Below are 57,671 nucleotides of genomic sequence, written 5' to 3' on the forward strand. Positions count from 1 at the left end.
AAAAGATGAAAAGTTGGAAAAAAGGTGTCGCTGCTGCATCTATTTTAGTAGGATTATCAGTTGCAACTCTTGGTATCGGTTTTCCTACATATGCCGGGGGATTGCCAATTGTAGGGGACATATTCCGATTTTTAGATAATGGTAGAACAGGGTTATATGAAAACTCTAAAACTGACGCAGGGAAGATAATGGAGCCTCATTATAATTATAAACAATACACTACAGTACTAAATATGACAAAAGAAAGCAAGGGAATAAAGATAACGATTAATGATGCCATTTTTGATGGGAAGACAGTATCAATAAACTATTCTATAGAAAGTAACAGAGATCTAGGCGAAAATCCAAGTACGTTGGATTTTTTAACTATTAAAGGAGCAGGTACCCAATCAGGTAGCAATAAAATTACTAAAGTCGCAGATAGAAAATATACAGGTTTAATAAAAACAAGTAGCGATCTAGTTGGTAGTAAAGAAACTATAGTGAATGTTGAATGGAATGTACAAAGTATAGCCATTTTAGAAACTGAAGAAGAGATAAAAGGGGATTGGAATTTTAATATTAATCTAAAAGGAATAGAAAATAAAGAGACATTGATTGGAGGTAGTACAGAAAAAGATGGTGTCAAAGTAAATATGGAGAGAATGGAAATAACACCAATTTCGTTTATTCTATATTACAACCAAGAAGTATCTCAAAAGATAAGGGGTGTATGGGATGGAGTGGATGTCGATTTAGAAGTGAGAGATGATTTAGGTAATCAGTATTATGGAGAAGGAAATGGAGGTTCAGGTGAAGATTCTTATAATTTTAATTGGAGTAAAACATTCCAACAACTTAATGAGAACGCTACTAAGTTAATAATAACACCTCACGTTAATTTAAGAATCCACACTCCTGAAAATTATGGATCGGTAACAATAGTTGAAGGACAAGTAAAGGAGCGTTTTGTACCTCGAAGATTGGGAGGCAATAAGGGTATTGTATTAGATGATATTGTCATTGATTTAAAGAAATAAAAGAGAGACTGCCTAAAATCATTTAGGCAGTCTTTTTTCGTTAAGAACTAGTGACGAGTAGTGCATGCGGATGCTGCGTTTTATATTCATCTTTCCACGGAATGTTTAGTTGTTCCCACGATTCGCCGCTATCATTGGATTGAAAGACACCATTGTTATTTAACGTGTAAAACGTATGTGGTTCTACCTTGTTTGTAGCAAACATCGAAATGACTGTACCGATTGCAGATGGTAGTCCTTGTTGTACTTGCTGGAAAGGAGTATCTTTCGTTTTTCGATAAATATAAGATTCATAAGGGATACGATGATGAGCGAGATCAGCACTTGGCGCGGCAGAAACGAGAATCGTATCACAATCAGCTGGATCAATTGCCATGCTGTATAAATAATGATGTTCAAGTCCTTCACTACATGAGATCCAGCTGTTTCCATTGTTATAACTTTCAAGATATGCACGATCAGGTCCGCCCATAAATCCGTCACCACATGATGCATAAAGGCGATTTGGTGCTTCAGGGTGCATAAGTAATTGATGTGCATCGATAGGGGCACCGAATTTTTTATCAATCCATGTATGCCCTTTATCGTTACTTTGAATAACAGCACCAGCTTCGATTGAAACGTGTATTGTATTAGGGTTGTTTGGATCAACTGTAATCCAGCGTACGTGATGGGTAAAAGGTCTAGGCGGGAAAGCCCACGTATAAGAAGATAATAATGATTTCATATTTTTAAGTTCAGTCCACGTTTCACCACCATTTTCAGAGTGAAATAAAGCGCTCGGTTCTGTGCCGACATAAACGACACCATATCCGTTAACTTGTTCATTTGAGCTTATTGTTATAGAAGTGATAGAGGAGTGCAAAATACCATCTTCTTTAGGGAAATCAAAGTAACGATAAGAATCTCCAATGGGTCTCCATGAATCCCCGCTATCGTCGCTTAACCATAGACCTCGTCCAAATGTTCCGCAATATACACGGTTTGGGCGGAACGGATCAACAGCGATACAGGTAGGTTGCATATTTTGTAAGTGGTAAGTCGTTTCATAGTTATCATATTGTTCTTTCACTACAACAAGTTCACGTTCCATACAGAGAAATAAACGTTTCATTTTAGTAACCTCCTTAAAAATTCTTTCATTAGTAAACAATATGAAAATAAAAAAGAAGTAGTCTTGTTTTTATTTGAGAAAAAGGGATTGTCTAAAAAGTAGCGAAGTGTGTATACAGAGGAAGCGGGCGTTTACAATCAGTCGATTCGGGATAAAGATGGGGAGTTTGTTTCATACTAACATACAGATATTGTACTTAAAGGAGTATAAGTATGGGACATTCGCATGATCATGGTCATTCAAAAAATAAAAAGGCGTTACTAATTGCCTTCCTACTAACAACAAGTTTTATGATTGCAGAAGTTGTTGGTGGATTTGTAACAAATAGCTTAGCACTACTATCTGACGCGGGGCATATGCTAAGTGATGCAGTATCTTTAGCTTTAAGTTTACTTGCGTTTAAGCTCGGAGAAAAAACAGCAACAACTGCGAAAACATACGGGTATAAGCGAGTCGAAATGTTAGCAGCATTATGTAACGGTGTCGTTCTTATTGTCATTTCGGTATACATTTTTATTGAAGCAATCCGTCGTTTTAAAGAACCAGTTGAGATTGCTAGTAATGGGATGCTCATTATTGCAGTCCTTGGTCTGCTTATTAATATTTTATCAGCTTGGATATTAATGAGAGGCGGAGATGTGAAAGGTAATTTGAATTTAAGAAGTGCTTTCCTGCACGTACTAGGCGATCTATTGGGTTCCGTCGGAGCGATCATTGCTGCGTTACTTATTAAATTTTTCGGATGGACTGCTGCAGATGCGATTGCTAGTATTCTTGTGTCTATTTTAGTCATTATTAGTGGATGGCGTGTAACACGTGATACGGTTCATATATTAATGGAAGGTACACCACAGCACATAAATGTTGAAGAGGTAAAAAGTACGTTATTAAATATTCCGATTGTCAAAGAAGTTCATGATTTGCACATATGGTCTGTCACATCAGATTTTCAAGTATTAACATGTCATCTTATTATTAAAGGGAATGAAACGCAAAGTGTATTAAAAGAGGCTACGTATGTATTAAAGGAGAAATTTCATGTAGAACATGTCACCATTCAAGTAGAAATAGATGGTGAATTTAATCATGATGAGACAACTTGCAAAGTATGAAAGAAAAAGGATAAGAAAAAGTGTCATAACATTTTTCGCACGGCATACATATATATAATGTGGCCACAAATACTTTGCAAGGTAAATATTTCATGAAATTACTTTACTTATAAAGAGTCATCTTTTATAATCAAAAGTGGTAATTGATAAAGATTATCATTTTCAATGATCGTAGAAAGGAGTTTTTTAAAAGATGAGTAGTCAACTCCGTTTTGCTGTTGAAAATCGTAAGAGGCATTTAATTGATGAGTTAATTGGAGCAGGTGTGTTTAAGATTCGCGACCGACAATTATACGAGCTGTCTTTAGAGGAATTGGAAAAAGAGTACGAAGATATGGAAGATTATGTAAATGTTCAGGCGTAGCTATATAGATTAGTCAAAGGAGAGCTGATTACGATTTTGTGTAACCAGCTTTCCTTTTATTTCGTAGAAATTATTTTTTGTATTTCTTTCATGGGACGGAGCCAGTTTTGGGTCATTATTTGTTCCATTTGTTTTTCGTCCTGCTTCTGTAATGCTTGAATGATAGAGTGATGTTCTTCAATAGATTGACTTGCTGGAACAAAGTTTTGGAAAAACAAATATTCAAGACGTAAAACGTGAAGTTGCATATTTTCTAGAAAGGGTTCAATATATTGGTTTTTAGCAATAGAAGAAATTGTATTGTGGAATTGTATATCTAATTTTAAAGCTTGTTTTGCGTTTTTTTTCTCTATAGAGTGCTGAAAATGATCATTTATTTCAGAAAGTAGTTGAATATCAGCGTCTGTAATGTTTTGAAGAGCTTGCTTTCCTATAATAGAGTGAAGACCAGCCATCGTTTCATAAATGATAGATACGTCGTCTAACTTAATAGGAGCAATTTTCGTTTTTTGCCCTGGTACCATTTCCACTAATCCAGAAAGCTCTAATATTTGAAGTGCTTCCCTTACAGGTGTTCTGCTTACTCCTAGTGCCTCAGCCAATTCCCCATCATTAATTTTTTCATTGGGCTTCAGTACACCTTCAATAATCCAAGTTTGTAGTTGATTTAAAACGAGTGATTTTGCTGAAATTCTTCCTGGTTTTTTATAATTTTGAGGGACAGGCATAGTGAATTCAATCCTTTCATTGTATATTTTCCTTTTTTGCATGAACAAGCTTTAATTTTTGTTTCCCTTCATCCGGTTTTTGGCTTAAGATGAGCACCATTACAATGACACAAAAAGCGCCTAATAACTGAAAAGATTGAAATGGCACGTGCAATATAAGTACAGAAGAAATAATAGCTGCGAGTGGTTCTGTGCAACCAAATAATGTTGTTTCTTTCGGAGTCAGGTATCGTATGCTGTCTAAGTATAAATAAAAGGCAATAAGTGTCCCGAAAATGACGACAAATGTGATGAGCGGTAGGGTACTTAGTTTTACATATTTCATAGTTGATAATAAAATGAATTCGTTTGTAGAAATAAAGTGTACAATCGTTACACCAATACCCCCAATAATCATGCCCCATCCAACGATAACGGAGGAAGACCATTTTTCTAACAATTCCTTTGAATATAAACTATAAAAAGCGAGAGATAATCCAGATAAAATACCCCAAATAATAGCTGGTGTAGAAATAGCCAAGTTATGAACAGACCCGTTTGTTAGTAAGAGAAAAGTGCCTACTAATGAAAGGGTAATTGAAATGAAATCAATTTTTGATGGACGAACGTTCCATTTGAAAAGTAAGTATACAGTGATGAATATAGGAGCTAAATATTGTAATAATGTTGCCACGGCAGCATTTCCGTCTTTAATTGAAGCGAAATACGTATACTGTACAGCAAGCATACCGAATAGACCAAACAAAATCATTTTAATAGCATCAGATTTTTGTTTCCAAATGCCAAATATCTCTTTTTTTCTCGTTCCGAATGAGGAAATAATGAGCAAAATAATTCCAGATATAAGTAAACGGATCGTAACTAACCATTCGGTTGAAACATTGTCATATTGAAAAAGCTGTTGTGCAGCTGTACCAGACAAGCCCCATAAACAAGCACCGATTATGACCATTATAATTCCTTTTAATCGATTTGAATCCATATGATTTAAAATTCTCCTTTCTAAAAATATAAATTGAATACAATATGCAATATATCACAGAATAACTCGTTAATAAACTGAAATTTCTAATTTTATTTTTTTATGTATAGTAAAATATTGTAGAGGAGGGGGAGTATATGTTAGCTGGATTTTTAGTTTGTTTATTTGTTGGGTTACTTATCATTTTTTTAGGGTATCAAATACATGTGAAAAAGAGGTTGTTTTTGTTAGCAGGATATCAAGAAGAAACGTTTGTTGGAGATAAAAATAAATTAGCGAAGCTTTCAGGAGCATTTTCTTATATAGTTGGAGTTGCTACTATAATATTACCGCTTGGCTTGGAAAAAATAGGGGATGTAGTTGGTATCGTATATGCTATATTAATTGTTTTAGGTACAATTGTATTTATAATTAAAGCAAACCTATTAAATAAGAGTGCTATAAAGTAAAAAGGCTTCATTCTACTGAAGCCTTTTATTAATTATTATGAAGTATAAGTAAAAGCCGGGATAGGATCAATAAATGTATTCCACTTTTGTCCCATTTCCTTTTCTGTTAATAGACAATCATCTAATGATTGTTCAATCACAGAACGATTCATATCAATACCGATAAATACGAGCTCAGTTATTCGATCTCCATATCGCTCGTCCCAGTTTTTTAATACTTCTGGTTCTTCTGCAATCATTTGATTTCTTTCAGTTTCAGGTAATGCGGCTATCCATTCACCGGCTCCTTGAATTGTAATAGAGGAACCTGCTTGAGATAGAAGCCCTATCATATTATTACGAGATGCCAGCCAGAAGAATCCTTTCGCTCTTACAACATCTAAAGGCCATTTTTCTAGCCAATTCATAAGGCGCTCGGGATGGAAAGGATATTTGCGGCGGTAAACAAAGGAATTGATACCGTATTCTTCCGTTTCCGGTGTATGATAGTCACTATTTAATTCTTGTATCCAGCCGGCCGATTGACTGGCTTCTTCATAATTAAATAGATTTGTGTTTAAAATTTCTTGTAATGGTACTTTGCTAAACGAAGATTCAAGAACTTTTGCATTAGGATTTAATTTTTTTAGTAAATGATGAAGCTCTATCACATCTTCTTTTTCTAGCAAATCTATCTTATTAAGAATAATTACGTTTGCAAACTCAATTTGATCTATTAATAAATCAATAACTTCCCGGGTATCATTCTCATCGATTGCTTGTTTTCGGTCTAATAAACTTTCTCCATCTGCAAAATCATCCCAAAATCTGTTTGCATCTACAACTGTAACCATCGTATCGAGGCGACAATTTTTCGTTAAATCAATGTTAAGAACTTCGTCTGTATAAGTAAACGTTTGAGCAACTGGAATAGGCTCACTTATACCAGAAGATTCAATAATAATATAGTCAATATCACCATTTTCCACAAGACGATTCACTTCTATCATTAAATCTTCTCGTAGTGTACAACAAATACAGCCATTTTGAATTTCTACTAGTTTTTCCTCCGTACGTGAAAAACCACCCTTTTTTATAAGAGATGCATCAATGTTTACTTCGCTCATATCATTAACGATAACAGCTACTTTTAAGTTATTCTTATTAGTCAAAATGTGATGTAGTAAGGTAGTTTTTCCAGATCCTAAAAAACCACTTAATACAGTGATAGGTACTTTTTTCATGAAATGATCTCTCCTTCAAATCGTAATGATTACGTTTTATGTTAAACGATAGGAAAAGAAAAAGCAAGAATAAATCATAATGATTACGATTTAAGAATAGAAATAGACTATAAAATTTGTGCTGTAGTATGGAGCATTTGGACAAGCACATGTTTACATATAAATAAAATGGAGGCGAGAAGCTTGGTCTTTAATAGAGTTTCAAAAGAATTAGTAGGCATAGCTCTTATCGCTATGTTTCTCTTTTTATTATTTTTTGTAGATTTTACAAGTCTAGCAAATTTGCACAAAAATATGCCACAGGAATGGTTGAATGTGAATACAGTATTTTTAAGTATCATTTTTGAAGCAATACCCTTTATTTTATTAGGGGTAATTGTTTCTTCATGTATTCAAGTGTTTGTGACGGAAGATATGATTCAAAAAGTACTGCCGAAATCTCCGATTGTTGCAATGATTCCGGCAGTATTTGTGGGAGTTCTTTTTCCAATGTGTGAATGTGTCATTATACCAATTGTAAGAAGGCTCATTCAAAAGGGGTTACCACTTCATGTAGGCATTGTTATTTTACTGAGTGCACCCATTATGAATCCAGTTGTTCTTTTATCTACTGTATATGCGTTTCCAAAAAATGATTACGTTGTATATGCACGCTTTAGGATAACAATTTTAGTTGCTCTATTCATAGGTCTAATTGTGTATTATTGCTATCGCGAAAGAAATGTTTTAAAAGATGTAGAGGTTTCAGTTCAAACAAGCAATAAAAAGAGTTGGAAAGATGTTATGAATCATATTGTAGATGAGTTTTTTGATACTGGTAAGTATTTATTGATTGGTGCTTTTTTAGCAAGTGTATTTCAAACGTTTTTTGATCGGAATGTACTGGATGCAGTAGCACATAACGAAGTAATTGCCCCCTTTATTATGATGGGATTTGGTTATGTTTTATCAATTTGCTCTGCAGCCGATGCTTTTATAGCGGCATCTTTTGGACATGTTTTTTCGGTAAAGGCACTTCTCGCATTTCTTGTGTTTGGGCCTATGCTTGATATGAAAAATACGTTAATGCTATTTGCATATTTTCAAAAGAGATTTGTATTCTTTTTGATAGGAATTGTCATTATATCTGTGTATACCATCCTGCAAATCATAATGTTATAGGAGGTGAGAAAGAATGGGGAAAGAGGAGCAGAAGGCATATCATTGCTATATTCGTGGCATTATTTTAATTGGTTTAGCAATGCTCTTATTTAAACTACTTGTAACAGGGAATATTTATAATTTTATCGCTCCAAAAATGATCAAATTTACGTATATAGCTTTTGTAGTAATTTTAATTTTTGGTATTGTACAAGTTTGGAGAGATGGAAGAGAAAAACAGCATGATTGTAATTGTTGTAAACATCATACAACATCAAAATCAGGGATAAAAAGTTTCTTTGTATATGTTTTATTTGTCGTTCCGATAGTTAGTGCTTTTCTCTTTGGAAGTGTAACAATTGATGGAAGTTTAGCAGGAAAAAGGGGTATGAATCAAAGTGTACAGTCGAGAAGTCTAGAAAGGAACGAAAAAGAGGGGGAACAGGTTAAGTTTGATGGGCGAGAAGTATCAGTTGATCCAGAAGAAACATCAAATTTAGCAACGACTTATAAAACGGAAGAGCAAGTAGTAAAAAGTATGTTAGGACAGCGTAAACTACAAGTAAAGGATAAGGATTATGTTCAAACAATGAATGTAATTGGTCAAAATGTCAATTGGTTTAAAGGGAAAGAAATTACATTCTTAGGGTTTATATATAAGGATAAAGATGTGACGGGTAATAAAGCAGTAGTGGCTCGATATGGTATAACTTGTTGTATTGCGGATGCATCAGTCTGGGGGATGATTGTTACCGGGAAAAATATTGAAAAAATTCCAGAAGAAACATGGGTGAAAATAACAGGATTATTAGATGAAACGACATATAAAGGAACAGTCTTTCCACTTGTAAAAGTAAACAAAATCGAGAAAATTAATAAGCCAACTGACCCATATGTATATGATGCTTTACCTCAATAGAAAAGAATAAATTCTTCATATTTTCATGAAATAGAATCATAATCATGGCAATAAAAAAATAAAGATAAGAGTAATTTGGTTTGTTAAAAATATGTGCAGAAGGAGTTATGCGATGAACTGGGTTACTCATAAACCATCATTTGAATTTGAAACATTTAGTCCTATTATTCGGTCACAATCTGCGTGGAGTGGACATTTAGATTTTGCATATGACTTAGTACGATTTGAAAAACCGGAAACTTTAGTTGAGTTAGGTACACATTTAGGAGCCTCCTTTTTTAGTTTTTGCCAGGGAGTAAAAGATGGAGGGTTATCGACTAAATGCTTTGCAGTAGATACTTGGGCTGGAGATGGGCATACAGGTCCATATGGAGAAGGGGTTTTTCAAATAGTAGAAAAAGTAGTGAGCGATAACTACCTTAATATAGGAAATTTAATTCGATCTACTTTTGATGATGCTGTAGACCGGTTTCAAGATGAAACGATAAATCTTTTGCATATTGATGGCTATCATACGTATGAAGCTGTTTCTCACGATTATAATACATGGCTACCGAAAGTCGCGAAAAACGGTATTGTATTATTTCATGATATTGAAGTTAGAAGTGGTGATTTCGGCGTGTATAAGTTTTGGGATGAGGTAAAAGCGAAGTGCCCTCATTTTCAATTTGCGCATTCATATGGACTGGGAGTGTTATTTCCGAAGGGTTGTAGTGATAAGTTTGAAGAAATACTTAAAAATAAAGAAGAAATACAAAATATGTATAAATAAAGGTAGGGCATGCATCATTTTTATGATGTGTGCCCTATTTTTTGCGTAGAAAATAATGGTGTGAATTAAAAAGTTAAGATAGTTGTAAAAAGTTTTGTTGCAGCAAATATTAAAAAAGTTAGTATGGGATTGTTCCTTGTAAATAAAGTGAAGCTTTAATATGTTCATATCGATTCGGAATTTTACAGTAGTTAATTTCTTACCCAAGTGCTTTGCACTTACTGAATTTTAAGGCGGAGGTCTTATTGGCCAAAAATATCGGGATAAATAAAAATACAACATTTTTTATATTTTTCATTGCGAAAAACGTAATCTACTTTTACAATAGAAAGGGTTGTGAATATATTATACTGGAAAAATAAATCGAAATAATATGAAAATTTTGTTTTGTCTTCGCTAATTGTATATTACATACATGTAAGACGACATACGTCATGTTATCGACTTGTAAGGAGAGAAAAAAATGAAAAGTGTAAGATTACCATCGATGCTAGAAATCATAGTTCTTTTATTACTATTTCTTGCTGTTGTCTTTTCCTTCCAAACGATTTTTGATCTCCCAATTCAATTAGCGCTATTTATTTCATGGTTTTTAGTAATTGCGCTTGGATTAAGATTAGGATTTCGTTATCAAGAATTGCAAGATGCAATTACGAAAGGGATTTCTAACGGATTAGAAGCGATACTGATTTTAGTTGCAGTAGGTGCTTTAATTGGAACATGGATTGCTGGTGGGGTAGTACCAACATTAATCTATTATGGATTAGAATTTATTCACCCTAGCATATTCCTATTAGCAACATTAATTATTTGTTCTATAACTTCTATCGCAACAGGAACGTCTTGGGGAACAGTGGGAACAGCAGGTATTGCTATGATGGCGATTGGTGAAGGACTTGGTTTACCACTTCCGCTTGTTGCTGGTGCAGTTCTTTCAGGAGCTTATTTCGGCGACAAATTATCACCACTTTCTGATAGCACAGTTCTTGCAGCTTCTATGGCGAAAGTAGATGTTATTGCTCACGTTCGAGCTATGCTCGTATTAGATGTTCCGGCTTATATTATTACTAGTATTATGTTTACTGTAGCTGGTTGGATGTATGGCGGCGATAATGTAGATTTGAATCGAGTAGAATTTTTAAAAGAAGCTTTATTAAAGCAATTTGATATTAAAATATGGATGCTTGTTCCGGCGGTTATTGTTATCGTTCTATTAGCGATGAAGAAACCGTCTATGCCAACAATTGCAATGGGAGCTTTAATTGGTGCAATTTGGGCAACTCTTTTCCAAGGGATGAACTTTGGAGAGGCGATTGGAACAGCTTATAACGGATTCTCAATCCAATCTGGTGTTGAGTTTGTTGACAAGTTATTAAACCGTGGTGGAATTAACGGCATGCTTGGCTCAGTAGCCGTTATTATTTTCGGTTTAGGATTTGGTGGATTACTTGAAAAACTAGGTGTTTTAAAAGTAATCGTATCAAAATTTGAGAAGAAATTAAATTCTGCAGGTAATGTAACATTGTCTACATTAATCGTGGCATTCTTAGCTAATATATTTGGTTGTGCGATGTATGTATCACTAATTTTAACACCAAAAATTATGGAAGATAGCTATGATAAATTAAAAATAGACCGTCGTGTATTAGCGCGTAACTCAGAAGTAGGTGGAACGTTAACTTCAGGTATGGTTCCATGGTCTGATAATGGTATTTTTATGGCTGGTATTTTAGGTGTAGCAACGTTCTCATACGTTCCGTTTATGTGGTTAAGCTTCGTATCGTTAATTTTAGCAGTTATTTACGGATATACAGGCAAATTCATCTGGTATGTAGATGATGCAGATAAAGGAAAGCAAGCATCATAAAATAAAAATCACCTTCTACAATATGTAGAAGGTGATTTTTTTATTTTTTAATAGCATTTGCTGAAGTTATTTCATTCTCATATTTAGCAATTTTTTGTTGTATCTTTTTTAAGTTTTTTTCAGTGTCTTGCATGAGCTGTAAGACATTGGTCTCCTGTTGTTTCATTAATGCTAACCTTTGAAGGATGGTAGATTCTCCTTCCATAGACCAGTCGATAAATTGTTTTATTTTTTGAATTGGCATACTGGTGTTTTTTAAACACAAAATCATTTCTAAATATTTCAGTGCTTCTTCATCAAAAATTCGATCTCCTTTTTCGTTTCTTTGCAGAAAAGGAAACAGTCCTTGTTTATCGTAATAACGTATTTGAGAAATAGTTAAATGTTGCATTTTGGCGACTTGCCCAATTGTATAATACATATCATTCATCCTTTTATTACCAAGGTATAATGCCATCTTTGTTAAGTATTTTACCATTATAGTTTGTTTCACTTAATGCATATTTAATAATAATTTTAGCACTTTCAGTGGTTGTATGGCCACCAGGGGAATTTCCATTAAGATCCGTAGTTGTAAAACCAGGAGTTACCCCAAATACTTCTGGACCGTTAGTGGCAAATTCTTTACTAAAAGCTAATGTTAAAGCATTAATAGCTGTTTTGGAAGAATTATATCCTAGTGTATTAATTGGATGTGTTTCACCATTAGCAAACATTGTTAGTGAGGCCATGTCAGTTGTTACATTTATTATTTTACTGTTGCTTGAATTCTTTAATAATGGTAAAAAGGCTTGCATCATTTGGAAAGTTCCAAAAAAATTAACTTCAAATCCTTGGCGTAAAGTTTCAATATTTAATTCACTAGGTAGTGTATTGAAGTCTAGCGCTATGCCTGCGTTATTAATTAATAAATGTAAGTGGTCAGTCATTTCGTAAATTTTCTTTATTGCTTCTTGAATGGATTGTGAATTTGAAATATCTACTTGAATATAGGAAACGTTTGAAACATTTAAAGATTCTACGGCTTGTTGTCCAAGTTGTTCATTACGAGCACCTAAAAATACGTGATAATCTTTTTCTGCTAATTGACGAACAAGTTCATATCCAATTCCTTTATTTGCACCTGTTATAAAAGCATATTTTTTCATATTGAATTCCTCCAGTAGTGTTATAGTAGGTTACAATGGAAAGGATACAGCCTAAACTTAAGTTTAGGTCAAGAGGAATTTTTTAAAATAAATATAGAATATCTATATATAAGAGTGAGAATTCTTATCATTTAAGAGAAAGTCTGTTATTATAAGAGATGTAGGTATTATATTTTCAAGGGGATGAAAACATGGAGTACAGAATTGAAAGAGATACATTAGGAGAAATAAAAGTTCCAGCTGATAAATTATGGGCAGCACAAACACAACGTAGTAAAGAAAACTTTCCAATTGGAACAGAGCAAATGCCACTTGAAATTGTAAAAGCATTTGCAATTTTAAAGAAGAGTGCAGCGCTTAGCAATCAAAAATTAGGAAAGCTATCAGAAGAAAAAGCAGAAGCAATTGTAGAAGCTGCGGACGAAGTGATTGCAGGGAAATGGAATGAACATTTTCCGCTTGTCGTATGGCAAACAGGTAGTGGTACACAGTCAAACATGAATGTGAATGAAGTAATTGCAAATCGTGGGAATCAAATTTTGAAAGAGAAGGGATCTGACGTACATATTCATCCGAATGATGATGTGAACATGTCACAAAGTTCAAATGATACATTTCCAACGGCGCTTCATGTAGCTTGTGTAATCGCAGTAGAAAATCACGTATTACCAGCAATTACGAAATTAAAAGAAACTTTAGCAGAAAAAGTAACTGCATTTGAACATATTATAAAAATTGGTCGTACACATTTACAAGATGCAACGCCGTTAACTTTAGGGCAAGAAATTAGCGGATGGCACCGTATGCTTGAAAAAACAGAGCGTATGATTGCAGAGAGCAATACATATATGAAAGAGTTAGCAATTGGTGGAACTGCGGTTGGAACAGGTATCAATGCTCATCCTAAATTTGGTGAGATGGTATCAGAGGAAATTAGTCAATTTACAGGTAAACAATTTGTTTCTGCACCAAATAAGTTCCATGCATTAACGAGCCATGATGAAGTTGTATATACTCACGGTGCATTAAAAGCATTAGCTGCGGATTTAATGAAAATCGCTAACGATGTACGTTGGCTTGCAAGTGGTCCACGTAGTGGTCTTGGAGAAATTATTATTCCAGCAAATGAACCGGGAAGCTCTATTATGCCAGGGAAAGTAAATCCAACGCAAAGTGAAGCATTAACGATGGTTGTAGCGCAAGTGATGGGGAATGATGCAACAATCGGATTTGCTGCGAGCCAAGGTAACTTTGAGTTAAATGTATTTAAACCTGTTATTGCTTATAACTTCTTACAATCAGCTCACTTATTAGCGGATGCAATTGTTTCGTTTAATGACAATTGTGCAGTTGGTATTGAAGCAGATGAAGAAGTAATTAATGAAAATGTGAATCGTTCACTAATGCTTGTAACAGCGCTAAACCCACATATCGGATATGAAAATGCAGCGAAAATTGCGAAGCATGCTCATAAAGAAGGGTTAACTTTAAAAGAAGCAGCATTGCAATCTGGGCTACTAACAGAAGAGCAATTTGATGAAATTGTAGATCCAAAGAAAATGATTGCTCCAAAAGAGTAATAGAGAAAGCCAAGGTTCTTAGTATAGAATCTTGGCTTTTTTGATGTTCATTTTTATGTTTCATCTACTTGCAATACTACAAGCTTCAAAATATATTATTTGTTAGCAGGCGTATTCATTACTTTCATCTGTGGGCAGTTCTCTTTTAAGAGTGAAATGAATTTTTCTTCTTCTAGTGGTACGAAAGTGGTCACTGAGTCAAATAAATTGTAATGGATTTCTAATTGTTGTCTAGTCCATTTTTTTGAATGAAGTTTTTTACCAGAGTATTTAACGTGACGAATATCTTCAAATGGAATTTCAGTATGAAAAATGAAACCGTGTTTTACAACAAGAGATGATTCCGTTATGTTGTAGTGAGAGAAATAGAATGAAGAAAGATTCACGATATTTAATAGCATCATGAGAGTGAAAAAAATAGAATTTTCATTTTGGAAGAATAACGAAACGAAAAAAATAATTATAAATAATGTAATGAAAATGACGTGGAATGGATTTTTTTTCGCTTTAAATTTCAAGTTAGTCACCTCGGTATACTTGTTCTTTAACTAAATTAAATCATAACATTGTGATAAAACGTGTGAATATGCAGAATTGCATATTCGCGCGTTTTATTATTCATGTAAAATTTCTTGATGGGATAAATTCAAAAGAATTTTTGTAATAGTGGAGTGGCATAAAGTGACTTACAAGAATAGAAAGATAGCGTTAGTCATAATTAGTTGTATGATCATTATGAGTAGTTGTGCTAATAAATTTGTTGAAGATAGAAATCGAAAGCATACATTTGTACAAGCAAGTAAGGTTTTAGTAGAGACTGTAAATAGAATATATAAAAAGTAAAGGATGTTTTCTTATACGAAAACATCTTTTTTGTAGTTAAAATTGAATACTGAAGTTTTGGAATGAGTGAATACCAGTTCCATATTCACTAATCGCATATGTATTCTGTGCAATTTGTTTAACGGTAAACTAAGGGTCTTGAAGAATATTTATGTTCTATTTCACATCCTATAAAATGAATTTGTATAAACATATTCGCTTTTCGTTGTATTAAACCCTTTTGTTAGATGTTTTTATAAAAGTTTATAAAATGGGCAAACGAAACGTTGAAATGTTTGTTTGCGTTGTGATAAGATGATGAAGTGATAATAAACGATATATTGATTTGTTTGGTTTTAAATAAACATTTTGAAGGAGTGTTTAGTATGAGCGATATTTCAGAGAAGTTTTGGGATGCGTCAATAGAGGAATTAAAGAAAGGGTATGTGTTTGATGAAGAAAAAGAGGAGTACATTTGCTTAGCTTGTGGTGAAACATTTATTAAAGGTGTTATTTATCAAGATAACCAAATTTTGTATGAAGCAGAGAAGTTCGTCCAATTGCATATTCAAAATGAGCATACGTCTATGTTTGATTATTTGTTAAATATGGATAAGAAATTTACTGGTTTAACGGATTTACAAAAGAAAATGGTTCAGTTTTTCCATATGGGACTGAATGATAAAGAAATTGTAAAAGAGATGGATGGCGGAAGTACATCAACAATTCGTAATCATCGATTTACACTGCGAGAGAAAATGAAGCAAGCAAAAGTATTTTTAGCGCTAATGGAATTATCAGAAGAAAAATCAAAAGTACAAACGAAATTTGTGCCAATTCATAGAACAGCAACGATGGTGGATGATCGATACAATATTACGGAAGAAGAAAATGATGAAGTATTAAAAGCTCATTTTACAGAAGGATTAGATGGACCTCTCTCTAAATTTCCGAAGAAACAAAAGCGTAAATTAATTATATTGCGCCATTTAGTGAAGAAGTTTGATAGTAATAAAAAGTATACTGAAAAAGAAGTAAATACAGTGATAGAAAATGTATACCCTGATTTTGTAACTTTAAGAAGATATTTAATCGAATATGGATTTTTAGATCGAACAGCCGATGGAAGTCAATATTGGGTGAAGTTATAATCATACGAAAAGAAAATGAATAGAAGCACAGTATTATAACAACTATACAAAGAGATAGAGATTGAAAATAGATGTTTAATAAAAGGAGAAATGAAATTTGAAACCACCTGCAGATAACAATAAAGAAGGTGCGGAGTCACATAAGTTGGAAAGTGAGAGTAAACCGATTTGGAAATCGATGTCGATGTTTTTAGTACCGTTATTATTAAGTAATGTACTACAATCAGTTGGACAATTATTTGGTATGGTAGTAGTAGGAAGATGGCTTGGAGTTAATGATTTAGCGGCTATATCAGCATTCTTCCCATTATTTTTCTTGCTCGTTTCATTTGTAATTGGTATCGGTTCAGGAAGCTCTATTTTAATTGGTCAGGCGTTTGGTGCTAAAAACGAAGATCGTTTAAAAGCTATCGTTGGTACGACGTTGACGTTTACCTTTATTATTGGAGTTGTGTTGGCGATAATAGGCAGTATTTTTGCGATGGATATTATGCGTCTAATGGGAACGCCAGAAAATATTATTGAAATAAGTGTATATTATGCACGGATTTTATTTATATCGATGCCAGTATTATTTTTATATTTCGCATATACAACATTTATGAGAGGTACAGGAGATTCTAAAACGCCATTTTACTTTTTAATTGTAAGTACAGCGCTAAATATGATCTTATTACCGATTCTTATTTTTGGATGGTTAGGAGCTCCGAAATTAGATGTGTATGGAGCGGCCTATGCATCTGTTATATCTACAGTTATTACGTTTATTGTCATGCTTGTGTATTTAAAGAAGAAAAATCACCCATTACAACTAGATGGAACGGTTAGAAAATACCTTCGAATGGATGGGGAGTTATTAAAGCTATTACTAAGGCTCGGTATTCCAGCGAGTATTAATATGATATTAGTTTCATTATCTGAAATTGCCGTAATCGCATTTGTAAATCGTTACGGTTCGGATGCAACAGCTGCTTACGGCGTTGTGAATCAAGTTGCAAGTTATGTACAAATGCCAGCAGTTAGCCTTGGTATTACAGTTTCCATTTTTGCGGCACAATCGATTGGTGCGAATCAATTTGATCGATTACAGAAAGTTGTGAAGGCCGGAATTATTATGAACTACGTCATCGGTGGTGTGTTAATATCTCTTATTTACGTATTCTCAAGAGACATTTTATCACTATTTTTAACGAGTCAAACTACAATTGAAATTGCTCATAGCTTAGTTATGATTACATTATGGAGTTATTTAATTTTCGGTCATGCACAAATTATTAGTGCGACAATGCGAGCGAGCGGTACAGTACTTTGGCCAACTGTTATTGGAGTTGTTTCAATTTGGCTTGTAGAAGTACCCGTAGCATATTATCTTTCTTACCATACAAGTCTTGGAATAGAAGGCATTTGGATCGGGTATCCAGCAGCATTTATTGTCAGCTTAATATTACAGTATGCATATTATAAGCTTTCATGGCAAAAGAAACGAATTACACGATTAGTTAGTTAAATAGAAAAATGTCCCTAAGTTATTAGACTTAGGGACATTTTTTCGTAAGTTCAGGTTTATAAATAGCTTTTTAAAGTTATATCAAAATGTTGTCTAATGAGTGTTTTATCACTCATATAAAACTCCCACGCTCTTTCCGGTTCACCGATAATCTCAAAGGATTCCTCTGTAATATATAAAGCGCAATTATCCTCCAGTGCAATTCCTTCTATATTCCCTTGATGATTTTGTAAAAAGGAATGGAAGGCGTTCATTCTGTTTAATTGATTATAATGTGGACAAAATCTTTTATTAACAATACCCCATCCGTTACTCTCTATATAACCAGAACCTTCATAATCTGATCGGATACTAGACGTGAACCAACACATAGCACCAGCGCTATAACCAGCAATAAGTGTTCCTTGCTGCAGAGCCAATAATAATTTTTCATCGAGTCTATGTTCTTTCCATTGCGTAAGCATGTGAATATAGTTCCCGCCACCTAAATAAATTAAATCGGCTGAATGAATCATCTCGTCTATTTCATACTTTGAAGGTGAATCTGTTGTAGTACGTAAAATTTGTACTTCACAATGTAATTGTTTTTCAAAAGTGTCTAAAAATAATTTTATATAGCTTTCATCATCATGACTAGCCGTTGGAATAAACAATATTTTTGGGTACTGTTTATTTGTTAATTCTATAAGGCGTTCATTAATAGGCAAGTGATTTGAATCTTGTAAATCACCGCCACCAATGACAGCTAATTTCATAGTAAAGCACCACCTAATTATTTTTGTTATATAAAAATTCGATAGAAGAGAGTTACATTCCTTCCGTAATGTAATCAATAATTAGAAAATGTAGCTTAAGTATATCGGAATAGTAAAGAAACTACTGACTATATATACCAATGCATTAGAAACCATACATTGATATATAATATTTCATACTAATGTTTCAAAATATGGAAAAAATATGTTTAAATAGATATAATGACGCATTGATTCATATTGAATTTATACTTATATTTTAAAAGGGTATCGGAAATAATAGCGATTTTTTAAAACAGTTTTTACTTTTAATAGGAAGTTGTATTACAATATGTTAAAATTATTTCAATATATTTATTTAATATGAAATACAAAGAAGGAGCGTGAAAAAAGTGGATTTTCGATTTGAATTTACAACGAAGCTGAAAGAATACTTAGACGATGAGAAGGATGAAAAAATAATAAAAGATGGACACAGAGATGTAATTTTTCACTATTTATATGCGTTAGAGACTGAAATTGGCGTTGTTAAAAATCCTAATTTTACTTTTTTTGCATCAGGAAGACGTTCACATATAGTGTTAGAAAACGTTGAATTTAAAACAGAAGTAAATGTAAAAAGTAATATAATTGAAATTACAAAAATAGTGGATAATGTAGCTATTCCGTTAGATACTATCGTAGCGAAAGATCGGGAATTATTTGCACTTGGACGTAATGAGAAGTTTAGTGTACAAATATTAGAGCAGTATCTTTTTGATACATTTGGAGATAAGTTAGGCTTATAATGAATAGAATGAGGTACGTATTTATAGGTAGTGAATTTTAGTTTATATTACTCGCGTTTGACCTCTCATTTAATTTGTACTACAATTCGTAGTGTGAAAGGAGTCATACGATGTTTACGCAAAACTATAGGTTAAATGAGCAAGGATTAAATCATTTCTTTGGACCGCTTGAAGCGAAGATTATGGAGATTATTTGGTCTACTGAAGGTATTACTATTAAAGAAGTCCAGCAGAGATTAAGTGAAGAATCGCCTGTGAATTTTAATACTGTTATGACAGTTATGAACAGGTTAGTAGAGAAATTACACCTAGAAAAACAGACTGTGAAAAGAAGTGGCTTATATCGTGCTATACAAACGAAAGAAGAATTCTTATCCAATCAAACGAAGAAAATGACACAGGAATTAGTGGGGGAATTTGGAGATTTAGTTGTAACTCATATGATAGATGAGCTAGAGCAGGCTGATCCGAATTTAATAAAAAAATTAGAAGACAAATTGAATCAGTTAAAAAAAGAGGATCGATGAAATGAAATGGCAAATGCGTAAAATCGTATTGTTAGCGCTCATTGTTAGTACCCTCTTTTTCAACTTGTTATTGTATTATGTTACATACCCATTTCTTTTTCAAAATAAGGCATTATTCCTTTCAAAGTTTTGCTTGTTTCAGTTAGAAAAACATATGAAAGAACTATCAATGGTTCGTATTATAATAGCAGGGTTATTATTAATTACTGTATTGATTGTCTGTAAAAGAATTTGGCGACAATTTTTCTATAGTAAAAAAGTACAAAAGGCACTTATCCCATTTATTAGAAAAGGGAAACAAATACATATACTGCCGACTGCGGAAGTTGCAGCATTTACAATTGGATTATTCCGTCCGAAAGTTGTCATTTCGGAAGGGTTGCTTCAAACATTTTCAGATGAAGAAATTGATGCGATTATTTTCCATGAAGAATATCATCAAAATAATTGGGATCCGCTAAAATTATTTTGTTTTACGTTATTAGCAGAAGGAATGATGTACATCCCGATATTAAAAGGATTGTTACAACGATATCATACGTATCAAGAGTTAGCAGCAGATAAATATGCGATGCAAAAAATGAAATCTTCATTTGAGTTAGGTAGTGCATTATTAAAATTGATTAAAATAAAGACAATGGAAAATGGATGTGTTACAGCTTCATTTGCAAAAACAGCAATAAATTTACGAATCAAGCAAGTGTTAAATGAAAAAGTTGTGAAGTTTAATATCCCGTTACATACGAATTCGGTATATGTAACAATAGGGTTATTCTGTGTGTCGGTTGTCCTTATTGTCGGAGAGTGCATATAGCCTCTTTTTTTAAGGATGAACACTACTCTATGTAGTGTGGATAGAGGTATTGTCATTTATATCATGATACTTTTTATCCCTATATATATTATTTATCATATATTACAGGTGTTTTATTGTATACAAATTAAATGACGAAAATTACAGCATTCTTTATTCGTCTATTCGGTGGATTTACAGGTTTTTAAAAATGAGGAGGAAGAAAAGTGAAGAAACTAATTGCTATTATACTAGTAGGTGCTCTCCTTTGGGCGGGGGTTAACTTTTATAATTTAAAGAAAGAAGAAAAGGAAAGAAAAGCGAAACAAGCAGAGCTACAGGAGAAAGAAGTATTACCACAAGTCGGTTTTAAAGCACCTAGCATCACATTAAAAGGATTAGACGGAAAGTTGCAGTCGTTAAATGATGCCAAGGGAAAACCATATATTATTAATTTTTGGGCATCATGGTGTGGGCCGTGTGAAATGGAGGCACCTGACTTAGTTCATATGTATGATAAATATAAAAAGGATGTTGAAATTTTTGCGGTGAATGCAACTGTTAGTGACCCAGTACAAGAAGCAAGCGCATTTGCTAATCGCTATGGGTTTGAGTTTCCTGTTCTACTAGATATGGACGGAGTAGCTGGACTAGATTATAAAGTATTTTCTTTACCGACGACATTTTTTGTTAATAAAGATGGAATTATAGTAGATCATGTGCGAGGTGTATTACCACCAGATCAATTAGAAAAGAAATTTAAGAAATTGATTGAGAGTTAAGAGCGGATTTTTCTATGGGGAAAATTAGAGTCACTAACAATGTAGAATTTAAGAACGAGGTAGTAGATTTATATTTAAAAGAAGGGATGAGATATAGTAATTGAGTCTTTTTTGTTTGACATGTTTACGTTTTTTTATAACAAACGTTCTGTAATTGCATACTTGGCCTATATGTAGGTGTACCTATAAAATGGTGATTATTAACAATATATTGTTAATATCCGAACATCAAAGAGTTAAGTGAAACACTAAACTCACTATTGCGGAACTAGCAACATCATTAAGTTGGCTATCACAAGAGTTACAAGAATTAATGGATAGTTTAAAATTCAATATAATCAATAAGGATTATATTGATTCATTTATAAAATCTTTTTTAATTGGAATGTATTAATGTAAATCACACGCTTACTTAAATAAATTTAAATTTTGCATATTTAATTGGAAATAGAGCATGATATTACCAATTAAATGGAGGTGTGTTAGAAATGCAAATTCGAGAAAATAATAATTCAAACGAGATTTTGGTAGCGGCGGCAGCAAGTGCAATTGAGCAAATGAAGTATGAAATTGCTCAGGAGTTTGGCGTTACACTTGGACCAGATTCAACTTCACGAGCAAATGGTTCAGTAGGTGGAGAGATTACGAAACGTTTAGTTCGTATGGCGCAAGAGAGGTTATCTGGTCAATATAAAATTCACTAAAGTTAAAGGTATATCCCATTGAAGGGATATACCTTTTTAATTTGTTTTTAAAGAGGATCGTTAAATTTTTTATTGTTGGTTAAGTTTAGAAACTGCGAATTTAGCTGTGAAATTCATTTTCTTCATGTAAGAAGAATTTACTCCTGCTTGAAATTGAACAGAAATATTACCGTCTTATTGTGCTTTGAATACGCGACCATATGGTGAATTAGCATTGTATGTGCCAATTACTTGATTATCTGCATCAAAGACTGTATAAGAAATTGGGAACCCGGAATTTTGTACAAAGACCGTAAGTTCTTCCCCTTTATTAAGATTAAATGATTTTTTTTGGGAAACTTCATAGGAACTCATAGAGTAGTATTTTGTAACTTCTTGAGTTTCTAAATTTGTAGTTGCTGCACTTGTTTTTGATGCCTCTACTCCTGGTAAATTCATACCTGATAGTACTACAATTCCTAGTGCCCCTGCTAAAATAGCTTTTTTCACAATGTTAGTGTCACCTTTAATATATTTTGAGATTTGAAAAGGAAGTAAAAACACCACTTCTTGAAACCATTATAGTTACAATGAGAATGATTTTCGATATGGTTTGATATGTAATTCTGCATACATAAGATGGCGATATAAGATAATCTATTTGAAATTTTGAATATTCTTAGAAGAAGAGGAGGACAAATTTTTAAAACTATGAATGGACTTGTAGCTGTTTTTTTACATACGTTGGTTTTATAGTGAATATTTCGTTGAGTTTATTTTGGTATGGAGGGGGTACTACAGTTGATTGATTACTATCAAATCTTTTTAATTACTATGACAGGTATTACTTTATTTTTTTATATACAACATGTAGGAAAATTAACGAAAAGAAACAAATAGACATTCTTTGTTGTAGTGTTTTTCTTTTTGAATTATTTATTTCTTAAATTGGTATAGATAAATATAGGTGGGGATACGTTTTTATTTTAAAATATAAAAAAGGAAGGTGTAATCCTTCTTTTCATGATCCAGTATATCTATGTGAAGATTTAATGATATTGTTAAAGTATATATTATAAGATGTGAAGCCAACCTATTATTTAATTTACTAATGTTATTGGCGCTATGTAAATTGTATCAACAGAACCGTCAGCATTTGTAACTTCAACTTTATAGCGGAATGTGCCTGCATCCCAAATATCTTCTCCATTGTCTGAGAAAGTGACTAATTCTTAAGTTGTACCAGCTGGTAACATAGAGTTCCAATTAAACCAAGTTTCATAATAGCCCCAGCCAGTTGCATATTGTTTTTCGATAGAAACTTTGTAATAAACTTATGTTTTTAGGGTTTGAAGAATATTCTTGATATGGATTTTAAAGGAAATACATATTTTTTACTAGATGTGAGAAAAAGGAATTGAGGATATCCTTTAAAACAAGATATATTCTGGTCAAAAAATTAGAGGGCATCAATTCATTAAAGCAGTAAAAAACGTTTTTATGAATTGGTGTCCTTTTTGTTTTAAAAAGAGAATATATTTTCTCAACAGGACAAATGGTAATTAGCTATAAGTATTAATTATAAGGATAAAAGGAAAAGAGAAATTAATAATAAAGGAGAATGCGAAATGATAACATTAATATCTGAAAGAAATCTAGCTGAAATCCATGAAGACGATGTAGATGTATTAAAAGTAATGGCACATCCTGTTCGATTACAAATTGTAAATGAATTAATGCATCATAAAATGTGTAATGTTACACAGTTAACGGAAATATTAAGACTCCCCCAATCCACTGTTTCACAACATTTATCAAAATTGAGGAGAACCGTACTCCGTTCAGAAAGAAGAGGGTTAGAGATGCATTATTATATAGATAATGCTAAGGCACCTCAGATTGTTAAAATTTTAGGTTTATAGGTTAATAATACATAAAAGGTTTCCTGTTACAAGGCAGGAAACCTTTTTTATATGTATAACTAATTGTGTGATAATATCATACCGTAGAAGCTACCTAACAATAATTAAATTTAACAGCTTGTTTTATCTTGCCACACACAATTTAACACGATATATAGGTGTAAACTTACAAAGAAGGGTTTTAAATAGAAATTAGATATAACAATGGATAATGGTAAGTGTATTAAAGAAACTATAGAATTAATGAAATACAAAATAATAAATAATAAATAGTTGTTGTAAAGGCTTATTCTGATAATAAAAGGAATTAGATACATTAAATTCAACTATGAGTTTTTTTACTAAAAATATGTAAGTGAGGATTACAAGCAACATAATCCTTTTGTAGCTGATGGACGAAAAGCTTTCATGGATTTCTTTAAGGAGGATTTTGTTAAGAACCCTAATTCTTTTGCAGAAATTAAACGTGTAGTAGCTGAAGGAGATACAGTTGCTCTTCATGTACATTCTCGTACTCACTCTCAAGATAAGGGAGTTGCTATAGTGGATATTTTCCGTATAAAGGATGGAAAGATTGTCGAACACTGGGATGTAATTCAAGAGATTCCAAGTGAAGCAGCTAATGATAATACGATGTTTTAGGTAGAAAATCTATTTATAGATTGTTAAAATATTTTTTCGAAAATAAGTAAGATTGCGTTAGTAAAAATATCCTTAGAGTGATTCTTTCTTACTAACGCAATTTTAAACTTTTTAAGTCCGTAATTATACTTGAAATCACCGCGATACCTAATACTATCCTGTATAGTTTATAGGAATAATATCTCCCTAACTAAAGTTTTCAAGAAAGGATTTATAAATGTTTTTTAATTCATTGCATGATGGCAGGAATTTAAAGTGGCCTTTATCAATTCGTTATAACCTTTCTTAAAGTGAATAAATCCTCTTTTTATTTTCTCATTTCCTCCATTTTAGATATGTCTTTTTAGGATTTCAAATCTTACCTTTTCATCAAATTTATCTGCAATGTATATTACAGTTCCGGCAAGATATTTTAGTCCATAAGCTACGGGTGTCATCCAAAGTTTATTTAGAAAAGAAAGATCTTTAATTCGGTGCTTACTTGAAAAGAAAATCATATTGTTCACTCCATTTCTAAAGGTAATCGATACTTTAATAGTCGTCTTATTTATTGTTTTAGTTGCGTAAACAAGGTAAGGTACAAAATGTACTTTGCTATTTTGAGCAATTTCTTAGTTTGGAAATTTGTATAGAGATAGAAATAATAGGAATATTAAATAAACCCTACTAAAGTTTAGTAGGGTTAAGTAGATAAAGATGTGGAGTGGATAATTTAGGAAATAAACGACATAAACTGTGCTTCTTAATTTTTTTGTGTAAGACTTTTAACAAATAACGTTAAATAGTATGAGGAAGAACCAACTAAAATAGCAAATGGTATTAGAATAATATCAATACCATTTACAATTACATAACCAAAAAATCCAGTCCAAAAGCCATTACAAAAAGAACAGTCTAAAAAAATTTCAAACAATTCATGAATACTGCGTAATCTTTCACGTGTGTACTGAAATTTTATTTCAAATAAAAATGCGCGTACCCCTAAGGATATAAATAGCAACAGGCTTATACTTATATCTAAATTCATTTTCTCACCTCCAATTCCTATTTAAAAGTCGTAATAAGTTGTTAGAAAGTTGAGGGTTACAAAATAATTAATATTTAACCGGGATATTTATTAAATCATATGAAGGATAGTTACTTCAGTAAAAGCCAATTTAATAAAATGAATTAAAGTATATTTTTTTCTATAGATATGGCCCAATGAATAAAATCTAATCTATTAACCTTAACTTTTCTGGCTCTATAGACCATATGATGGAGTCCCTCTAAATCAACTAAAATATAGCGTTGAGGGTTAATATCCTGATTAAAGGTAATTACAGCACTGTATTTAGATCGATTGTCCATATTTTCGATTAAGCTATAAGGATTTTTTATTCCAATCGCATTTTTTCCTATATCGTATCCAACAAATAAGAATTGATTACTTGTAGTAAGAACGATCCTTATCTGTTTATCATTGTATAAAAATGAAAAATATTTTTTTATATCAGTAGCATTTAAATTTCTATCTTTATGTAAATTCAAGATATCACCTCACTGTAGTTATCGAGATTTAAGTAACTATAGTTGCAAGTGAATTTTAAAGAGACTTATTAGTTTAAAGGTTGTTGCTGAATCACAAAGTATAAATTGCAGCATTTAATTTAAAGGTAAAAGCTGAATCAACCATATTAAAGCTAAATAATATTATTAATAAATTATTATCTATTATTTAATAATGATTATTTGATATAAAAATAGATTCAATACTATCTCATTTTAGAAACTAAAAATATTTAAAACCATTATTTTTATATTGAATTCCATCAATTTCAAAGTGGATTTAATTATTTAGTGTAATTTATAAACAAATTCAGAGAAATAAATCGTTTACATGTTTTATGTTAAATGACAAATACTTCTTTTAATAGAATTGCTAATTTGTTAATTGAAGAATAAATAAGAAAATCTTTGATCACGTCAATTCAATAGTTAAGAATGTACGTGAGTGTTTAATAGAATCTAAGTTTAAAAATCAATTTCGTTAAGAGTAATTATGGGGTGAGATAGAGTTTGACTAAATTTATTCTAAGTGATGTTAAATTTTCATTGTGATTTTCTTATATTGTTACTGCAAATACTTACAAGAGGGTTTGATGAGTTGTTCTTTCCACGTATCACTGATGTTTATGCTTGCATATATAAGACATTGAGAGAAGATAGTGTAATACGTAAATGTATGGGTCTTAATAATATTACAGTAGATATGGAAAATGATATGCACATACAAAAGCGTATGTCTCCTAAAGAGGCACTAAATAAACAAATTCCTTTAATTGTATTTTACAATTCATTTGTTCAAAAGGAACGAAACAATAATATTCATGTGGTAACATTTGACTTCGATATTTACACAAATGATGGTGTGGAATTGGCATTAGACCTTGCAGATAGAATAAATCAATTATTCGATAATCAATCTCTGCGGTTATTTAAAGGAGTATTTTTCAAGGGTCAGTATGTAGGATTTGCAGAGGTTGCAAGTGAAATAGAACACTCTTATAAGTATTTCACTAGATTTGAATTTATTTTTGAAATTGAGGGGTGTAGTTAATGTCACAATTTGACAAGTTTAACAGTAAAAATAAGAAAATGATTATTAAAGGTGCAGGTAAATTTATGGCTAAAATTCCAGGGTGTGATGAATTAATTACACTAGGTCACATGGCGAATATGCGTCTTGATGTGCAGTTGGATATGGTTGATATTGAAGGGGGAGACTCTTCAGCACCTATTGATACTTTACTACGTAAAAAGGTAATTGATATTACTGCAGAGGATGCAAAATTTGATTTAAACATGGTACGTCTTGTGTTAGGGGCAAAACTTCGAGAAGGAGTTAGCGGATTAGCCTATGAATTGAAAAATGAAACAGTAACAATTGCTGGTGATACTGAACCTGTTTCTATTAAATTATCTAGTCCAGTATTAACAGGTAGCGGAGCACCTAAAGTACAAATTTTCAACCAAGTTGCAGGTTCATTTGTACCAGAATCAGCAATTACAGTAAATGGATCAGCAGTAACACTAAAAGGTGGTGCGGTTGAAGGTGATACTGTAGTAGTTTATTATCCTGTAGCGTCATCTTCTATCGATCCTGATGGTTTTGTATGGGTATTAGAAGAACGTCATGATGTTAAAGGTGGACTAGTGACTCTTAAGAATCCTCTATTTGGTGGATCTTTAGGTTCAGCTTCTTCTAAGACAGAGCATGTATCTGTAAGATTAGTAAAAGAGAATAAATTACTTAAGAAAGTAACAACTAATCCTGCAAAAGGTGAGTATACAATTGATCCTTCTACAGGGGAGATTAAGTTTAATGATTATCTTGAAGGAGAGCAAATTTATGTGAACTACAAACGACCAGAAGTTGTAGATGTAATGGCAATTGGTTCTCGTGATTTTCCTCTTACAGTATCTGTTGTTCATGATGGACATTTTGAACAAATGGATGGTAGCATTCAAGGATTCCAAGTTGAATTGTATTCTTGCCGAGTGAAATCTAATTTTACATTAGACACAGCACGACAAACAGCAGCGACTCATAGTATTACACTTACAGTTATTGATGGGGAACGTACAGACAGTCGTTTAGGTTCTATTAAGCGTTATCAAATTGAAAAAAATGGCGATGTTTGTTAATTAGAGAGGAGGATACTAATGTATCCTCTTTTTTATTGATTCATTTTTAAAACTTTAGATAAGGGTGAGAATGGATTATAAAAAATATCTATCACTTAAACCTTTTTTCATAAGGTTGTTACATTTAACACATAAATTCTTATATTAGTTACGAGGTCGTTTAGGTGATCCCCTTCCTTGCGTCCTCTATAAATTTATTAAGGGGTAATAGAGTAATATAGGGGGAGATTAAATGAGTGAACGTAATTTAGCAATTCCAAGTAGAGAAGAAGCTATTGAGGAACCTACTCTTGTAGAGGAAGCAGAGAAAAAGGTTGAACAGCAAGAACCTAATAAACAAGAGGAAGTAAAGTTAACTAAGCAAGAATCAGAGTTTATTGAAAAAGTATTCTTCGAAGAGGATGAAAAGGTAACATTACGTGATGGAAAAACCTATGCTATCCCTCCTTTAGGATTAAAAGATGCTAAAAACTTAATGAAAAAGTTGAATACAATTGATACAGGTGTCATTATTGCTAATTTAATTGCAGATGAAACAGGTAATGATAGTTATGATGAACTATTAGAGGTCCTATTGATGGGCTTTAAACCGTATTATAAAGAAATTTCAGCTCAGTATTTAGGGGATTATATTGATATTGTAACAGCTAAAGAAATTATAGATATTATGATTGGACTTAATGGCTTAAAAAAGTCTTTATAGACTCTGAGGAAGAAGAAAAAGAATATGACGAAAATGCCTACGTTGATTGGGCAGAAATTTTCTTTAACTTAGGTCACTACCTGGGGATGAAAAAACAGGATATATGGGATTTGACATTACCTCAGTTAAACTATTACTTAAAGAAATGCCATAAGCATATAGAGTTTACAGTTAAGGTACATTCAATGTCCTTCACTGGGTTATTTGGGGGCGGTTCAGCTCAAGCTACCGAACAGGATAATCTAAAACATAGTGATGGAAAAGAAGTAATTGACGGATATGAGGTTGCAAATGCTGATGACATGGAGTGGTTAGCAGGTATTCTCTAATAAATAATCCTGCCCTTCCTTTTTATTTGAGGATAGGGCGGGATTTTATTATGTAAAAGGAAGGTGAAATAAGTGACAGTCAATAATCAAAATATTGGTGCTACTATTGCACTAGAGTTTGATAAGTCAATAAAAAATATGAAAGAGTTTGGAGTACAGTTGGAACAGCTAGATCATCGTTTTGGTAGTATAGAAAAACGTATAGATACTATGAAAAGCTCTTTATCTTCGTTATCGGCTCAGACATCTAAGGCAGCGGGAAGTAACCTTAGAGCAAAACTTGAGCAAGAATTAAATAATATCGTCCAGGCAAATGGTATTACTTTATCTTCAGTTGGGACAGCACCTTTAAGTATTAAACAAGAAACCGTTCAACAATTGATGTTTAAAGTAGATAAAGAGTTAAATAAAACGATTGTAAAGATGATCAAAAATATAAACATTAATATGGATTCTGCTATGAATAATAGCGTAGTACCAGTTGGAAAAGATGAATTTAATAAAATTAATAAAGAAATCTCTAAGTTAATTAGTAATCAAATTAAACAATTAGTAAATTCCATTCGCGAAAATGGGGGGGATTTAGTAAATGCAGATAACTTGAGTGGACTTAAATTAGATATTTCTAAGGGAACGGTTAAGCAAATTTTAGTAAGTATTAAAAATCAATTAAAACCTATTTTACTGAACCCTGAGGTTGCTATTGAAGGACAGACATTCACAATTTCATCGAAAGATTTATCTGAATTAACGAAAAAAGTAAGAGGGAAAATAAAAGATTCTATAAAATTTGATTTCGAGGGTGTTATTAGCGAAGAGAATAGCATTGATAGCGAGATTATAAAAACAGCTAAGCGTATTGATAGTTTAATAGAAAATTATATAAAAGGCATACGAGGAGGGCTGCAAAAGATTGATCTCAAATCTGTAGAAGTACCTATGAAAAATATATCTAAACAACTTCAAAGGTATATTGCAAATGATTTAGGTGTTTCTCCAGCCGAGTTAGCTCATACTTTTCATTCTGTGGATAGAGGATCTCTAAGAGGATATGCTTTAAAAAGGCAGTTTGAGGGTATGGAAAATACAATTAATAAAAAATTAACTGCAGGAACAAATAAAATAATGATGTCAATGAAACAATCAGTAAGAGCTGTGGACTTTGAACCTCATTCTAATATTACGCAATATTTAACTAGTGAAATTAACAAGCTGAATAAGCAAATTATTAAAAAAATCAAGGAGTCCGTTGATAAGCAGTTTGCACATATAAGAAATGAAATTCTAGAAATTAATACTAACCCTCAAAAGGCGAATAGTAATAGACAGTTAAGCTTTATTGCAGGAAATAGTGCTAATACTTTAAATAACTCAAGTGGATCAAATCATAGTAATACAAATAAAAATAATAGCGATTCTAGTACAAGTAAATCCACAAAACAAGACAATCCTTTTGACGGGTTTGGAATGGCTGGAGCGGTTACCAAACAAGTTAGGAGCCTTGCTTCGGGCTCAATGCTAGATCCGATGGCTGCAATATCTAAGGCAATGGAAACCTTTAAAATTGCTCAGTTAGAACAGTTAAAGATTACACAAAACTTCTCTTTGAAACCAGAATATAAAAACAAAAATGGAAATACAGATTGGTTAAAATTAGATAATGATACTGGAAATCTAATGAATAATGTACGTGATTTATCCACTCTTTACGGTATTGATTATGAAAGAATGTCTAAGGTAGCTGGTATAGCATCAAATGTAACAGGAGATAAACAATCTGCACGACAATTTGTTGATCAAGCTTCTAAGGTTTATCGCTTAGATAACAAATCAGACTTAGTTGAAACAATTGCTCCAGGATTACAGACAATTATGGCACAGTTTAAATTATCTGTCTGGGAGTTGGATGGAGTAGTTAACTCTTTTGCTGTTGCTACGAGTCAAACTAAAGCGAACAGTGAAGATGTTATGAAGGCTATGTCAAAATCGGGTACAGCACTCCATTCAGTGGGAGTGAATGCAGAAGATGCTGTGACATTAAATGCTTTAGCTATTCAAACTTCAGGAGAAACAGGGGAGAATGCAGGTGCAGCCATAAAAACGATTGCAGAGCGTATTACTTTACCATCTGTTTCTAAACAATTAGAAAATTATGGTGTAAAGGTATTTGAAAAAAATGAGAGTGGTATGAAAGTACGTCGGAATTTCATTGATATCCTATCAGACACCGCGAAAGCAAGCAAAAATAAATATATTGGAGAAGATAAAGTAAAATCCATTCTGTATGGAGAAGGTGGGGCAAATCAGCCACCAAAACTGATGTCCTTTTTAGAGACCATGCATAAAGAGGGTATAAATAACAGTAAGGATTTATCGTATTGGAAAATTAAGCAAGAAATTAATGAATTTAAAAAAGATCCTGCACGTCTTCAAGAAATGATGGCTGTGACAATGAAATCACCTACTGTGACAATGGAACGAGCTGGGGTATCTGTTAATAACGCATTAGTATCAGTATTAGATGCGCTAAATCCAGAGGTACAAACTTTAGCAAAAATTATTACAAACTTAGCCCAGGGAATGGAGAAACATGCAGGGCTATTTGCACAGTTAATTACGATTTTAGGTAATGCCTTGGTAGGTTTTGGTGCTATTCATGGAGTAAAACGATTAGGTCAATTGAGTAATTATGAAGAGCATTACAAGAAAGCTACTATGGAAAACAAATTCTTTGGTGGTACATCTTTAACAAATCGTAAAGTGGACGGAGCGATAGGGTTTTTAAATGATCATGTTTTGGGGGAGAGCCAAGATTTACGCAATCAAGTAAATAACAAAAAGTTCTATCGTGCGGCTATGAAAAATGATACGTTAAAAAGTTATTTTGAAGAATTAGCGAATTTAAAAGAGGATAGAAAGAATGAGATAAAAGAATATGTAAAAGATCATGGTGGAAAAGCTGAAAATATGTCCGATTTTCTTAGCATCATGGATGAATCTAAAGGCTATTATAAGGGTGAAAAGAAAGAATTAACAGCTGATGAATTACATACTCGTTCAGCCTATAATGCTCGCAACCTTACCCAAAGTAAATTATTAACAGATGTTTTTACCACAAATTTCTCAGAGCATTTAGTCAATACCTTATCAAATAGAACTAACTTTGACAGTATGAATGAGAATCAAAAATCAACAGCTGGTCGTTTGGCTCAAATGGATGATCAAAAACGTATTGGATTTGAGACCTATCTAGATCAAAACTATCAAAGTGTAGGCAAATCAATAAATAATATGGATGGACTTAACAAGGCACTCGATGAATATGAGGCTAATAACCGTAAGGCTACTATACAAACAAGACAAAGTACCACTGCGTATAGAGATTTATCGAGTGCTGTAAAAAAAGTAGCTGATGAAGCTGAAGGTGCATCAAAGAATAGAATGCAGGGTTTTCTTGATTTTCTTGATACTATCCCACAGCGAACAAGAGGAGCTGGTGGGGCTATTATGGGACTTGCACGCAGCGTAGGGAAATTTGCTAAACAATTAGCTATTGCAACCGCTGTTGGTGATGTTTTATCAAATTCTGCTGAGAGCTTAGGGTTAACGCCCAAGCAAACAAAAATACGAGATTATCATAATCAAACCGCAGGTGCCGCTGAAGCATATGTTAAATATGAGGAAGATGAAGGCTGGAGTGGCTTTCTAAGGGGAGCTGGACTAGCGTGGAATGGAATTACAAATCTTTTTTCACCAGGAACTCCTGATGTAGGTATTAACGAGGTAGGAGTAATTAAGGATTGGCCTATTATCGGGAAAGGAGGATTTAAAGAGGGATTTGAGAATTGGATTAAGAAAGAATATGGAACATCAGATTGGAATGAAGCTTTAGGAAAAGAGAATGAGAAAAGGGCAAATGATGCAAAATCTAAAGGTCAAGATGGGAATTATTCAAAAGCATCTTTAACAGATTTAACACAATCGTATTTAAATCAAACTGGAATGTATGCTAAGAAGCAGCAATTGGAAAAAGAAGAGTTTATAGATCAATATACGAAAGCAGCCATCTCTGAATCAGAGCAGAATATGCGAAGGGATGATGCAGAAAAAGCTCGTAAAGCCCGGGAAAATAAAATGTTAGGTGAGGGTCAATATGATTCCTTTTCTTATGATGATTTAAAATCTCGTATTCAAGAGAGCCAGAAAGTTGCTAATAATAAGGGAGAACTTAACTTAATTACCGCCCTTTTAGATGGTGTGAAAGCTGACTCAAAAGAGTATATGAAACTTAGATTACAAGTAATTCAACAAGAGCGCGAAGCTTACAAAAAAGAGATGGACGAGCTTCATAATTTTACTCAACAGCGAGAAGCTGAGTTGGAATATTTAGAAAAAAACGGAAAAAGATATACTGAGGATCCAGAAACTAAAGAAAGAATAGAGACGGATGATTATAAAAAAATTAAAGAATCTGTTGAAAGAAGTAAGGACAAAGAAAAGAAATTAAAAGCTGATTTTGATCTAGAATATAAGAAAAAACAAATTGAAGCACAACGTATTAAAACAGAATTTTATGTTAACGACACTCAGAAAGGGTTTTCTAGAGCTCAGGCTAAGAAACAGTATAAGGATACATTAAATGCTATTAGCATGAACACAGAGAGCCCTACTTATATTGATTCGCAAATTGTTTCAAGCCAATCTATGATTGGAGAAATGAAAAGTAAACTGGCAAATCTGCAATCCCAACAGTTAGCAGATCCAGATGGTCAGTTACAAGATACTATTCAAGGATTGAGTCAACAAATCGCAAGTGCTGAATTAGAAGTTAAAAATTTAAGGATACAAAGGCTTACAGCTTGGAGACATGATTTCGGTAATAATATGGATGATTTGGAAATTAAGTACATGCAGGAACGTGTGAACTTTGGACCAAGTATAGGAGATGATAGTTTCTTAGCACGTGACCTAAGAGTAAGAGAATTACAAGATCGTAAATCACTTATAGATAAGACCTTAGCGGTAAGAATTGCAGAGCGAAATAGTGGTAAGTTTGAAGAAGGTTCATCTGAATACGAACAAATCATGAAAGATATTCGAGAATTGACAAAGCAATCTTTACAAGCACAGATTGGTATCCACCAAGAGTTAAGAGCACAAATGGGTGGAACGTTTAATCTTCCTGAAGGCGTACAGGTTATGTCTCAGTATGATTATCTAACAAGTAAAGGTACACATTCAAACTTTAGTGTTCAATCAGGAGATATGTATGTCAATATTACTTTACCTAATGTAACTGGACAAACTTCTAGTCAACAGTTAGCGAATCTTGGAATGAATTTAGGAAAAGGGTTAGCACAAGGTAGAACAACACCACTACGAAATCAGTTAAATTCAGCCCCTTGGGGATATCCAACATTCTAATTACAAAACCCCATCTAATTATTAGGTGGGGTTTCTTATAATACTAAGGGGTGATTAAATGGCACAACAAAAACCAAGTAAATCTAATGATGATGTATTTAAACGTAAATTATTTTATGATAACGGGATTCGTTTTGTACAAGTAAGGGGGCGTATGACTGGCGATTATAAGCCACCAACACCAGTATTAAAATCCCATATAAACGAAAATATTCAATCTTCTGCAGGATTGGTAGGGAAAGGGACTTCTCATTATTCTACTACCATTCAATTTTTATTTGCGAGCAAAGAGGAATTTGCAGATTGGCTGCAGTTTATTGGTACAGAACACAAATACTATGATGAAAAAGGCACGATTTATTTAGGGATTGTTAATGGTGATTTAGATATTAAAACAGCAGAATTTGAGACGAAATATATCATTACTGTAAACCTTATGTTAATTCGAAAACAAGATTTCGAATATCGTCATCAATATCCTTTTATAGATATTGAAAATCATTGGGCGCAAACGTATATAGATGAAATGCAAAAAAGGGGCCTTGTCACTACTTATGCTAGTGATGGAACACCTGTACAATATTTTCAACCTGAAGTTTGGATTACAAGGGCTCAAACGGCATCCTATATGACAAGGACTTTTAAATACATCGAAAAGATATTGAGGGGGTATTAAAAATGCCAAAGCGATGGTTAGATGTGGGTCCAAAGGATTGGTTTTATCGCGCAGTATTAGAAACAGATAATATGTTTATTGATGCAAAAAAAGAAGAAACCTTATTTAGTGGAAAAACCTATAACCAATTTATTGGTGGCAAGTCACGTCAGGTTCATAATTTTACTTCAACAGAGGGACAAACCAAGTTTGAAGTAAGTGGATATAAACCTGATTCTAGGGAAATGGTGTTTGTTTATATTGATGGGGTGCCTACACTTCCATCTAAACTTGAGGATAATTTTATACATATTGGTTACCCGTTAACCAATGGAAGAGAAGTTAGTATTCTTTTATCTGGTGTAGTGGAAATGCATGAAGGAGATCATACACCTGAAAACTGTCAGATTTATCCTTTGATGAGCGGATGCTCATTAGCATATCCGGCAAAAAAGTTAGAAAAAGCAAATAATTACGTATTTGATATCACTTACTCTTTAAATGAAATAGCAGTTTGCATGAACAAGAAGTTAAAGAGAATACATGTAGATGTAAATGAAGATGAATCCATACAAGATGCGCTTACAAGAACCTTAGGATTTAAACGAGACTGTTTTACTATAATTAATGGATATCTTTATGTATCTTATAATTTAAATCAATTTCCTATTTATGTAAATTATAATTATCAAAAGGGTGCTCAAATCAAAAATAGGCAGGGAGAAAAAGTTGTCCCTATGTCAAGTTGCGCACTCTATAATGATAGATTCTTTCCTGATATAACGATATATAGAGGAGAGTTTTTTACTTTGTTACAACGTTTTAGAATGAATATTTATAATCGATATACAGATAGAGGATATGTGAATAATACAATTAAGCAAACAGAGAGATACATTAAAGATAAAGATAAGATTGTAGGAAAATGGTATGCCGAATCAGTCTTAAATATATTAGATGAAAAATTTAATGATGGTTGTTATGTATTTCCACTTTACGCAGATGATTCCTTTCAACCTGAGGTATGTGTAACTAGAGCTGAAGCAATTGTATATTTACATAGATTTACAGAATGGGCACTAGAAAGATTTAGATAGGGGGGAATAAGGTATGCCGAACGTATTTGATCATAGAACTCCTGCGCCTCAGTTGTTAAATGACGTAATGAGAAAAGTTAATGCTTTAGGTCATGAACCTAGGGTTATTATTGAATTTGACAAAATGGCCTATGTACCAGGAATGAAAAATAAGTTTGAAGTTTGGGACAGAATTCGAGAAGCATCTATTGTGCATCAGGCAGCAGAGGCGACTTTAACAACACCAGTAGCAGGTGCTGAGCCAAGTTCTGTTACAAAAGGTGGAGAGTCAGGGGATAGATTTGAGTATATTAAATGTGCCTTAAATAAATGGGTAAAACATTATAAGTGTCCCAATGTTGCTTATTTCTTTCTATTAGCTGTAGCGAAACATGAAACAGGATTTGGGACATTGGGACAAGGGAAACCTGAAAATGGAAGTTATATAGTAGGATATGGTTGCCCGGGTTCATGCAAGCCTGCATATAAAGGTATAGATACCCAAGCGAAGTATGCTGCAAAACGTTTTTCCGAGGCAATGAGGAGCAGATACGGAAAAATTTCTAATGGATATATGGATGCTAGTGATGTTGATTATTTCCATGAAGGTGGAGATAAAGGGTATAAAAAATGGAAATGGTCAGCAGATGGACCTAACTGGAAAAAACTTGTGAAAAGCTATTTTGATAGAATTATTGGTGAATCTAGTCAAAAAAAATGGCATTGTAAAGAATCTGGTTCTATTATTAATAAAAATCTGTTTCCAAAGCATTCTACAAATCTAAATGTTTCGAAGAAGGAAGACTGTGGTTGTGAGAAAGCTGAGACTTATACAATTGAGGAACAAAGGAAAGAAGTTCATAATGCAAGCTCTAATGCGTTATCCGGTGCTACTTTTCCTGTTGAAGGAATTTCATTTGGAAATGGTGCGAAAGTATCTTCACACCATATGAAACATAAGGGCGGAGGTGCACGTTCAGGGCATAAGGGTACTGATATTGTACATACATCCCAAGGTAAGATTAATGGTATGTGGGTAGTAGCGGCTTGGGCTGGATATGTACATAAAGCTTATAAAAGTACATCTTATGGTAATTGTGTAATGATTCAACATGGTAATGGATATATGACAGTTTATGCCCACATGCAAAATAATTCTTTACAGGTTCGAAAAGGTGATTTAGTTAATCCAGGAACACGTTTAGGAAAAGCCGGGAATACAGGTCAATCTTATGGTGCTCATTTACACTTTGAAATTTGGAAAGGTGAATGGATTTATGGTGGAAATAATCATATTGATCCATATCCTGTTTTAACAGGTGCTCAAAAATTGGGAGTAGCACCAAGCGGTGGAGATAATAATGGCGGTGGTAACACGGGCGGAAATGGTGAAAGTGGTGGAGATGATAATAGTACAGGAAATGGAAGTGGTGTTAGTCAACCACCACCCCAAATGACCATTACCCAAAATATTAAGTTTAATAAGTGTTTTGATAGGGATGCAAATCTGGATGGAAATTGGCACGGACAAGAGAACATAACCCATTTTACAGCTTGGTCAACAGGTGAAAAGTATTTAGGCTTTAATGAGAATATTGCCAAAGGAGCCGTTGAAGATTTTGGATATAAACATAACTTCTCTTCAGACGGATTTTATGAATATGCTTTCTATGCAGATCTTAAAGAAGGAGATTCTGTAACGGTTACATATGACGGAATGATTGTAAAACGATATACAAAAGAGAACAATACAACACAACCTACATATGAACCTCCAGTTTATGCAAAATGGGTTGCAAGTGATATACAAGGAGTCAATTCACATATATTAGATTTCTCCTTAAATAATGTAAGTGGTGAGGCTGTATTTGGACTAAAATGCTTTAAAGTAGTGGAAATTGAAACTCAATACGGCGCACAATATGTTGATGAAAGAATTAAGGCTCGTAAACGTGATGTATGGGTTGATACAGGGGCATTTGTATACGATAAAACCTTTACAGTAGACCAAGATGTATTGCAGTGGGAGATAAATAGCCATTTTGACGCCAGAGTCGCAACTGCAAGAATTACTTTAGACAATAAACATGGTATTTATTCTCCTACATATGAACGAGCCAATATCTTCCCTGAAAATTTAAGAGAAGCAGAGATGTCATATTATGAGAATGGTGCAATCAGACATGTGTTAAGTGAAGCTACCCCAGTACGTATTTATGCAGGCTATGGTGAAAACCTAGTAAGGGTTTTTACAGGACGTATAAGAGGAGAAATTGAGCAAAATTCTGATGAAAAAACAATTACTATTAATTGTGTAGATATGTACGATATGTTAGAAGAACATGTTTTTGATAGGGTCCTAACTTTTCCTCGAAGAGATGAGATACATGGTGATGAAAAACAACCAGTAACCATGTGGGTTAAATCATCTATTATTCATAATATCGTAAATGAGGCAGGAATGATTGGATGGAGAATCCATGAAGATGATTTGAGATATGCTGATGCAATCATTGAAGAAACGTATTATATTGATATTGATAGGGGTGGGAAAAAGGCAATCGTCTGGGATACTAAAAGTCAACAATATGTTGAAAAAGATATAGCAACTGTACAAGATGCACAAGGTTATAAAAATCCTTATGTACAGGCGATAGATTTTTTAGAAGGTACAAGGGCATCTGATGCGGTTCATGAAGTGATTGGAGATATTATGTATCGCTCCTACTGTGATCGTTATGGAACATTTAGATTGGAAAATATCCGTAAAATTAATGCAAGTGAGGCAAAATGGTCATTTATAGATGGTGAGAATTTATATTCTCTTTCCACTTCTATTGACCATTCTCGTATACGTAATCATCTTATTATTGTTGGTAATGGTGGGCAAATTGAGCATTTTGTAGATAAAGATCTTCTTATATCTACAAAGGGTAATATGAGAACGGCTAAGATTGTTGCTGATTGGATTGATGAGCGATTTGGTTCAAATGCAAGAGGAACCAAAGAGGATATTTCGAACAAATTATTTTTTGATATGAAAAGACAAGCCCGTACTTTTAATGCCGTTGTTAAAGGAAATCCAATGATAGAGTTATTAGATGGTTGTTATGTTTATGATAGTAATACTTCTAATGCAGGGTATTATGTCATAAAAGGGAACCGACTTGTTGGAAATAAGGAAGGGATGTTAAATTTCCTAGAATTTACTTGGCATGACAAAGAGAATTATTATAGCTAAAAAAACAAGGAGATTCCTACAGAACGTTAGGAATCTCCTTGTTTTTTCTTATAATGCTATGGAAAGCGAGGTGGGAAAATGGCGCAAAAGAGTCATATGAACGTAAATGATGTATATCCAATACTTGATATGATCAATAGAAAAGTTAATCAAGGAAAGGGAACAAGACACCATTTTACTAGTCCGCTATTCAATAATGATAACGACAATGGTGTAACAACATTGAATTCTTCTCAATGGCAAGTAGAGTCATTTGAAGTCATAAGGGAAACAGAAAATTCAATAGCTAATCATGTAATTAATGAGATTAGAATTATTTATCGAAATGGTGCAATAGATAAAATCTCTTTAGTCCGTGGGCTCAATCCACCTGTATCTGATGAAATTCAAGATTATGAGTACATCAACAATATTATGATTACAGAAGTTTCTATAAGAACAGAGTGGTTTGGTAAATCCCAAGAAGTTGTTGCAAAGATTATAAGGGAAAATGATTACGGTAATTTTAAAAAGGTTAAACTTACGTATTTTGACTCGGAATGGGGCTCGAGTGAGGAAGAAATCGAAGAAGATTCTATACCGTCTAAATATGAAAATCCATCTGATTTTTATAACGGTAAATATAGTAATTATGAAGAAGTGATAGTAGAAGATTATGTAGACTATGCAGAAATAGGATATGCATCTAATGAAGAAATTGAAATCTCTCCAGATGGTTGGTCTGATGGATACAATCCATCGTCTCCTGTAGATGTGAATGTGGAACTCGGACCAAAGGTAACAGATGAAATTTAGAGAGGAGGTCCTACATGAGTTTTGGAGCAAATGTAGTAGTTGGAGGGGAAATAGATAGAGTAGGTAGATTGGGTGGTGGACGTTTAGATTATCCATTTATGCCTACCAAAACAGTTCCTTATATAAAGGGGAAAATTTTAGAGGTACTAGGTACTTTAGGGCACTTTGATATTCAATTTATCCCTGATTTTGATATTGAGCTGGTTTCCGTAGCTGTAGGAGCGTCTAGATATCATTCCTTTGATAATTGGAGTTTGTTTATTGGAGATGATCATAAAAATAACTACATATTTGATGAAATATATACGAAGGATTTACCAGAAGGTGCTTATTTAATGGCTGTGAAAACAGTAAAAGCAGGTACCCCAATTACATTCCGCTTTGATAATAAAGGTGGGCAATCGAAATATGTTTGGATAAACTTTCAATGTTTAAGGGATAATCCCAACAAATAAGAGAGGTGGATATAAATGCCTTGGGTAGAGGAAACATTAAGACACGATAATTTTTTAGATGATATGTTTGATAAAGTATTTAGAAGATTTAAAGATAAATCAGGTAATTACTGGTGGCAGAATTTTAACAATCAAGTTTCAAAAGTAGATCTATATAAAATTACTTTTGAAAAAGGGTTATTTGTAAAAGGAGAAGAGGGATATCTAACCCCTTTTGAATCTCGAGAAGGTATGTTATGCATCACTCGGCATATGATTATGCGTAGGTGGGATAATGAGTATTTAGCATTCGCACAGTCAACAGGGGCTGTAAAAATTAACACTAAAGATATTCCTAGAGAAAAAGAAGGTTTCTTAGAATGGATTTCTAATTTTTATAGAAAATCTGTAGACTATACAACTGTTTATTCATACACACTAGACACATATGCTGGATATACGCATTATGTATCACCTAGTGGTGAACTTGCCCCAGTTACTATCATGAGTGAAAATCATGGTTTGGATATATTTAGGGATAGCATGGATATAGAGTACTACGGTGAGGATGAATACTATGAAAGTATGAAACAATCACCGATTATTACCATGCAATTAAAAGGAGATACAGGTGATTTAGTTGCCTCCATAGGGAAATTAAATTATCGAACTAATACGAATTGGTGGGGGGACTCTTTAATTCAGTTAAAAGGTGTATTTGATGAGACAAGTGCATTTTTCACATTAAAAGTAGATTCGGCTCCTAGCTGGGAAAATAATATGGTGACTTTAATTCCCTTTTTCTTTGGAAATCTAGTATCTAAAAATACATCTTCGAAAAATGAAACACCAATCGCTATGCTTGGAGGTAGGCAAGTAGGAGAATTTTTTGACTTCGATAGTATAGGGACTAAAACTGAAATTTTACAACCTATCACAAGAAATTATGTAAACCATCCATCAAACGGAGTAGATTCCGTTATGATCAAAAAAACAAAATATGGAGCACGTTATCAAGAACATTTTTTACGTTGGAACGTGCCACCTAATCTAATGCCACCTACTCGTGAAGAATTAAGACTGGTCAAAAATGCACAAGGAACCGAGAAAGAGGAAGAATATGCTCGTAAGTACCCAAGAGCATGGAATTATTTAAGATATGGTTACTATCAATACGATTTTCATGCATCTAGGTATAGTAATAAGATTCATACATCTCGCGCAACAGTCATGCATCCTGAAGATGGTGTATTAGGGTATATTCCTAATATCGTACTTTTGCCCGTTATTAATGTTTCTGAAGGTGAGAAATTAGTGTTCCCTTATTGGTGTGAAGAATGTAATGAATCTCAATATCAACCTGAGGTACCTAAAGAATCTACTAAATTAGAGTGGGGAATTGTTAAGAGTACAAGCAAACTGAATAATCTTCATGTGAATTTAGGAGATTCAACCAATAATTCTAATTCCAATTCTGATAAAGGTAATAAATTTTCTTATTATTGCGATGGATCAGTAAAGGCACAAGCAGTAGATGATACTTATTGGAATCCCTCTGTTATTACGCAAGATTATTTGGTTAACAGCACAGATGGTATTGGAAAGGAATTAAGCAAATCGTTCTGGGAGGGGCGAAATGATTGGTTAGATTATTTACAGGAGCCTCAAAGTCAATATCATTTGGATAACTCTAAAATAAAAATTGAAGATTTTCATAAATTTTTATGGAAAACTTTAAAAGATATTAAAGATGAAGGTTATAGTTTACAAGATAAATGGCTAGATTTTAACGAGTGGGGAAAGGCAAATTTACCTTGTTTAAATGAATTGCAAAAAGCCTCAGTATTTATGTCGGCTAAACTCAATAAACCTGTCTTATTTTTCCCAGGTTCAGAGGGGTTTTTAAAGGGCGATATTTTAGATAAAATGCTTCCTTTCATTAAGAAAGTACCAAGTGTTATATATGATTGGATTGACTTTAATAATGTATTTATTGAAAACGAAGATGATACGGGTCTTGTTGGAGCTTGGGTAATGGATAGTTTTGCTACAGCCATGCATAGTAATGGGAAAAAGGAAAATATTTTATCTTCTTTTCGTTCTTTAGTTAACTTTGAACCTCAGGTGCTGCTTTATAATATTTCAGCTGCCAAGGCACATCGCCCATATGACTATATAAAACCTAACCTGGGTTTTGGCAGTCATGTTGTTGATGGAGAATATAAAGCATATTATTTACCGGATATGACTGATGATAATTATATACCTTATGTTGCCGCAGAAGTAGCTGTACATGAGATGGGTCATGCATTATCTAATTATGGATATGACATATTAGGTGAAAAACTACATGAAATGCAAGAATGGTTAAATATTAGTGGGTGGATCGAGAATATTGATGGTTCATTTAATGAACTAACGAAAAGCTCACCGGGTACAGCGTTAGATAATGGAAAACTTGCTCCGGTATCAGATTATGGATGTTTTAGCCCGGCCGAAGATTTTGCTGAGGCCTTTATGATGTATATCATTAATAGACAATTTTTAGCTAGAAATTTTAAAGATAAACACGATTTTATAGTTAATAAATTAAAAGAAATGGGTATTGATCCAAAACTGTAGGAGGTAAAATATAATGATTCTTAAGATAAAAAGAGGAGAAGATTTTGCCTTTATTGATAATGAAGGTGATATTCAACATAAAGTCAGAGTAAGCGGTAATAATGAATCTCTTGTAAAATCTTTGGATAATATTTTGAATGTTCAAACTGGAATAAGGTTTAGAGGAGAGATTAAGGGGATTCCACATAAATTAATTACAAAGAGCGGAAAAAACCCTCCAACAATCAATAAATCTAATAAATTATATCTTATGGAATATTTTAAAAGAGACTTAGAATTACAAGGCTTTACCGTGGAAATTATAAAAGCGTAGAGGTGATTTTGATATGACATTAACTCCCGTTCCTAATTTATCAGTACCGCAAAATAAAGGGTTTAAAGGAACTGATTCACTACCAATTATACATTCAATTAGATGGAGGCATTTACCATCGAGGTACATTTTTAAAGACGTAGATGACGTAATTACATATCATTCTCATGGGCCACTTACTATAGATATTAACAAGCATGGTGTATCTTATCTTGATGTTTATTTCCTAAAAGATACTGATATCGTTGAAGTAACAGCATATATCAGATTTTTAAGAGAAAAAGATCAGCTTTTAATAGAGGAACCCTATAAAATTGGAGAGGCTGGGGCAGTAATAGCTTTAGAGGATGATGAAGTTAACCATGAATTAAGGAGAGTTAAAGGAATTGCTTTTACGCAAAAAGACCTAGGTGATGGTACACCTATGTACGACTTTATGAATATGTCTAAAGAAGGCATTTATGAAGTCTGGATAAAAGTAATTACAGGGTTAGGAAAAGAAATGCATTTAAGGGTTCCTTTTCAATGGGATAATTTGGTTCCTAGTATTCCTCCAGAAAAAGATGGTCATGATTCTGATGATGCGGGCAAGGATAACAAAAAATCAGAATATAATGATGAATATTACGTGACGATTGTAGAGGGGGACTCAGCTTTTACTAAAAGGCCTTCTACCCATTTTAGAATGGCAGGTATAGGTATGTTAAAAGATGCGGGTTGTTTTAAAAGAATAGAGACTCCTGTATTAGAACCAATTTCAAGGCCTTCAAAAATACAGATTATTAATGACATCCCAATTAGTAGCTGTGGTTTAAATTTAATTACATCACGATTTAATAAGGTAGTAGGAGAGGTTGTTACATTCTCGCTTGTACACACAAATAAATCTGGTATTCTACGCATTGATACGAAATATGATAAGAATGGTTTAAAGAGTCTTGGGAATGGAACGTTTAAAGTTATTAATAAGGGCGTATATAAAATTACATTTATTGTAACGTATAACGATGGACAAGAATGTATAACTGAGGGGACTATTATTGGCGAATTTATTTGTGAATTAAACATTACTGGTCCTTCTTTAAAATCACATGTAGGAGATTCAATTGTTCTTCATTTAGATCATGGACAAAATAGTTCAGCTTCTAATATAGGTGTACTTGTTCAAACCCCTCCTAAAGTCATGCAGACAGGAAATTACACTTTTACTAGTAGTTCACCAGGAGTATATTCAATTAAATTTATCGTTGATTATGGTTTTGGAGTTTGCGAAAAAATAGTGAATATTGAATTTATCTCAAAAAATATTCCCCCTGAAAAACCAGAAGGCGGAGGCGGAAAACCAGAAGGCGAAGGCGGAAAACCAGAAGGCGAAGGTGGAAAGCCAGAAGGCGGAGGCGGAAAACCAGAAGGTGAAGGTGGAAAACCAGAAGGCGAAGGCGGAAAACCAGAAGGTGAAGGTGGAAAACCAGAAGGTGAGGGTGGAAAGCCAGAAGGCGAAGGTGAGAAACCAGGTAAAAATGTACTAAAATGCGGACAAACGGCACAGGGTGGCATGGGATATGGGGAATATATTCATGCTGTAAGTGAAGAGGGCATCTGCTATGTGGAATATGATTTCTTCTCTGCACCAGATAGAATGCGAGTATTTGTTAATAATGAATTGATTTATGATACTTCACGTAAAATGGATAAAGAAGGAAGCCCATTTGGTTTTTATTATAAACCTGATGATGGGGAATTAAGAGTAGTAATGAATGATGGCCAAGATAAAGGGAGCAGGTGGAGTTATACCCTGTATTGTGGAAGTAGTGTACCTTCGGATGTAAAGCTAAAAGCTAAAATTATTAATTAGACATGAGTGTTGTTAACAGAATAAAAAGACTACTTATAATGAATTTAAGTAATTAGTTGCAACTTATTACCTACTCATAACGATAACTAAGTTGCAGAATAAGGGCGGGTAAAATCTCGTCCTTAATTAATAGAAAGAGAGGTGTAGAAATGCCGTATATTGATAGCACACCTGCACTTTCCCCTTATAAGGTTCGTGAAGGTAACTTACAACACGGTTTTATGGATTTACTGATTAAACACGGCTGGACCAAAGTAGTAGAGTTTAAAAAAGCTGTAACAGGGTCTTATTATGTTACAGATCATCCTTTAGAAGGGAGGCATGATGAAAAATTTACAGTTGCCAATCATATTATTCTACGTAATGCACGAGGTGATTTGTTTGGTTTTGCTGTAGTTGCAGATTGGAAGGAGTTTACTGCTCATGATAAAGGGATTCCATATTACAATGCTTTTAAATCAACAGCTACTGAAAAAGAGGCCCTTATTAACTATATGGCCAAAGAATTTGAAAAAAGAAAAGTAAATACATCTCTTTATTTTTATATGTTGGAAAAATTACCAGATGTAAAAGAGGGAGATAAATTATTTACCCCATGGGGAACGGGCTCTAGTGCAGATGAAAAACGACTTCAAATGGCTTTAGATATTGAAGTTACACAAATTGATTTTAAATCTACAAGTGCTGGTTCAGAATTTGTAAAACAAGCGAATCCTGTTGTGATGCAGTCGCCTATTGTAGAGTCATCTCTACGTTCACCATTACTTGAAAATATTGATTACCCTTATATGCATACAAATTGGTGGGTTGATTCGGAAATTAATATTAAAGGACATATTGACAGTAATAGTCTTTTCTTAATTATCCAAACGGATAATACACCAATGTGGGAAAATAATGTCGTACCTATTGTACCGATTTACTTTGGCGATATTGAAGCAATAGATGAAGGTGATCCTGCTATCGCATTATTCGCAGGAACTGTTCCAAAAGGTACTGATACAAATGTCGTTGCTGCTTATAACTTTGATGATATTAAGATTAAAGGTGGGCGTCAAATTATGCCTGTCCTGAAAAAATATCCTTCTAATCCATCTAATGGTGTTGACTCTGTAATGGTGAGTCGTACTAAATTAGGTTCTCGTTATCAAAGTTATTACTTGTCTTGGAATGCACCTGCACAAGATATGCCTCCTAAGCGTGTATCTGAAGTAGGTAATAAACAATACCCACGAGCATGGGAACGAATTAATAATTATCAATTCAATCCTTCACGTTATTCGGATAAAGTACAAACTTCATTTATTTATCTGATTCATCCAGAAGAAGGAGTAAGAGGATATTTAAAGAACTCTGTAGGATTTAATTCAATTAATATGGGATCTAGTGAATTAAGAATTCGTCAAGAGAGTTGTCCAGAAAAGGTTTTTGATGTATATCAGTGTGTCCCAGTTAGTGCAATTTCACCACTAACGAAGCGACCATCCACACAATTTCGACCAATGGGATTAGGGTTGTACAAAGAAGCACTAAATACTTCTAAGAAACCAGTAGCGAATAAGACTCTAGTTAATGTTTCTAACCTAAAAGCTACAAATCCACAAGAAGGAACTGTATTACTTACTTGGACAAATCCGAATGATATGGAGCTCTCAACGGTTAACATCTTCGTAAATGGTATGAAGTATGCAACAGGTGTCACTGAAGTAGAATCATATACTATTAAAAATGTGACAAAAGGAAATGGTGTAAAAATTAAACTAGTTTCTGTAGACATGAAAGGTAATGAATCTGCAGGTATTGAAGTATCTGTGAACGTAATGTAGTAATGCAACTTACATGTTATGAAAGAAAGGTACCTACCTATAATATACATGACATAGAAGAATTGCTATTTATAAAAATAATTAACCTATTATTAAAATAAAATGATGAAGTGGGTGATGAGATGCCATATATTGATTCAACTCCTCAGGATTATCCCTCTAAGTTTGAAGAAGATAACTTGCAGGACGTATTTGCACAAATGTTAATTGATAACGGTTGGACGTTAGTGAGGAACTTTTATAAAGCTGCGGTAGATACTAGGGCGTACAATCGCCGAACGGATCAAGTCAATTATGCAATTGCAAGACATACCATTTTTAGAAATGCAGATGGGAAATTGCTAGGTTTTGCGACAATTAGCCAATTCCCTCTTAAGTACAAGTATGAAAAAAAACAGCCTATTCGTAGACCTCACGATGATACCGATCCTAATGATCCTAACTTTAAAATGAAGCCTACTTGGGATGAATGGATTAAACAAAAGTATGTAGATAATACAACAAGAACAAACTTGTATTTCTATATGTTAGAGAAGTTACCAAACTCTAATCTTGTTAAAGAAGATGGTATTGTTTCTATCGTTACTATGCCAGGTATGGGTGGTACATCCTTTGAGCAAGACAGAGATAGGGATAGAGATGACTGGTCTAAGTGGTGGTATGAGTATTTTGAAGGAAACTACCATGTAGAAGATAGAGACTACGATCCAGAAGACTTAATTTATGAAGAAAAATTATTATCAGCTTCTCCTTTCCATGTAATACGTTCAGCACTAGATATTGAAGTGTTAGAAACACGTTGGGATACTGATATGCAAGAAGCGGTAATTGAAAAAGCTGATCCTCGTGTAATGCAGTCACCAATTGTTAAGACTACATTGCGCGCTGAATTTTTAGAGCATATAAACGATCCTTTATGGCATACGAACTGGTGGACAGATTCAGAAGTTCGTGTCAAAGGTCATATTGATAGCACAACATTTTTCCTAGTTCTTCAAGCTGATACAGCCCCTGTTTGGGAGAAGAATTTGGTTCCGACTATACCGCTATATTTCGGTAAAGTAAATTCTTTAGATGGAGATAAAGATGAAGGCTATGCATTATTTTCAGGAACTATTCCACCTGTAAAACGTGTGGATTCAACTAGAAAAGAAACTACATTTTCTTGGCGGAAAATTATGCCTGGAGATACAATCCTTTATGTCAATGATGCAACGAAATTACCTGAGGCACCAGCGTTGTTAACGATTAATGGTACAGAGGTAGTTAAACTAATTGAGAAAAAAGGTAACTATTTAACTGTTGAACGTGCGCAACTAGGAACATTCATGCGTGCACCTTATTGGGACACAGGTGCGACAATTGCTCGTCTATCGACTAACAACGCTAGCAAACGAGTGAAGAATGAAGATGTAGTATCTTTATTTGATTTTGATGATCCTGGCGCAACTGTTGGTGAAACAATTTATCCTTTACTTAAATTGTATCCACATCATTCTTCAAATGGTGTAGATTCTGTAATGGTTTCCCGTTCAAGATTTGGTGCACGTTATCAGGCTCACTATCTCTCATGGAACGCACCTTCGAACCAGCTACCACCAAATAGAGTAGATGAAATTGGTAAGAAATATCCGAGAGCATATAATCCTGTTGAAAAAACTAACAATTATAAATATCAATTTAATACTTCCCGATACTCAGATAAAGTACACTCCTCTCGAATTTATGTAGTTCATCCTGAAGAGGGTGTGAGGGGGTATTTAGATAAAGCAATTGGTTTTAACTCACAAGGAATGAGTGCAACGAACTTACGTGTTGCAAAACAAAACTGTCCGGAAAAAGTTTATGAAATGTATAAACCACATAGTATAGGTGCGGTATCTCCTCTAACGAAGCTACCTGTTACACCTTTCCGTCCTGTAGGTTTGGGGATTTATTCTGAGGACTTTAATCCAAATGAAGTTCCTCACGACATTAAGAATGATAAAACTCCTCCAGGAGAAGTGAAGATTACTAAAGTATTAAGTCCAATATCACAGACTATTGATGTAGAATTTGAACTTCCTACAGATAAGGATTTAAAGCATGTCAATATCTACTTAGATGGTAAGATCTATGCTACTGGAATTACTGGAACAACTTATTACAGATTAATGGGATTAAACACAGGATTTAAACCTGAGATCAAAATTACTACGGTGGATTCAGCCGGTAACGAATCTGTAGGTATTACTGCAACACCTATAGAGGTTTCTTAATAAATATAGAAGGGGTGACCAATATGTCATTAATTAATACAGATGGATTTTTCGATGTAGATTTGTCCGTGCAACTTCTACCTTTAGATTTAGAGAAGTTGTTTAATGCGGGAGGATGGAGTACTTTAGGGAAATACCGTGCGGTATCGCCTTTAACAGATGCAAATGGAAAGAAGGATTCATACCGAAAAACTTTTGCTGAAACTTTTCTATTTGAATCGAAAGGTAGCGATAAACAACATCGCTACTTTGGATTCACCACAGGTTATGGTGGAAATGTGAGAAAGCTTGGAGAGGAACCTGTAATTTCAAAAGATACATTTTTAGGTGAAATGAAGGATGTAACTCCTAGTGGGGCCAAAAAAACAAAGACAGTATTTGAATTTATGGTTAAACCAGTTATTCCTTCTAGTGTAATTTTATATCGTGAAGATGGTTCAATGATTGACCAAGCTACAACAAAGTATTTAATAGATGGAGAGAAAGGGACTGTAACATTCAATGATAGTCAAGTAGGTAAGGTTCTTTCTACATACTCGCTTACAGATAATGCTCCAGATCTAGTAAAACGCTTATGGTTCTTTACGTTTGAAGGATTTATCCCTACTCGATTTATTTTACGTTCTGAACGCCCTGACTTGGCTGAGCTAGAAGACAAAAAAGGTGGAGTATTTAGCTTTAAAATGAAGAAAGGGAACCAACGTATCCGCGAGAATTCATATAAGTTCTATGATAAATTAACTGGAACAGTACCCCTTGATTCCGCTGATTATACTGTGGACCATGAGGCCGGTACAGTAACGTTTTCAGGAGGAACTGAGCCGTTAGCATTATTCGCTGACTATGAATTAGAATATGTAAAAGATGCAAACGGTAGTTATGGAGATATTGAAGTAAATAAGTTTAATCCGCAAGTTCCAACAGAACTTATGGGGGCCGCTTATGATGCAGTTCGCTTTGTTTATCCTTCATTACCAACAGCCGTATCGTTTATTCCGCAAAATGATATCGGTTTAGGATGGGGACGAGATTCTCAAGTTTATTATTGGGGAAATATTACAAAGGACCGTATCGTTTCTTACTTCCGTTTAGATCCTGCGCCGGATCCTGAAAGTACGTTCTTTGCACCATTATATATTGGACGTCTATCGACAATTGGTAAGACTCCTCGAATGAATAATGTAATTATTGGTGGAGCTCGTTCTGATGATGAGATTCAATATAAAGCGGGCATGAAATTAGGACGTAGTGTAGTTGACTATGGTGTAAATACATCTAATGGTAATAGTTCTGTACTTGTACAGCGAACTGTTGGCGGGGCAATGTATCAAAAACATTACTTAGCATTTATTACTCATGATGCTGACGTAGATCCAAGCCATGAGTCTCGTTTTAATCCGTCTGTATATTCTAATAAATATCACATTTCGCCAATGTATATTGTTCATCCTTCTGATGGTTATGTGGGTAGACTAGATGAAGTTTATGCAATTCATCCAAAAAATATCTCACAATTAGATGAACTAGAAGTAAAAGAACGATCTGAAAACGAGCAAGTAGGTACAGGAGATGGAGCAATCAAAGAGTTTCATTTATTCCATAGACCTACAATCGATGATGAATTTGAAGTTCGCTTAGTAAGTTCAACTGGATGTAATACGTTAACTAAAGCGAATTATGTTGAATATAAAGCAGATACACCTCCAGCTGCTGGGAAATTTACAGTAGATGGTTCTACCAAACGATTAATTTTGGGTGATGCTCCAAAAGATCGCGTAGAAGTGATTGTTTCTTATAATTACGCCCAAACATATCGTTACACTTTAGCAGATACACCTAGAACACCTTTCCGTTTAGCGAACATGACTCCATATGCTCCTATTGGACTTGGTTTCTTAAAAGAAAATTTATAATAACCGCAACTAAGTCATGACTTGTACCGAATACTACGGTGCAAGTCTTACTTTGTCGAAAGGTGGGTGGTGGAAAATGAGTAACAGTAAGCATTATTTACTCAGTTTCACTACCCTTTTTTATAATAAAAAGGGATATGTATTCAGGTTCAATCGTCATCAAAATGTACCTAATCTAGATGTTGTCCCATTGGCTTTTGATCCTTGGAATAGGTATAGTGCGTTAGCTTTAGATGATATGAAAATGGGTACAAAAGTGAAACGAGCGGCTGGTGCGATGCACTCTGTATTAGCTGATTACAAAACTATATTTGAAGGCTCCAATTTAAATTTAGAAAAAGGTAGTCTTATTTATATAGCGGAGGTAGGAGAAGCATTAACTAGAGGGGATAAAAGTGCACGACAAGGGGATTTAATAGAAATAACAGAGAATAAGGATTTTTACGCTTATTTTGGAGAAGTTATTAGTCAAATTAATACAAATCTAGTTAAGAAACTAAACAAATATGACTTGAAATCTAGTAAAAAGTCGATGATTCATACAGAAACTCCATTTGAATATAAAAGTAGTAATAAGAGGGTTTATAGTGAAAGGAATTCATATGATTTCGGCTTTTTGAAAGAGTTAATTGGAGAAAATATTAGTTTAGAACTACTCGAGTTATTACCGAGTTTTGGTCATAATCAAGTAAAAGAATTAGCAGATGTATTATTTAAAAGTGGGCAAATTAATACGGAAGAAAGATTGCTAACCTTACAATATGGCGAGAAAGTTGTAGAAATAGCAAAAGCCAATTTTTTAAAAGTGGTTTTGAATGCTCTCTATAGCCAATTGGATAAGGGGAACAAATTAAGTGAATTTGGGAAAGAGCCCAATAAGATTGAGAACTTTAAAGTTATTTTTACAAGTTATCCTGATGAAGGAATATTAAAAGGAAAAGATACACCAATTCAAGGCGTTCTGAATTTAGGAGATATAGGTGAATCCTATAAAGGAATTTTAGGTTTTCTGCAAAAGCATGAAATGAGTAATGGAAATAAGCTGTTATCAAGTAAGGTTGCAAATACTGAAACAGGATCTTTAATTGCATTAGAAGGAAACGTTTCTCAGGATAGTAGAGGGAATTATCATTTATATGGATTAGTCCCATTTGATGTATATGAGGCGTATATTGAACCTAAAATTTACGAGGGTGTGTCTCATATAGCTACATTAAGTGAAGCGAGTGAAGTCTATAGATTAATGAATCAGAAAGCTTCATTAGATGAAACACGAAACGTACATGATGTAATTATTCAGGGTTTAGGTGCAGGTAAGAATATTTCAGACGGAAGAGTAGATTCAATGACAGTACCAAGGGCAAATGTGAATTATACTTTGAATGATTTTAGTCAGTACATTGGTAGTACCTCTTTCAGGTCTGTAAAACAGCTAATTCATAGAATGGAAGATAGTAAATCTTATCAGTATACGAAGAATAGTGAGAAATTTATCATTGCAGATAAGTATAAAAATGTTCAAAATAATTTATCAGGATTCGAATTAGGTCAGGTTTACCATTCTGGTTCTGAGTCACTGGATATGGAAAAAACACAAAGCAAATCATTTAAGTATGGATTTGAAGATTCAGTATTAAATAGTAATTTTAGTAGTCATTATCAAGCGAATGTTACTACTTTATTGGATAGCACAGAATTTATTCGTGAAGCAGAAAAGTTAAATCTACTTAGTGGAGATAGAAATTACCAAGTTGGTGAAAAGGTTGTTATAAATTCCGGTGAAACATTCCAGATTCAAAATGGCCATTTGAATAATTTAGAGAATGGTGCTAATCGTTTTGCTTTTAAAGGGGAATTAATAGCTACAGAACAGGCCTTTAGCAATGAGGATATGATAGATGTTGAACTTAACGAGTTAAATACAATGCAAACTCACTCTTTATTAAAGGACGCTAAAATAGATGGTTTTTCTTCAAGTGTGTTGGAACAATGTGAAGATGTAGTGGTTACACATGTAGTAAAAAAGAGTGAAAAGAAAAAAACAAATGAAACAAAAATTGAACAAAATATTTCTGTTAAAAATAGTGTAGCTGATTATGAGATAACTATAGAAAATGAAATTAAGTATCATCTAGATAAAGAATTTGACACATTTATTTCAACAACTACCTTAAGTGATCAAAGAGAAATCGTAGTTGATATTTCGAATGACTATGGAGATTTTGGGGAGATAGAGAAGAATTTAGAACTTTATGTAGAAGAACAAAGTGTAGTAAATAAACCCGAAAAGAACATGGAAATTCAGCAAGACACACTAATCAATTCAAAACTTGAAAAGATATTTGAATCTTATATTCAAGATAGTAATGTAGTAAATCAATTGAAACAAGAAGAAGAAATAAATTTAGTGAATTTTTTAGATGCTAAAAGTGAAAAGGTATTGAATGCTGATGTATCAACCAACATGATAGCAGATGATATACAGAGAGAAGAAAAAGCTCATGTTGATAATCTAATTGGATTGGAATTAGAAAATATAGTTGAAACCTATATTCAAAATAACGATTCAGCAGCGCTTGCAGAACGAGAAGAAGAGCTCAATGAAATATATCTAATTGATGCTGTTCTAGATAATACAAGAGACTTGTATTTATTAGATAGTAGTAGAGCGAATCAAACTGATCATAAAGAACAGGTATATATTGAGAAGTTAGTTAGTTCGAAGCATGAAAAGATATTAGAAACGTATGTGCAAAGCGGTAATATGGCAGAACAAAATGAAATTAGAAAAGAAACGCTAGAGACGTATGTACAAAATATTAATAAAGCAAAACGAATGAACGAAGAAGAACTACATGTCGAGAAGCTACTAAGCACTAATTTTGAAAAAACGTTAGAAACGTATGCGCAAAGTGATGAGATAGCAGAACAAATTGAATACGAAGAAGAAACAGCTGTAGAAAAACTGTTAGGCATGAATCTGGAAGAAACGCTAGAAATGCATGTGCAAAGTATGGATAGATTGGATCAATTACAATGTGAAGAAGAACTACATGTCGATAAACCACTAAGTATGAATTTGGAGAAAACACTAGAAACGTATGTGCAAAGTGGTGAGATAGCAGAACAAATCGAAAGCGAAGAAGAAACAACAGTAGAGAAATTGTTAGGCATGAATCTGGAAGAAACGTTAGAAATGCATGTGCAAAGTATGGATAGATTAGACCAATTACAACGTGAAGAAGAACTGCATGTCGATAAACCGCTAAGTATGAATTTGGAGAAAACACTAGAAACGTATGTGCAAAATGGTGAGATAGCAGACCAAATTGAACGCAAAGAAGAATTACACGTCGATAAATTACTAGATATGAATCTGGAAGATACGCTAGAAGTGTATATGCAAAGTGACGATAGAGCATTTCAAAATCTTCGTGAAGAGGAAAATTACCTCATTAATCTAAGTACAGCAAAATCTGATGGGATAATTGATAGTGTTGTCTATAAGGAAAATACAATGTCAAATATGGCTGAAAAAGACAATGGTATTCTATTGGATTATGTATCAGAAGGTATAGTAGGAGAGACTTATGAAACGTTAATAGAAGAGGTAGAACCATTAATTATTCATAAAGAATATGAAACAATGATACAAGATGTAGAAAGCGCATTAAGTGGAAGTGAAATCCACGTTGCAGTAGAAAAAAAACATTTAGCTCATCTGTTTAACATATTTGATATTGAAATGAACAATCAAGTTCTAACCAATGTAGGGAAAGAAAAGGATGCTACCATTGAAGATACAGTTTCAGGTAATCAAACAAATGAAATTGGAGTTGTAGTTACTGATGGGGCTCTTATGAGTTTGGGGGATACTTATGAGTCAATTATTGATCCTACTATTAAAGGTGAAATGGGTGCAACTATAGACACTGTAGTTATAGATGCGAATTTAGCAGATCACCATGCATCAAATGAAGTGGATATTGCAACAATTGAATTCGTAAATAGTGGTAATGATAGAGAAACAACATTAGAAGAAATAGAGTTTGCAGGTTCAGAAAGTAATTTCGAAACTACTATAAATCACTATGATTTTGCGAGTAATAGTCAAGAAACAGATTCAATTATAAACAATAATGAAATGGCAATTTCGGGAATTCATGTAGATACAGAGGTGGAAGAAAGTACCTTAGCAGAATGTAATGTATTCTTAGATGTTATCCAAGAACAATTTGATAAAACAATATTACGTAAAAATAGAAAAATGACAATAGAAGATGAAATGCAAACAGAACAGGTAAATAAGAAGAAAATAAGGATTTTCCAAGAAGAAGAGGGAAGTTCAAGTAATGAAACTATAATGATACTGGATGAAGAAGAACAGATAAACATTAATTCTGCTTCAAATATCACAATAGATAGTGAAACTACAACGAAAAAATTAATATCAAATACAATGTCTATAGAAGATGAGAAATTGTTAAATATTAATAAAGGGAATTATGGATTTATTGATGAAATTGATGAGGGAATGCATTCGAATTCAAATATAATTTCTATAGAAAATGAAATGGATTTAAATATTGAAAGACAGCATGAAATGAATGTAATTGATGAAGATGATACAGGTATAGGATTACCTGAACCAGATAAGCCATGGGATGAAAAAGAAAAGGATAAAGTATGGCTCATTATGGGTAAACCATTCCCTGCATGGAATGGTTGGAATATCAAGAAGACGCGATAGGAGGAAGTTACTATTGAGCATTCATAGGGTTCAGACTGGACTTATTTTTGACGATAATTTTGAAACACTTGATTCACGTTGGATCGTATCCCCTACTGACTCTTATACGTACAGTGATTCTGATAAACAATTAGTACTTAAACACAACTCTACTGATAGAAGTACAAATGCTCTTTTTTCTCTTCCTCAAAATGAAGATGAATTGTTACTACAAGTGCATTCGAACTATACACCAAAATATTTGGGAGATGAAGGTGGACTTGTTATTTGGAAGAATGCTCTTGAGAAAGTTGAGTTTTTGGAAAGTGAAGATAGCATTTATGAGAATACCTATAATATTTGGAGAACAGTAAAAAAACAAAATCTGTGGACCTTTTTTGCAGAGCGAGGAAATGCGTGGGAGCTATTTGACTCAACAATTTGTATCGATCCAGCTATGGCTGGAGTTGTATTAAAAGGTACGCCAAGGGATGGGTATACACCCCTTATTGTAGAAAGGGTTATCCTGTGTAAGGGTACCAATATTAGTGTTGGTAATTTAAATAGCTTTTATAAAGTTGAGTTAATTGATTATGAAAGAAATGTTGTAACTACTCAAATAGTACCAGATGGATATTCAGGTATAGATATTGAATTACCTACCATTCCTTTTAAGGGGAAAATCAGAGTTTACGATAAGGGTGAGACTGGTGAGTATGTTTTAATAGATGAACAAAAAGAATACGCTGAAATGTACGGAGGAGATCTGTTTTTAAGAGGTACAAACTTAAAAGTCAAATGGAAAGGTCAAGAGTTAAGTGAAACAAAAGCTACACATTTAGGAGCACTGAAAAGTGACATAATTGAACAAAAATTGACTGTCTTAAACGATACTTCGGGAAATGTAGCAGAGAATATTGAAATTCAGATTGCTGTTTATAAAAAAGAGTTTGGCTGGGAATGGTGTGATCTTGCCACAGACAACAACGGTTCTCCTAATCAATATGAAGATACAACAATAC

45 protein-coding genes and 3 pseudogenes (2 of these 48 running past the window's edge) are annotated in these 57,671 nt (G+C 33.5%); 37 read left to right on the forward strand and 11 right to left on the reverse strand.

Annotation, left to right across the window (positions count from 1 at the left end):
- Positions 1-1,019: the 3' portion of a DUF4179 domain-containing protein gene (locus ACS2QP_RS09510; RefSeq protein WP_000653121.1), read on the forward strand. The gene continues 127 nt to the left of window position 1, outside the view; 1,019 of the gene's 1,146 nt are visible here — the last part of the coding sequence; its start codon lies beyond the left edge, outside the window; the stop codon is at positions 1,017-1,019.
- Positions 1,020-1,059: 40 nt separating this feature from the next.
- On the opposite strand, the gene ACS2QP_RS09515 is transcribed toward ACS2QP_RS09510, so the two are convergent.
- Positions 1,060-2,133, reverse strand: a complete 1,074-nt coding sequence (locus tag ACS2QP_RS09515; protein WP_078385193.1) for a WD40/YVTN/BNR-like repeat-containing protein — start codon at positions 2,131-2,133, stop codon at positions 1,060-1,062.
- A gap of 212 nt (positions 2,134-2,345) precedes the next feature.
- Between ACS2QP_RS09515 and ACS2QP_RS09520 the strand changes: the two genes are divergently transcribed.
- Together ACS2QP_RS09520 and fbpA are read left to right on the forward strand one after the other, a co-directional pair.
- Entirely contained in the window at positions 2,346-3,245 is a 900-nt protein-coding gene (locus tag ACS2QP_RS09520) for a cation diffusion facilitator family transporter (protein WP_438882356.1), read from the forward strand.
- 193 nt (positions 3,246-3,438) lie between these two features.
- On the forward strand, positions 3,439-3,609 hold the full coding sequence (gene fbpA, locus ACS2QP_RS09525; protein WP_017657428.1) for a Fur-regulated basic protein FbpA: 171 nt from the start codon (positions 3,439-3,441) through the stop codon (positions 3,607-3,609).
- Positions 3,610-3,665: 56 nt separating this feature from the next.
- On the opposite strand, the gene ACS2QP_RS09530 is transcribed toward fbpA, so the two are convergent.
- Together ACS2QP_RS09530 and ACS2QP_RS09535 are read right to left on the reverse strand one after the other, a co-directional pair.
- Complete coding sequence (locus tag ACS2QP_RS09530; protein ID WP_243340870.1) at positions 3,666-4,337, reverse strand: GntR family transcriptional regulator; 672 nt, start codon at positions 4,335-4,337, stop codon at positions 3,666-3,668.
- 16 nt (positions 4,338-4,353) lie between these two features.
- Positions 4,354-5,319, reverse strand: a complete 966-nt coding sequence (locus ACS2QP_RS09535) for a DMT family transporter (protein WP_438882357.1) — start codon at positions 5,317-5,319, stop codon at positions 4,354-4,356.
- A 137-nt stretch (positions 5,320-5,456) separates the two neighbouring features.
- Between ACS2QP_RS09535 and ACS2QP_RS09540 the strand changes: the two genes are divergently transcribed.
- A complete protein-coding gene (locus tag ACS2QP_RS09540; protein WP_000879373.1) occupies positions 5,457-5,768 on the forward strand; it encodes a DUF3784 domain-containing protein in 312 nt (103 codons plus the stop codon).
- A 35-nt stretch (positions 5,769-5,803) separates the two neighbouring features.
- Here the strand turns inward: ACS2QP_RS09540 and ACS2QP_RS09545 are convergent, their stop codons facing one another.
- Positions 5,804-6,991: a GTP-binding protein gene (locus ACS2QP_RS09545; RefSeq protein ID WP_000757677.1), complete on the reverse strand. Its 1,188-nt coding sequence runs from the start codon at positions 6,989-6,991 to the stop codon at positions 5,804-5,806.
- Positions 6,992-7,159: 168 nt separating this feature from the next.
- Between ACS2QP_RS09545 and ACS2QP_RS09550 the strand changes: the two genes are divergently transcribed.
- From ACS2QP_RS09550 to nhaC, 4 genes are all read left to right on the forward strand, one after another.
- Positions 7,160-8,152 (forward strand): permease, encoded by a 993-nt coding sequence (locus ACS2QP_RS09550; RefSeq protein WP_438882358.1) that lies wholly within the window; start codon positions 7,160-7,162, stop codon positions 8,150-8,152.
- A 13-nt stretch (positions 8,153-8,165) separates the two neighbouring features.
- Positions 8,166-9,050 carry a TIGR03943 family putative permease subunit gene (locus ACS2QP_RS09555; RefSeq protein ID WP_438882359.1) on the forward strand — a complete coding sequence of 295 codons (885 nt, stop codon included), beginning with the start codon at positions 8,166-8,168 and terminating at the stop codon, positions 9,048-9,050.
- A 112-nt stretch (positions 9,051-9,162) separates the two neighbouring features.
- Entirely contained in the window at positions 9,163-9,822 is a 660-nt protein-coding gene (locus tag ACS2QP_RS09560; RefSeq protein ID WP_001104669.1) for a class I SAM-dependent methyltransferase, read from the forward strand.
- 463 nt (positions 9,823-10,285) lie between these two features.
- Positions 10,286-11,689 (forward strand): Na+/H+ antiporter NhaC, encoded by a 1,404-nt coding sequence (nhaC, locus tag ACS2QP_RS09565; RefSeq protein ID WP_000843992.1) that lies wholly within the window; start codon positions 10,286-10,288, stop codon positions 11,687-11,689.
- A 40-nt stretch (positions 11,690-11,729) separates the two neighbouring features.
- Here the strand turns inward: nhaC and ACS2QP_RS09570 are convergent, their stop codons facing one another.
- Positions 11,730-12,110, reverse strand: coding sequence for a MerR family transcriptional regulator (locus ACS2QP_RS09570; protein WP_438882360.1), 381 nt, complete (start codon positions 12,108-12,110; stop codon positions 11,730-11,732).
- Positions 12,111-12,126: 16 nt separating this feature from the next.
- Complete coding sequence (locus tag ACS2QP_RS09575) at positions 12,127-12,837, reverse strand: SDR family NAD(P)-dependent oxidoreductase (protein ID WP_000759544.1); 711 nt, start codon at positions 12,835-12,837, stop codon at positions 12,127-12,129.
- Positions 12,838-13,028: 191 nt separating this feature from the next.
- Between ACS2QP_RS09575 and fumC the strand changes: the two genes are divergently transcribed.
- The gene (fumC, locus tag ACS2QP_RS09580; RefSeq protein ID WP_000456608.1) at positions 13,029-14,417 is read left to right on the forward strand and encodes a class II fumarate hydratase; all 1,389 of its coding nucleotides are present in this window, start codon (positions 13,029-13,031) and stop codon (positions 14,415-14,417) included.
- A 95-nt stretch (positions 14,418-14,512) separates the two neighbouring features.
- On the opposite strand, the gene ACS2QP_RS09585 is transcribed toward fumC, so the two are convergent.
- Positions 14,513-14,935 carry a PH domain-containing protein gene (locus ACS2QP_RS09585; RefSeq protein WP_000669069.1) on the reverse strand — a complete coding sequence of 141 codons (423 nt, stop codon included), beginning with the start codon at positions 14,933-14,935 and terminating at the stop codon, positions 14,513-14,515.
- Between the two features lie 690 nt (positions 14,936-15,625).
- Between ACS2QP_RS09585 and ACS2QP_RS09590 the strand changes: the two genes are divergently transcribed.
- Together ACS2QP_RS09590 and ACS2QP_RS09595 are read left to right on the forward strand one after the other, a co-directional pair.
- A complete protein-coding gene (locus ACS2QP_RS09590; protein ID WP_001280271.1) occupies positions 15,626-16,390 on the forward strand; it encodes a DUF2087 domain-containing protein in 765 nt (254 codons plus the stop codon).
- Positions 16,391-16,487: 97 nt separating this feature from the next.
- Positions 16,488-17,897, forward strand: a complete 1,410-nt coding sequence (locus ACS2QP_RS09595; protein ID WP_438882361.1) for an MATE family efflux transporter — start codon at positions 16,488-16,490, stop codon at positions 17,895-17,897.
- 56 nt (positions 17,898-17,953) lie between these two features.
- On the opposite strand, the gene ACS2QP_RS09600 is transcribed toward ACS2QP_RS09595, so the two are convergent.
- Complete coding sequence (locus tag ACS2QP_RS09600; protein ID WP_000762118.1) at positions 17,954-18,652, reverse strand: peptidase E; 699 nt, start codon at positions 18,650-18,652, stop codon at positions 17,954-17,956.
- A 392-nt stretch (positions 18,653-19,044) separates the two neighbouring features.
- Between ACS2QP_RS09600 and ACS2QP_RS09605 the strand changes: the two genes are divergently transcribed.
- The 6 genes and pseudogenes from ACS2QP_RS09605 to ACS2QP_RS09630 all read left to right on the forward strand — a co-directional run bounded on the left by ACS2QP_RS09605 (position 19,045) and on the right by ACS2QP_RS09630 (position 22,246).
- Positions 19,045-19,440: a DUF3942 family protein gene (locus ACS2QP_RS09605; RefSeq protein ID WP_000347524.1), complete on the forward strand. Its 396-nt coding sequence runs from the start codon at positions 19,045-19,047 to the stop codon at positions 19,438-19,440.
- Positions 19,441-19,550: 110 nt separating this feature from the next.
- Positions 19,551-19,967: a BlaI/MecI/CopY family transcriptional regulator gene (locus ACS2QP_RS09610; RefSeq protein ID WP_000495077.1), complete on the forward strand. Its 417-nt coding sequence runs from the start codon at positions 19,551-19,553 to the stop codon at positions 19,965-19,967.
- 1 nt (position 19,968) lies between these two features.
- Positions 19,969-20,781 carry a M56 family metallopeptidase gene (locus ACS2QP_RS09615; RefSeq protein WP_000871925.1) on the forward strand — a complete coding sequence of 271 codons (813 nt, stop codon included), beginning with the start codon at positions 19,969-19,971 and terminating at the stop codon, positions 20,779-20,781.
- 101 nt (positions 20,782-20,882) lie between these two features.
- Positions 20,883-20,969 (forward strand): annotated as a pseudogene (locus tag ACS2QP_RS09620) (cytochrome c biogenesis protein CcdA); the annotation flags it as partial.
- Between the two features lie 18 nt (positions 20,970-20,987).
- Positions 20,988-21,542, forward strand: a complete 555-nt coding sequence (locus tag ACS2QP_RS09625; protein ID WP_006923231.1) for a TlpA family protein disulfide reductase — start codon at positions 20,988-20,990, stop codon at positions 21,540-21,542.
- A gap of 488 nt (positions 21,543-22,030) precedes the next feature.
- Positions 22,031-22,246 carry an alpha/beta-type small acid-soluble spore protein gene (locus ACS2QP_RS09630; protein WP_001167053.1) on the forward strand — a complete coding sequence of 72 codons (216 nt, stop codon included), beginning with the start codon at positions 22,031-22,033 and terminating at the stop codon, positions 22,244-22,246.
- 69 nt (positions 22,247-22,315) lie between these two features.
- Here ACS2QP_RS09630 and ACS2QP_RS09635 read toward each other — a convergent pair.
- Positions 22,316-22,735, reverse strand: a pseudogene (locus ACS2QP_RS09635) (hypothetical protein).
- 1,118 nt (positions 22,736-23,853) lie between these two features.
- Between ACS2QP_RS09635 and ACS2QP_RS09640 the strand changes: the two are divergent.
- On the forward strand, positions 23,854-24,147 hold the full coding sequence (locus tag ACS2QP_RS09640; protein WP_044584299.1) for an ArsR/SmtB family transcription factor: 294 nt from the start codon (positions 23,854-23,856) through the stop codon (positions 24,145-24,147).
- 345 nt (positions 24,148-24,492) lie between these two features.
- Positions 24,493-24,789 (forward strand): annotated as a pseudogene (locus ACS2QP_RS09645) (nuclear transport factor 2 family protein); the annotation flags it as partial.
- Positions 24,790-25,531: 742 nt separating this feature from the next.
- On the opposite strand, the gene ACS2QP_RS09650 reads toward ACS2QP_RS09645, so the two are convergent.
- Together ACS2QP_RS09650 and ACS2QP_RS09655 are read right to left on the reverse strand one after the other, a co-directional pair.
- On the reverse strand, positions 25,532-25,816 hold the full coding sequence (locus ACS2QP_RS09650) for a hypothetical protein (protein ID WP_044584300.1): 285 nt from the start codon (positions 25,814-25,816) through the stop codon (positions 25,532-25,534).
- A 143-nt stretch (positions 25,817-25,959) separates the two neighbouring features.
- Positions 25,960-26,319 (reverse strand): hypothetical protein, encoded by a 360-nt coding sequence (locus ACS2QP_RS09655; RefSeq protein WP_149215451.1) that lies wholly within the window; start codon positions 26,317-26,319, stop codon positions 25,960-25,962.
- A gap of 664 nt (positions 26,320-26,983) precedes the next feature.
- Here ACS2QP_RS09655 and ACS2QP_RS09660 point away from each other — a divergent pair.
- From ACS2QP_RS09660 to ACS2QP_RS09745, 18 genes are all read left to right on the forward strand, one after another.
- Complete coding sequence (locus ACS2QP_RS09660; RefSeq protein ID WP_326272236.1) at positions 26,984-27,388, forward strand: hypothetical protein; 405 nt, start codon at positions 26,984-26,986, stop codon at positions 27,386-27,388.
- A complete protein-coding gene (locus tag ACS2QP_RS09665; RefSeq protein WP_090976054.1) occupies positions 27,388-28,476 on the forward strand; it encodes a hypothetical protein in 1,089 nt (362 codons plus the stop codon). Before ACS2QP_RS09660 ends, ACS2QP_RS09665 begins: the two co-directional genes overlap by 1 nt.
- Before the next feature lie 232 nt (positions 28,477-28,708).
- On the forward strand, positions 28,709-29,179 hold the full coding sequence (locus ACS2QP_RS09670) for a DNA polymerase III subunit gamma/tau (RefSeq protein WP_090976056.1): 471 nt from the start codon (positions 28,709-28,711) through the stop codon (positions 29,177-29,179).
- Between the two features lie 110 nt (positions 29,180-29,289).
- Entirely contained in the window at positions 29,290-29,508 is a 219-nt protein-coding gene (locus ACS2QP_RS09675; protein ID WP_238143102.1) for a hypothetical protein, read from the forward strand.
- A 72-nt stretch (positions 29,509-29,580) separates the two neighbouring features.
- Positions 29,581-34,932: a phage tail tape measure protein gene (locus tag ACS2QP_RS09680; RefSeq protein WP_149215453.1), complete on the forward strand. Its 5,352-nt coding sequence runs from the start codon at positions 29,581-29,583 to the stop codon at positions 34,930-34,932.
- A 58-nt stretch (positions 34,933-34,990) separates the two neighbouring features.
- Positions 34,991-35,608, forward strand: a complete 618-nt coding sequence (locus ACS2QP_RS09685; RefSeq protein ID WP_097997260.1) for an S-layer homology domain-containing protein — start codon at positions 34,991-34,993, stop codon at positions 35,606-35,608.
- A 2-nt stretch (positions 35,609-35,610) separates the two neighbouring features.
- Entirely contained in the window at positions 35,611-36,684 is a 1,074-nt protein-coding gene (locus tag ACS2QP_RS09690; protein WP_001126627.1) for a hypothetical protein, read from the forward strand.
- A 13-nt stretch (positions 36,685-36,697) separates the two neighbouring features.
- Complete coding sequence (locus tag ACS2QP_RS09695; RefSeq protein WP_097997262.1) at positions 36,698-39,904, forward strand: M23 family metallopeptidase; 3,207 nt, start codon at positions 36,698-36,700, stop codon at positions 39,902-39,904.
- Between the two features lie 78 nt (positions 39,905-39,982).
- Positions 39,983-40,699: a hypothetical protein gene (locus ACS2QP_RS09700; protein WP_097999158.1), complete on the forward strand. Its 717-nt coding sequence runs from the start codon at positions 39,983-39,985 to the stop codon at positions 40,697-40,699.
- Between the two features lie 14 nt (positions 40,700-40,713).
- Positions 40,714-41,154 (forward strand): hypothetical protein, encoded by a 441-nt coding sequence (locus ACS2QP_RS09705; RefSeq protein WP_000007797.1) that lies wholly within the window; start codon positions 40,714-40,716, stop codon positions 41,152-41,154.
- Between the two features lie 15 nt (positions 41,155-41,169).
- Positions 41,170-43,755, forward strand: coding sequence for a hypothetical protein (locus ACS2QP_RS09710; RefSeq protein WP_438882362.1), 2,586 nt, complete (start codon positions 41,170-41,172; stop codon positions 43,753-43,755).
- Positions 43,756-43,768: 13 nt separating this feature from the next.
- Complete coding sequence (locus tag ACS2QP_RS09715) at positions 43,769-44,068, forward strand: hypothetical protein (protein ID WP_000601025.1); 300 nt, start codon at positions 43,769-43,771, stop codon at positions 44,066-44,068.
- Between the two features lie 13 nt (positions 44,069-44,081).
- Positions 44,082-45,923: a hypothetical protein gene (locus tag ACS2QP_RS09720; RefSeq protein ID WP_438882363.1), complete on the forward strand. Its 1,842-nt coding sequence runs from the start codon at positions 44,082-44,084 to the stop codon at positions 45,921-45,923.
- A 149-nt stretch (positions 45,924-46,072) separates the two neighbouring features.
- Positions 46,073-47,749: a hypothetical protein gene (locus tag ACS2QP_RS09725; RefSeq protein WP_438882364.1), complete on the forward strand. Its 1,677-nt coding sequence runs from the start codon at positions 46,073-46,075 to the stop codon at positions 47,747-47,749.
- Positions 47,750-47,871: 122 nt separating this feature from the next.
- A complete protein-coding gene (locus ACS2QP_RS09730; protein ID WP_001146342.1) occupies positions 47,872-50,007 on the forward strand; it encodes a hypothetical protein in 2,136 nt (711 codons plus the stop codon).
- Positions 50,008-50,030: 23 nt separating this feature from the next.
- Positions 50,031-51,920 carry a hypothetical protein gene (locus ACS2QP_RS09735; protein WP_000052791.1) on the forward strand — a complete coding sequence of 630 codons (1,890 nt, stop codon included), beginning with the start codon at positions 50,031-50,033 and terminating at the stop codon, positions 51,918-51,920.
- A gap of 76 nt (positions 51,921-51,996) precedes the next feature.
- On the forward strand, positions 51,997-56,670 hold the full coding sequence (locus ACS2QP_RS09740) for a hypothetical protein (protein WP_438882365.1): 4,674 nt from the start codon (positions 51,997-51,999) through the stop codon (positions 56,668-56,670).
- Positions 56,671-56,683: 13 nt separating this feature from the next.
- Positions 56,684-57,671 carry the 5' portion of a hypothetical protein gene (locus ACS2QP_RS09745; RefSeq protein ID WP_000022193.1) on the forward strand. It continues 134 nt past the right edge of the window, so 988 of the gene's 1,122 nt are visible here — the first part of the coding sequence; its start codon is at positions 56,684-56,686; its stop codon lies beyond the right edge, outside the window.

The organism is Bacillus cereus group sp. Bce019 (assembly GCF_051781745.1).
In the GTDB taxonomy this organism is placed as follows: Bacteria; Bacillota; Bacilli; order Bacillales; family Bacillaceae_G; genus Bacillus_A; species Bacillus_A cereus.

Excerpts from the sequence above, each read along its gene's own strand:
- ACS2QP_RS09555 (WP_438882359.1), top strand. The coding sequence starts at position 8,166 with ATGGGGAAAGAGGAGCAGAAGGCATATCATTGCTATATTCGTGGCATT.
- ACS2QP_RS09560 (WP_001104669.1), top strand. The coding sequence starts at position 9,163 with ATGAACTGGGTTACTCATAAACCATCATTTGAATTTGAAACATTTAGT.
- nhaC (WP_000843992.1), top strand. The coding sequence starts at position 10,286 with ATGAAAAGTGTAAGATTACCATCGATGCTAGAAATCATAGTTCTTTTA.
- ACS2QP_RS09540 (WP_000879373.1), top strand. The coding sequence starts at position 5,457 with ATGTTAGCTGGATTTTTAGTTTGTTTATTTGTTGGGTTACTTATCATT.
- ACS2QP_RS09535 (WP_438882357.1), bottom strand. The coding sequence starts at position 5,319 with ATGGATTCAAATCGATTAAAAGGAATTATAATGGTCATAATCGGTGCT.
- ACS2QP_RS09705 (WP_000007797.1), top strand. The coding sequence starts at position 40,714 with ATGAGTTTTGGAGCAAATGTAGTAGTTGGAGGGGAAATAGATAGAGTA.
- ACS2QP_RS09690 (WP_001126627.1), top strand. The coding sequence starts at position 35,611 with ATGCCAAAGCGATGGTTAGATGTGGGTCCAAAGGATTGGTTTTATCGC.
- ACS2QP_RS09550 (WP_438882358.1), top strand. The coding sequence starts at position 7,160 with ATGGAGGCGAGAAGCTTGGTCTTTAATAGAGTTTCAAAAGAATTAGTA.
- ACS2QP_RS09725 (WP_438882364.1), top strand. The coding sequence starts at position 46,073 with ATGCCGTATATTGATAGCACACCTGCACTTTCCCCTTATAAGGTTCGT.
- ACS2QP_RS09650 (WP_044584300.1), bottom strand. The coding sequence starts at position 25,816 with ATGAATTTAGATATAAGTATAAGCCTGTTGCTATTTATATCCTTAGGG.
- ACS2QP_RS09570 (WP_438882360.1), bottom strand. The coding sequence starts at position 12,110 with ATGTATTATACAATTGGGCAAGTCGCCAAAATGCAACATTTAACTATT.
- ACS2QP_RS09575 (WP_000759544.1), bottom strand. The coding sequence starts at position 12,837 with ATGAAAAAATATGCTTTTATAACAGGTGCAAATAAAGGAATTGGATAT.
- ACS2QP_RS09715 (WP_000601025.1), top strand. The coding sequence starts at position 43,769 with ATGATTCTTAAGATAAAAAGAGGAGAAGATTTTGCCTTTATTGATAAT.
- fumC (WP_000456608.1), top strand. The coding sequence starts at position 13,029 with ATGGAGTACAGAATTGAAAGAGATACATTAGGAGAAATAAAAGTTCCA.
- ACS2QP_RS09515 (WP_078385193.1), bottom strand. The coding sequence starts at position 2,133 with ATGAAACGTTTATTTCTCTGTATGGAACGTGAACTTGTTGTAGTGAAA.
- ACS2QP_RS09665 (WP_090976054.1), top strand. The coding sequence starts at position 27,388 with ATGTCACAATTTGACAAGTTTAACAGTAAAAATAAGAAAATGATTATT.
- ACS2QP_RS09630 (WP_001167053.1), top strand. The coding sequence starts at position 22,031 with ATGCAAATTCGAGAAAATAATAATTCAAACGAGATTTTGGTAGCGGCG.
- ACS2QP_RS09520 (WP_438882356.1), top strand. The coding sequence starts at position 2,346 with ATGGGACATTCGCATGATCATGGTCATTCAAAAAATAAAAAGGCGTTA.
- fbpA (WP_017657428.1), top strand. The coding sequence starts at position 3,439 with ATGAGTAGTCAACTCCGTTTTGCTGTTGAAAATCGTAAGAGGCATTTA.
- ACS2QP_RS09685 (WP_097997260.1), top strand. The coding sequence starts at position 34,991 with ATGGCACAACAAAAACCAAGTAAATCTAATGATGATGTATTTAAACGT.
- ACS2QP_RS09590 (WP_001280271.1), top strand. The coding sequence starts at position 15,626 with ATGAGCGATATTTCAGAGAAGTTTTGGGATGCGTCAATAGAGGAATTA.
- ACS2QP_RS09610 (WP_000495077.1), top strand. The coding sequence starts at position 19,551 with ATGTTTACGCAAAACTATAGGTTAAATGAGCAAGGATTAAATCATTTC.
- ACS2QP_RS09615 (WP_000871925.1), top strand. The coding sequence starts at position 19,969 with ATGAAATGGCAAATGCGTAAAATCGTATTGTTAGCGCTCATTGTTAGT.
- ACS2QP_RS09735 (WP_000052791.1), top strand. The coding sequence starts at position 50,031 with ATGTCATTAATTAATACAGATGGATTTTTCGATGTAGATTTGTCCGTG.
- ACS2QP_RS09530 (WP_243340870.1), bottom strand. The coding sequence starts at position 4,337 with ATGCCTGTCCCTCAAAATTATAAAAAACCAGGAAGAATTTCAGCAAAA.
- ACS2QP_RS09695 (WP_097997262.1), top strand. The coding sequence starts at position 36,698 with ATGCCGAACGTATTTGATCATAGAACTCCTGCGCCTCAGTTGTTAAAT.
- ACS2QP_RS09720 (WP_438882363.1), top strand. The coding sequence starts at position 44,082 with ATGACATTAACTCCCGTTCCTAATTTATCAGTACCGCAAAATAAAGGG.
- ACS2QP_RS09700 (WP_097999158.1), top strand. The coding sequence starts at position 39,983 with ATGGCGCAAAAGAGTCATATGAACGTAAATGATGTATATCCAATACTT.
- ACS2QP_RS09730 (WP_001146342.1), top strand. The coding sequence starts at position 47,872 with ATGCCATATATTGATTCAACTCCTCAGGATTATCCCTCTAAGTTTGAA.
- ACS2QP_RS09710 (WP_438882362.1), top strand. The coding sequence starts at position 41,170 with ATGCCTTGGGTAGAGGAAACATTAAGACACGATAATTTTTTAGATGAT.
- ACS2QP_RS09740 (WP_438882365.1), top strand. The coding sequence starts at position 51,997 with ATGAGTAACAGTAAGCATTATTTACTCAGTTTCACTACCCTTTTTTAT.
- ACS2QP_RS09600 (WP_000762118.1), bottom strand. The coding sequence starts at position 18,652 with ATGAAATTAGCTGTCATTGGTGGCGGTGATTTACAAGATTCAAATCAC.
- ACS2QP_RS09640 (WP_044584299.1), top strand. The coding sequence starts at position 23,854 with ATGATAACATTAATATCTGAAAGAAATCTAGCTGAAATCCATGAAGAC.
- ACS2QP_RS09545 (WP_000757677.1), bottom strand. The coding sequence starts at position 6,991 with ATGAAAAAAGTACCTATCACTGTATTAAGTGGTTTTTTAGGATCTGGA.
- ACS2QP_RS09670 (WP_090976056.1), top strand. The coding sequence starts at position 28,709 with ATGAGTGAACGTAATTTAGCAATTCCAAGTAGAGAAGAAGCTATTGAG.